Below are 57671 nucleotides of genomic sequence, written 5' to 3' on the forward strand. Positions count from 1 at the left end.
GGGGGGCTCCGGCAGGGCGGCGCGCAGTTCCTCGACCCAGGCGCGGGAGGGGGCGAGAGGAACCAGGTCGGGCTCGGGGAAGTACCGGTAGTCCTCGGCCTCCTCCTTCACCCGGCCGGCGGTCGTCGACCCGGTGTCCTCGTGGAAGTGACGGGTCTCCTGCACGATCGCGCCACCGGCGGAGAGCACGGCGGCGTGCCGCTGGACCTCGAAACGGGCGGCGCGCTCCACTGACCGCAGCGAGTTGACGTTCTTGGTCTCGCTGCGGGTCCCGAAAGTCGCGGTGCCCTTGGGCATGAGCGACAGGTTGACGTCGCAGCGCATCTGGCCCATCTCCATGCGGGCCTCGGAGACGCCGAGGGCCCGGATGAGTTCGCGCAGCTCCCGGACGTAGGCACGAGCGACCTCGGGGGCGCGCTCCCCCGCCCCGGTGATCGGCTTGGTGACGATCTCGATGAGGGGGATCCCGGCGCGGTTGTAGTCGAGCAGGGAGTGCGACGCGCCGTGGATTCGGCCGGTGGCTCCGCCGACGTGGGTCGACTTGCCGGTGTCCTCCTCCATGTGGGCGCGCTCGATCTCGACGCGGAAGGTCTCCCCGTCCTCCAGTTGTACGTCGAGGTAGCCGTCGAAGGCGATCGGCTCGTCGTACTGGGAGGTCTGGAAGTTCTTCGGCATGTCCGGATAGAAGTAGTTCTTCCGGGCGAAGCGACACCAGGTGGCGATCTCGCAGTGCAGGGCGAGACCGATCTTGACGGCGGACTCGACACCGGTCGCGTTGACGACCGGCAGCGCGCCGGGCAGGCCGAGACAGACCGGGCAGGTCTGGCTGTTCGGCTCGGCGCCGAGCGCGGTCGAGCAGCCGCAGAACATCTTGGTCCTGGTGCCGAGCTCCACATGGACCTCAAGGCCCATGACGGGGTCGTACGACGCCAGCGCGTCCTGGTAGGACACCAGGTCGGTCGTGGTGGTCACGGTGAAACTTCCCTCTCAGCCCAGCAGGACGTCGTCGTCGCCCAGTCGCTTGAGCTCGCGGTAGAGCAGGGCGAGGCCGGTGATGGCGCCGGCCGCGGTGATGGCGGCGTCGACGAGACGCAGTGTGTCGTTCTCCGCGCGGGCCTTCTTGATCTGCTTGGCGACCCCCACCGCGCTGAGCGCGGTGGCGGCCATCGACATGTACGTACCGGACTTGGACTGCTTGAAGCCCTTGGCCTTGGACAGCGCACTCACAGCGACGGAGCCTCCTCGATCAGCGGGTGACCCCACTTTTTCACGAACGCGGCCTCGACGGCGGCCCCGACCTGGTAAAGACGCTCGTCCTTCATCGCCGGGGCGATGATCTGCAGCCCGACCGGCAGTCCGTCCTCGGGCGCGAGTCCGCAGGGCAGGGACATGGCGGCGTTGCCCGCCAGGTTCGTCGGGATCGTGCAGAGGTCGGCGAGGTACATCGCCATCGGGTCGTCGGCACGCTCGCCGATCGGGAACGCCGTGGTGGGCGTGGTCGGCGAGACGATCACGTCGACCTGCTCGAACGCCCGCTCGAAGTCGCGGGTGATGAGCGTACGGACCTTCTGGGCGCTGCCGTAGTACGCGTCGTAGTAGCCGCTGGAGAGGGCGTAGGTACCCAGCATGACGCGCCGCTTGACCTCGGCTCCGAACCCCACCTCCCGGGTCAGCGAGGTCACCTCCTCGGCGGAGTGCGCTCCGTCGTCGCCACTGCGCAGGCCGTAGCGCAGCCCGTCGAAACGCGCCAGGTTGGAGGAGCACTCCGACGGCGCGATCAGGTAGTAGGCGGACAACGCCAGGTCGAAGGAGGGGCAGTCCAACTCGACGATCTCGGCGCCCAGGGACGTCAGCAGGTCGACCGCCTCGTCGAAACGACGTACGACACCGGGCTGGTAGCCCTCGCCGCGGAACTGCTTGACAACGCCCACCCGCTTCCCGGCGACCGAGCCGTTCCGCGCGGCCTCCACCACGGGCGGGACGGGAGCGTCGACGGACGTGGAGTCCATCGGATCGTGCCCCGCGATCACCTCGTGCAACAGGGCCGCGTCCAGGACCGTACGCGCGCAGGGGCCACCCTGGTCAAGGGAGGAGGAGAAGGCGACCATGCCGTAGCGGGAGACACCGCCGTAGGTCGGCTTCACCCCGACGGTGCCGGTCACGGCGGCGGGCTGCCGGATCGAGCCGCCCGTGTCGGTGCCGATCGCCAGCGGGGCCTGGAACGACGCGAGAGCGGCGCTGGAGCCGCCGCCGGACCCGCCGGGGACCCTGGTGAGGTCCCACGGGTTGCCGGTGGGGCCGTAGGCGCTGTTCTCCGTCGACGAGCCCATGGCGAACTCGTCCATGTTGGTCTTCCCGAGGATGACGACGTCGGCGGCCTTGAGCTTCCGCGTCACCGTCGCGTCGTAGGGCGGGATCCAGCCCTCAAGGATCTTCGAGCCGACGGTCGTGGGCACGCCCTCGGTGGTGAAGATGTCCTTGAGCGCGAGGGGTACACCGGCGAGAGGCCCGAGCCTCTCGCCTCGTTCCCGCTTCTCGTCGACGGCGCGGGCCTGGGCCAGCGCGCCCTCGCGGTCGACGTGCAGAAAGGCGTGCACCTTCTCGTCGACGGCGTCGACGCGAGCCAGATGGGCCTCGGTGACCTCGACGGCGGTCAGTTCTCCGGTGGCCACCGCCGCGGCGATCTCCGCCGCGGTGAGCTTGACGATGGGGTCCGTCATGGCGGGCTACTCCTCCCCCAGGATCTGCGGCACCTTGAAACGCCGCTGCTCCTGAGCCGGCGCGCCCGAGAGCGCCTGCTCGGGCGTGAGCGACGGACGGACCTCGTCCGGACGCATGACGTTGGTCAGCGGGAGCGGGTGCGAGGTCGGCGGCACGTCCTGGTCGGAGACCTCGCCGACGCGGGCGACCGCGCCGATGATGTCGTCCAGCTGGCCCGCGAAGTGATCGATTTCGTCGGGTTTCAGCTCCAGGCGCGCCAGCCGGGCGAGGTGGGCGACCTCCTCGCGCGTGATGCCAGGCATGCGGGCGTTCCTCTGGGTGAGTGAGTGTTGGCGGGTCAATCCTATGGGTCGCGGGTCGCTGATCGTGAAACGGAGGGCGCGGGGGCCCGTAGGGGCCGGGATCGGTGGGAGTCGGCGGGCGCGGACACCCCCGGGCGCCCCACGCGAATCGTGGGCGCCCGGAGGGGAAGGCCACGCCCCTCGTCGCGAGGCGTCAGCCCCGGCGGCCCGGGTCGTCCGAGGCGGCGGCCGGCGACACCGCCTGAGGCCGCTGCCAGCCGCCCGAACCACGGGCACGGAGCCACGCCGTGGTCTCCTCCGGCGGCATCGCCGCGGCGACCAGCCAGCCCTGCACCGCGTCGCAGCCCAGGTCGCGCAACCGCTCCCAGGTCTCGTCGTCCTCCACTCCCTCGGCGACGACGAGCAGGCCCAGGGAGTGCGCGAGGTCCACCGTGCACCGCACGATCGCCGCGTCCTCGGCGTCGACCGCCAGCCGGGCCACGAAGGAGCGGTCGATCTTCAGCTCGCTCACCGGAAGCCGCCGCAGATGGACGAGCGAGGAGTAGCCGGTACCGAAGTCGTCGAGGGACATCCTGACACCGTGTCCGGTCAGTCCGGCCAGTGTGTCGGCGGCCCGCTGCGGGTCCTCCAGGAGGACGTGTTCCGTGATCTCCAACTGCAGGGCACCGGCGGGCACGCCGTGTCGGGCCAGTCGGGCGGCCACCGACCCGGCGAACCCCGGGGTGTGCACGTCGCGCGGTGAGACGTTCACGGCCACCGGGACGAACAGCCCCTCGGAGCGCCAACGGGCGACCTGCCCGAGCGCGGTCTCCAGGACGTACTCCGTCAGGTGCGGCATCAGACCCGAGGACTCGGCGATCGCTATGAACACGTCCGGTGGCACCCTGCCTCGTTCGGGGTGCACCCACCGCACCAGGGCCTCCAGCCCGGCGACCTGGCCGTCGAACCGGACCTTGGGCTGGTAGTGCAACTCCACTTCCCGGGCGTCCAGGGCGCGGCGGAGGTCTCCGAGCAGCCCGAGGCGGTCGGGGGTGTTGGAGTCCCGCTTGGACTCGTAGACCTCCACGCCGGTGCGGTCCCGCTTGGCCTGGTACATCGCCACGTCCGCGCGGCGAAGCAGGCCCTCGGCGTCCAAGGCGTGGTCGGGGAAGACGGCCACGCCCGCGCTGGCCTCCAGCACCAGGGTGAGGCCGTCTAGGTCGAGCGGCGAACTCAGGGCGGTGACGAGCCGGCGGGCGATCCGGGTGGCGGCGGTGGTGGAGTCGGTGACGGACAGGAGGACGGCGAACTCGTCACCGCCCAGGCGCGCGGCCTCCGCCCCGCGCGGCAGCGCCTGGCGCAACCGGTCCGCGGTCTGGAGGAGGAGCCGATCACCCGCGAGGTGCCCGAGAGTGTCGTTCACCGAACGGAAGCGGTCGAGATCGATCAGCATCAATGCCGCACGCGCGCCGCCCCGCTCGGCGTCGTCCAAGGCCGTCCAGACTCGCTCCAACAGCCACTGACGGTTGGGCAGGCCGGTGAGGGGGTCGCGTAACTGCTCCTCGGCGCGGGCCCGCGCGATCCAGAGCGTGGAGTCCAGCGCGATCAGCGGGATCGCGAAGAGCGGCAGGAGAACCGGCCGCGCGAACGCGACCACACAGAGCAGCGGCGCGATGCCCAACAGCGCGACGGCCACCAGCCCGTGTCGGACCAGGGCGGTACGGGCGGCCGTCGGCAGACCTCCGCCTGGCGCCTGCAGATACCACAACAGGCTGCGGCTGACCGCCAGGTAGGCGACGGCGACCAGCACCACCTCGGGAGCGGTGTACACGTTCCAACTGTCGGGGTCCCAGGGTCGCTCCACCGAAGGGATGGAGCCGCACAGGCCCAGGACGGCGGCGCCCGCGCCGATGCCGAGGATGTCCACCGCGCCGTGCAGCACACCCTGACGCCAGCGGCCCCGGCGCGCGACACCGACGAGGACGACGACGGTCAGGCTGACCAGCCCCGCCGGGATCCAGCCGTACAGCAGCAGCACGGCCAGTGTCAGGGCCGCGCCCGACCCGGTGCCGCCCCACCAGCGAGAGCGGCCGAGCATCACGAGGTGGCAAACGACGATGCCGGACAGCAGGGCCAGCGACAAGCCGACGGTGCCCGCGGGGAAGAGCGCGTGCCCCGCGCCGAAGGCCCTCAGGAATCCGACACCGAGCAGGAAGCCGGCGGCCGCCACGATCGCCGCGGGCAACGCCGGCCAACTGGGGTGACGTTCGGTCTCGACCGACCAGCCCGGTGTCCGGGACGCGGTCGGATCGGGGTCACGCCCGGTGGGCGCGGCGGCGTACGGCGCTCCGACACTCGGCCGGCCGGGCGAGATCCCCGGGACGCCTTGCCGGGGGTCGGTGTCCGAGGACCACCGGTCGGCGCGCCACGCGGCCCTCAGGCGGCGCGGGCACAGCCACGAGCCTGGGGCGGCGTTCTCGGTCGGTTTCATTCCCGTCCCTCTCACAGCCGGCGGTGCCCACGCCCGGCGGCCGGACGCGCGACGAACCTCCGCGCCTCGCGCCGGCGGGCCCCGCCCCACGCTCCCGAGGGCGTGGCGCCGCCCCGACCGGAGCCGTTCCCGGCGGACGCACCCCCCAACATTAGGCGGCGACGGGCTTCGAGGGGCATCGCTCGCCGACGCTTGCCCGAATACACCCCTGCCACCCACATGCATCTGATATGCGTCGATCGGGTGAACTTCAACCGCTATTGCTCGACCGGAAGGGCCCTCTCCGCCGCGGCCTCGGGGCCGTCCTCCAGCAGGACGCGAAAGCCGGACTCGTCCAGCACGGGGACCTTGAGCTGTCTCGCCTTGTCGAACTTGGAGCCGGGGTTGTCGCCCACGACGACGAAGGAGGTCTTCTTCGACACCGATCCGGTCACCTTCGCGCCTTGGTCGTGGAGTGCCTCCTTGGCTCCGTCCCGGGTGAAGTCCCGCAGGGTGCCGGTCACGACGACGACGAGCCCCTCCAGGGCGTGTGCGCCCTCGGCCTCCCCCTCGCCGCGCTCCTCCAACACCACGCCCGCCGACTTCCACTTGCGGACGATCTCCCTGTGCCACTCCTCCGCGAACCACTCCTTGAGCGAGGCGGCGATGATCGGCCCCACCCCCTCCGTGCTCGCCAACTCCTCCTCGGAGGCCGATTCGATCGCGTCGAGGGAGCGGAATCGCCGTGCGAGATCCCGGGCGGCGACCGGGCCGACGTGGCGGATGGACAGGCCGTTCAAAAAGCGCGCCAGGGGGCGCGTCCTGGCCTCGTCGATGTTCCTCAGGAGTGCGAGGGTGTTCTTCTTCGGCTCGCCCTTCTGGTTGGCGAAGACCGTGACGACCTTCGCCTCGCCGGTGCGGGGGTCCCGCTTGGGCAGCCCGCTGTCCGGGTCGAGGACGTGGGCCTTGATCGGCAGAAGCCGATCCACCGTCAGGTCGAAGAGATCGCCCTCGTCCGCGAGAGGGGGCTCGGCGGGCTCAAGGGGGCGGGTCAGAGCCGCCGCCGCGACGCCGCCGAAGTGCTCGATGTCGAGACACTCCCGGCCGGCCAGATAGGCGACCCGCTCCCGCAACTGGGCCGGACACGCCCGCGCGTTGGGACAGCGCAGATCGATGTCGCCCTCCTTCATCGGGCGCAGCGGTGTGCCGCACTCCGGGCAGGCGGCGGGCATCTCGAACGCCCGCTCGCCACCGTCCCGCAGGTCGGCGACCGGCCCGAGGATCTCCGGGATGACGTCTCCGGCCTTGCGCAGCACCACCGTGTCGCCGATGAGCACCCCCTTGGCCTTGACGACCTCCTGATTGTGCAGGGTGGCGAACTCCACCTCGCTCCCGGCCACGGTGACCGGCTCGACCTGCGCGTACGGGGTGACCCTGCCGGTACGCCCCACACCCACCTTGATGTCGAGGAGCTTGGTGTTGACCTCTTCCGGCGGGTACTTGTGGGCGATGGCCCAGCGAGGGGCACGCGCCGTGGCGCCCAACCTCCCCTGGAGCGGGATCTCGTCCAGCTTGACGACGACCCCGTCGATCTCGTGGTCCACCGAGTGGCGGTTCTCACCGTAGTGGGCGATGAACCCCCTCACGCCGTCGAGCCCGTCGACGACCCTGGCATGCGGGGAGGTGGGCAGGCCCCACGAGCCGAGCAGGTCGTACGCCCGGGACAGCCGGGGCGGGACCGGCGCGCCCTCGACGGCGCCGATGCCGTGGACCACCATGTACAGCGGGCGGGTCGCCGTGACCCTCGGGTCCTTCTGGCGCAGTGAACCGGCCGCGGCGTTGCGCGGGTTGGCGAACGGCTTCTCCCCGGCCTCGGTCAGCCGGCGGTTGAGCCCGTCGAACTTCGCCATCGGGAAGTACACCTCGCCGCGGATCTCCACCAGGCTGGGGAGGTCGTCTCCGGTCAGCCTGTTCGGAACCCCTGCGATGGTCCGGACGTTCGGCGTGATGTCCTCGCCGGTGCGACCGTCGCCGCGGGTCGCGGCGCGGACGAGGCGGCCGTTCTCGTAGGTGAGGTTGACCGCGAGACCGTCGACCTTCAGCTCGCACAGGAAATGGTACTCCTGGTCGCCCAGCTCACGATGGAGCCGCTCCGCCCAGGCGGCCAGCTCCTCGTCGTCGAAGGCGTTGTCCAGGGAGAGCATGCGGGAGCGGTGTTCGACCGCCGTGAACTGGGTGACATAGGAGCCGGCGACGTGCTGGGTCGGCGACTGTGGCGTGCGCAGTTCCGGGTACTCCCCCTCGAGCTCCTCCAGTGAGCGCATGAGCCGGTCGAACTCCGCGTCGCTGACGACGGGGGCGTCCTTCACGTAGTACCGGAAGCGGTGCTCCTCGATGCGCTCGGCCAGCTGTGCGTGCCGCTCCCGCTCCCGGGCGGGCACACTCGCCGCCTCCGCCTGCCTGTCGCCGGCCACCGTGTCGTCCTCTCACTACTCCGGGTCGTCTGCGAGGGATCTCGCCGCCCGGACGCACCGGGCGAGCGCGCGCCGCGCGTACTCGGGGGACGCGCCCGCGAGTCCGCACGCCGGCGTGATGGTGACCGCCTCCGAGAGAAGCCCCGGAGACAGCCCCAGCCTGCGCCAAAGCGTCCTGACGCCCATGACGCTACCGGCAGGGTCCGACAACGGGCCGTCCGTCGCGGGCACGACACCGGCGTAGAGTCGGGTGCCGCCCTCGACGGCCTCGCCGATCGCCTCGTCGTCACGCTCGGTGAGCAGGGAGAAGTCGAAGGAGATTCCCGCGGCGCCGGCGCGCCGCAGCAGGCCGAAGGGGACTTCCGGGGCGCAGGAATGCACCAGGGTGGTGCCTTCGCACGCCCCGAGGACGTCTCGGAGCACCGCCTCGGCCTCCTGCCGGTCGACGGCGCGGTGGGTGCGGTAGCCGCTCGCGGTGCGCACCCTCCCCCGCAGAACGGGGGCGAGGGACGGCTCGTCGAGTTGGAGCACCACCTGCGCGCCGGGCACCCGAGAACCGACCTCGTCGAGATGGAGTCGCAGCCCCTCCGCGAGGGACGCCGCGAGGTCCCGGCGGGCGCCTGCATCGGAGAGCACCGCCTCCCCGTTCCTGAGTTCCAGCGAGGCGGCCAGCGTCCACGGCCCTACCGCCTGCACCTTGAGCGGCCCCCGGTATCCCCGGCCGAACTCCTCCAGGGCGTCGAGGTCCTCGCCGAGCCAGGAACGCGCCCGCCGGGTGTCCCTGCCCGGGTGGTCGCCGAGCCGCCAACCACTGGGTTCCAGACGGGCGTACAACTCGACGAGCAGGCCTGCGCTCCGCCCGATCATGTCGGCGCCGGGGCCCCGGGCGGGCAGTTCCGGCAGGAACGGAAAGTCCTCGAAGGCGCCGATGGCGGTCCTCGCGGCCTCCCGGGCGTCGCTCCCCGGCAGGGAGCCGACGCCGGTGGCGGGACCCGGGCGGATGTCGTCGTTCACGGAGGAAGCGTACGCAAGGGCCGCGAGCGGTTTCTCGCCGCGGTCGGGGCCGCGGGCCCTCCGACGGCGCCCGTCACGGCTCACCTGCCCGTGCGGACCGTGAGGTCGTTGATCTCGGCGTCCCTGGGGAGGTCCAGCGCGGTCAGTACGGTGGTGGCGACCGACTCGGGATCGATCCAGTTCTCCGGCCGGTATTCCTTGCCTTCGTACCGGTGCACCTCGACCTGCATGGGTGTGGCGGTCCGCCCCGGGTAGACGGAGGTCACCCTGACCCCGGCCGAGTGCTCCTCCAGACGCAGCGAGTCCGCCAGGGCCTTCAGGCCGTGCTTGGAGGCCGCGTAGGCGGCCCAGCCGGCGTTCGCCCGCAGTCCGGAACCGGAGTTGAGGAAGACCACGTGTCCTCGGGCGGCCCGGATCTGAGGCAGCAGGAGCCTGGTCAGTTCGGCGGGGGACGCCAGGTTGATGTCGAACTGACGGCGCCACGCCTTCGGCGTCAGCTCGCCGACGTGGCCGAGTTCGACGACGCCCGCGATGTGGAGCAGCGAGTCGACCCGGTCCGGCGGCGTCTGATGGGAGAGTGCCCAGGAGAGCCTGTCCGGCTCGGCCAGGTCTCCCACGAGGGTGCTCGCACCGGGGAAGGCCGCGGCCAGTTCCCTGGCGCGACCGGCGTCGCGGGCGTGCAGCACGAGGTCGTCGCCGCGGGCGTGGAGGCGGCGGGCGACGGCCGCGCCGATGCCGGAACCCGCTCCGGTGATCACATGGGTAGCCATGCGGACATGCTCGCATCGAGTGGGCGGAGGACACACCCGGGCCCGCGGATCTCCCACGCGGCGAGGCTCGGGACCTCGGGGTGGGGCCCTCCCCGCCAGGGCGGGCCCCGCGCAGGCGCGAGATGTCAGACGGCCGGCGCCGCATCCCCCGCTCGCGTGGTCGCGGCGATCGTCGCCGAGCCCACCACACGGGTCCCCGCGTACAGCACGATCGCCTGACCGGGTGCGACGCCCCGGACCGGCTGGGCGAAGGACACCTCCAGACCGTCGCCGACCGGCTCGGCGGTCACCTCCGTCTCTCCCCCGTGGGCGCGCAACTGGGCCGTGTACTCGTCCCGTCCGGTCGGAGCGAGACCGCACCAACGGGGCTTGATCGCGCGCAGCGAGACGACGTCGAGGGCCTCGGCGGGGCCGACCGTGACGGTGTTGTCCACAGGGGAGATGTCCAGCACGTATCGGGGCTTGCCGTCCGCGGCGGGCGTGCCGATCCTCAGCCCCTTGCGCTGGCCGATCGTGAAGCCGTGGGCGCCCTCGTGAGTACCGAGGCGATTGCCCGACTCGTCCAGGATGTCGCCCTCGGAGCGGCCCAGCCGGGCGGCCAGGAAGCCCTGGGTGTCGCCGTCGGCGATGAAGCAGATGTCGTGCGAGTCGGGCTTCTTGGCGACCGCCAGCCCGCGCCGCTCGGCCTCCTCGCGGATCTCGTCCTTGGTGGTGGTGGTGTCGCCGAGCGGGAACATCGCGTGCGCCAGCTGACGGTCGTCGAGGACGCCCAGGACATAGCTCTGGTCCTTGGCCGCGTCGGAGGCGCGGTGCAACTCGCGGGCGCCGTCCGCGCGGGTGACCACCCGCGCGTAGTGGCCGGTGCAGACCGCGTCGAAGCCCAGAGCCAGGGCCTTGTCCAGCAGCGCCGCGAACTTGATCTTCTCGTTGCAGCGCAGACAGGGGTTGGGGGTGCGGCCCGCCCGGTACTCGGCGACGAAGTCCTCGACGACGTCCTCGCGGAACCGGTCGGCGAGGTCCCAGACGTAGAACGGGATGCCGATCACATCCGCGGCCCGACGGGCGTCGCGTGAGTCCTCGATCGTGCAACAGCCTCGGGCGCCGGTGCGGAAGGACTGGGGGTTCGCGGAGAGCGCGAGGTGGACGCCGGTGACCTCGTGCCCCGCCTCCGCCGCGCGGGCGGCGGCGACGGCCGAGTCCACCCCGCCGGACATGGCGGCGAGGACGCGGAGGGGGCGGGGGCGCTGCGGTGAGTCAGTCATAGCCACTCCAGGGTACGGGCTCGGGAACCGGGCCCCGGGGACGGGCGTTACCCGTGGCATGAGCGCGAGCAGTCGACCCCCGCGCGGGTCGGGTCGAGAGGCGGACGGAACGGCCGGTGGCACGGGACGCGTCGGTCGGCGGGCACTGATCGTGGGAGGTGCGGCGGCTGCCGCCGGGGCGGTGGCACTGACCCACGACGGGTGGAGTCGACTGTGGTGGCGGGTGCCCGGCGTGGCGCGGCCGCGGACGCCGGGCGAGGTGGACCACGTCGGGGCGCGATGGATCGCGGCGTCGGAGGCCAACTGGCGGCGCGCGGACCGACCCGACGACTACGGGATCGACCGAGTGGTCGTCCATGTCACCCAGGGCAGCCTCGCGAGCGCCGTCAGCGCCTTCCGAAACCCGGGGCACCGCGCCGCCGCACACTACATCGTCGGCCAGGACGGACGGGTCACGCAGATGATCCGGGAACTGGACGTGGCCTACCACGCGGGCGACCGCGACTACAACGAACACAGCGTGGGAATCGAACACGAGGGGTTCGTGGACCGCCCGGAGGACCTCACCGACGCGATGTACGAGGCGTCGGCCCGGCTGACGGCGGGGATCTGCGCCCGGTACGGCATACCGACGGACCGTGACCACCTCGTCGGCCACGTGGAGGTGCCGGGCACCGACCACACCGACCCGGGGCCGCACTGGGACTGGGACCGCTATCTCGCCCTGGTGCGCCGAGCGCGGACCGCCCCCTCACCGCGCCCGTCCCCCTCGGGGAGCCCCGTCTGAGGGGGACGGAGGCGGCGGACCGACGCGCGCTCCCGGCCCGGCAGGGAATCGGAGCCAGCCGGGTGGCCGGGTCGGGGGCCACGCGTCCCGTGCGACGCGTGGCGCTCAGGACAGCCCGGCCGCCCGTGCGCGTCGGACCGCCGGGCCGATGGCCTCGGCCACCGCCCGGACGTCGGCCTCGGTGGACGTGTGGCCGAGGGAGAAGCGCAGAGTGCCGCGCGCCAGGTCGGGATCGGTGCCGGTGGCCAACAGCACGTGGCTGGGCTGGGCGACGCCCGCCGTGCAGGCCGAGCCGGTGGAGCACTCGATGCCCTGGGCGTCGAGCAACAGCAACAGCGAGTCGCCCTCACAGCCGGGAAACGCGAAGTGCGCGTTGGCCGGGAGCCGACCCGCCGGGGAGGGGTCGCCGCCGAGGACGGCGTCCGGCACCGCGGAGCGGACGGCGTCGACCAGCCCGTCCCGCAGGGCGCCGACGCGAGGGGCGAAGGAGGCGCGCTCATCGTCGGCGATCCGCGCGGCGACGGCGAGTGAGGCGATGGCCGGGACGTCCAGGGTGCCCGACCGGACGTGGCGCTCCTGTCCACCGCCGTGCAGGACGGGGACCGGCGCGTATCCCCTGCCCAGCAGCAGGGCGCCGACGCCGTACGGGCCGCCGATCTTGTGGCCGGACACCGACATCGCGGCGAGCCCCGAGGCCTGAAAGTCGACCGGCAGCTGCCCCACCGCCTGAACCGCGTCCGCGTGCAGAGGGATGTCGAACTCCGCCGCCACCCGCGCCAGTTCGCGCACCGGCTGGACGGTGCCGATCTCGTTGTTCGCCCACATGACGGTCGCGAGCGCGACGCTCCCCGGATCTCGGGCCACGGCCTGACGCAGCGCCTCGGAAGTCACCCGGCCATACCCGTCGACGGGGAGGTACTCGACCGCGGCGCCCTCGTGTTCGCCCAGCCAGTGCACGGCGTCCAGGACGGCGTGGTGCTCCACCGGGCTGGCGAGGACGCGGGTGCGGTTCGGGTCGGCGGCGCGCCTGGCCCAGTACAGGCCCTTGACCGCCAGATTGTCCGCCTCCGTGCCCCCGGAGGTGAAGACCACCTCGCTGGGCCGGGCGCCGAGGGCCTCGGCGAGGGTCTCACGCGCCTCTTCCACGATGCGGCGGGCACGGCGCCCCGCCGAGTGGAGGGAGGAGGCGTTTCCGGTGGCGCCCAGATGCGCGGTGAGCGCCTCGACCGCCTCGGGGAACATCGGGGTGGTCGCGGCGTGGTCGAGGTAAGCCATGGTCCGGCCGATTCTACGGGCCTCTCGTCGGCCCGTCGGCGCCGGCCGCCCGGCGCGGAGCCCCCGCACGGACACGGGGCGTCCGATCCGCCGGGCGCGACGGGCGGACGGCGGCGCGGAGGGGGCGCCGGGCGACGACGCTGTCGGGGGCGGGTCAGGCCAGTCGCACGCGCGCCAGTTGGCGGGACTGGGCGACGAGCCGGTCCGCGCTGTCCCAGACCTCGGCGTCCTCCTCCAGGAAGCCCCCGGCCAGGTTGCGCGTGGCCACGGACACTCGCAGGGGGCCGGGAACGGGACGGCACCGGACGTGCGCGGTGAGTTCGACGGTGGGGACCCATCCCGTCAGTCCCAGCTCGAACGCGGTCGGCGGCAGCGCGTCGACGGCGAGCAGCAGCGAGAACGGGTCGGGGTCGCGTCCGTCGGCGAGACCGAACCACGCCCGCATCTCGCCCCTGCCGGAGGGCTGCCCCAGGGCCCAGCCCAGGGTGGCCGGGTCCAGCTTGAGCCAGAGCCGGTCGGTGATCGCGGAGCTTCCGGAGACCGGCGAGGGGCCGTCCTCGGCGCCGAAGCACTGCTCGGGCGGGGGCATGACGGGGGGACGTGCCGTGGTGCGGACGTCGTCGGGCAAGGCGTCCAGGTCGCCGTAGGAGGCGAGAACCCGGATTCGCTCGACCTCACTGCCGTCCTCCGCGTACTGGTACAGAGAAGCCTGGCCGGTGGAGAGGGTGCGGCCGGTGCGGACGGTCTCGGTGCGTATGACGGCCGGGCCGGGTTGGGACGCCGTCAGGTAGTGCGCCGAGACGGTGAACGGGTCGGAGTGCGGGAGGGCGTCCGCCAGCGCGCGCCCCAGGACGGCGAGGAGATACCCGCCGTTGACGGCACTGATGATCGTCCAACCGGCCGAGAGATCCACGTCGTAGACCCCGGGGGAGCGAGGGACGGGCCTGGTGTCGCGGTCGAACTCGCTGTCGCCGATGGTGGCCCGGACGGCCGGGGCAGGGGATGCGTCGTGCATGCTCCCACGGTACCGCAGGACATTACTAAGCAGTAGCTTTTTCAGGAGAGGTACGGGGTGTGCTCCTCCTCACTCCCCCTCCACCACCGTCGACCTGCGGTTCCACGCCCGCGGCGCGCGCCAGTGGAACCGCAACGCCAACAGGCGCAGGGCGAAGGCGGTCGCCGCCGCGAGGGCGCTGGTCAGGGGGTTCAGCACGTCCAACCGGATACAAAGGGCGACCAACGTGGCCCCCACCACCGCCGGGACGGCGTAGAGATCACGGTCCCAGCGCAGCAGCGAGGGCACTTCGTTGGCGAGCACGTCACGTAGCACGCCCCCGCCGACGGCGGTCGCCAGTCCGAGGCAGGCGGAAGCGGTCAGGCCGAGTCCGAACTCGTAGGCCTTGGTCGTCCCGGTGACGCAGAAGAGCCCGAGTCCGGCGGCGTCGAAGACGTTCACGCCCGCCTGGATTCGCACCACGTGCGGATGCAGGAAGATCACCAGGACGGCGGCGAACAACGGTGTGACGAAGTACCCCAGATCGGTGAATGCCGCCGGCGGCACGGCCCCGATGACCAGGTCCCGGAAGAGTCCGCCGCCCAGCGCCGTGGACTCGGCGAGGACGGCGATGCCGAACACGTCGAAGTTCTTGCGGACCGCCAGCAGCGCGCCGGAGATCGCGAAGACGAAGATGCCGATGAGATCCAGGGTGTGCTGGACGGACGGAGTGAACAGGTTCTGGAGCACCCGGACATTCTGCCCCTCGACCCACCCGCGTCCGCCCGCCCGGCGTGCGGGGCGCGCACCCCTGGGTCCGCGCCCCGCATCACGCGCTAGCGCGTGGTGCCCGGGTCGCCCGGCTTCTCCGGCTTCGTCGCCGTGTCGGACGCCTCGGGCGCGTCCGACACGGCTCGCGCGGGCCCGGCGACCGGCTCCCTCCCGGGCCCCGGCTCCGGCACGGTCGCCCCCTCGGGCGCCGACTCGGAGTCGGAACCGCCCGAGGACGTCTCCCCCTCGTGGGCGTCGTCCTCGGGCGCCGCCTGCGCCGGCTCACGCGCCGGAGGCACCGTGGTCCCGGTGGCCGGCCCGAGCGTCCCGTCGGCGATCTCCGCTGCGAAGTGGCAGGCCACCCGGTGTCCGTCGCCCGTGTCGAGGAGTTCGGGCCGCTCGATCGCGCACCGCTCCCGCGCCCAGGGGCAACGGGTGTGGAAGCGACAACCGGTGGGCGGGTCGGCGGGCGAGGGAAGGTCACCGGCGAGAAGGATGCGCTCGCGTCGGTCCTCGACGTCCGGATCGGGAACCGGCACCGCGGACATGAGCGCCTTGGTGTAGGGGTGGCGAGGCTGCGCGTAGAGCACGTCGCTCGGGGCCTCCTCCACGAGCGCGCCCAGGTACATCACCCCGATCACGTCGGAGATGTGCCGGACCACCGCCAGGTCGTGGGCGATCACCACGTAGGTCAGGCCCAGTTCCTCCTGGAGCTCCGCCAGCAGATTGACGACCTGGGCCTGGATGGAGACGTCGAGCGCCGAGACGGGCTCGTCGCAGATGATCACGTCCGGTTCCAGGACCAGCGCGCGCGCGATGCCGATGCGCTGCCGCTGTCCGCCGGAGAACTCGTGAGGATAGCGAGAGAGCGAGTCGGCCGGGAGGCCCACCCGGGCCAGGATCTTCTTGATCTTCTCCCGGCGTTCCTCCTGCGTGGCCCCGATGCCGTGGGCCAACATCCCCTCGGTGAGTATCGACTCGATGTTCTGCCGCGGGTTGAGCGAGCCCAGCGGGTCCTGGAAGACCATCTGGAGCCGACGCCGAAAGCGACGCATCTCCTCGGGGGGCAGCTTCGCCAGGTCCGTCCCGTCGAGCAGCACCTCACCCTCGGTGATGTCGACCAGCCGCAGCACGGCCCGCCCCAGGGTGGTCTTGCCGCAGCCCGACTCCCCGACCAGTCCGTAGGTCCGGCCCGCCTCGACCTTCAACGAGACACCGTCGACGGCGTGGACGTGCCCGACCACGCGGTCGACCAGGATGCCCTTCTTGACCGGGAAATGGACCTTGACGCCATCCAGTTCGAGCAGGCTCATGCGGGGACCTCCTCGGCCCGTGCGGCGTGGGGTACGGGGTTGGCACAGCGCACCTGGTGCCCGGCCTCGCGGGGCGCAGTGAGGGGCGGCGGACCGCCCAGGCATTCCAGCTCGTAGCGGTCGCACCGGGGGGCGAAGGCGCATCCGTCGACCCAGGAGATGCGGTCGTTGATCGAACCGCGCACCGGCGTGAGCGGCTCGCCGCGCGGGGCGTCCAAGCGGGGTATGGATCCGAGCAGGCCGTGGGCGTAGGGGTGAGTGGGGTCCGCGAACAGGGCACGCCGTTCGGCGGACTCGACCACCTTGCCCGCGTAGAGCACATTGACCTGGTCGCACAGGCCGGCGACCACACCGAGGTCGTGGGTGATCATCAGTAGGGCGGTGCCCTCCTGATCCACCAGTTCCTTGAGCAGGTCCAGGATCTGGGCCTGGATGGTCACGTCGAGGGCGGTGGTGGGCTCGTCGGCGACGAGCAGGGCCGGAGCGCAGGCCACCGCCATGGCGATGAGCGCGCGCTGACGCATGCCGCCCGACATCTGGTGCGGATACTCCCGCAGCCGGCGGGTCGGGTCCGGGATGCCGACGCGGTCCAGCAGGTGCGCCGCCTCCTTGCGGGCCGCCTCCCCCTTCAGACCCCGGTGACGGAGCAGGATCTCCGTGACCTGCACCCCGATGGGGACGACCGGGTTCAGCGAGGACAACGGGTCCTGGAAGATCATGGCGATCCGGCTGCCCCGCAGGTCGCGCAGGGCGCCGCGGTCCATGGTGAGCAGATCGGAGCCGTCGAAGTCGGCTCTTCCCTGGACGCGTACCCCCTTGCGGGGCAGCAGTCCCATCAGCGCCAGCGAGGTGACGGACTTGCCGCAGCCGGACTCGCCGACCAGGCCGACGACCTGGCCCTGGTCGACGGAGAAGGAGACGCCGTCGACCGCGCGGGATTCCTCGCGGCCCTGCCCGCCGAAGGCGACGGTGAGTTCGTCCACTGAGAGAAGTGACATGTTCAGCCTCGCAGCTTCGGGTCGAGGGCTTCCCGCATGGCCTCGCCGAGCAGGGTGAAGCCGAGGGCGGTGATGATGATGCCGACCGCCGGGTAGACCGCCATCAGCGGGGCGTTGTCGAAGAACCGCTGGGCCTGGGCCAGCATGACGCCCCATTCGGGAACCGCCGGGTCGGGGTTGCCGAGACCCAGGTAGGAGAGCGCGGCGGCCTCGATGATGGCGGTGGCCAGGGAGAGGGTCGCCTGGACGATCACCGGGCTCAACGAGTTGGGCATGATCTGGGTGAGGACGATGCGTCGCCTGCGCACCCCCAGGGAACGGGCGGCCAGGACGTAGTCGCTGCCGCCCTGGGCGAGCATCGAGCCGCGCAGCAGCCGAGCGAAGATCGGCACCTGCACGACACCTACCGCGATCATCACCGTGGTCAGGGACTGGCCCAGGACGGCGGCCACGGAGACGGCCAGCAGCAGCGACGGCAGCGCCAGCATCATGTCCGTGACCCGCATGACGACGGAGTCGACACGCCGACCGGTCTCGCCGCCCAAGGTGGCGGCGGCCCCGGAGAGCCCCCCGACGACGAAGCCCACGGTGAGCCCGATCAGCGTCGAGACGACCCCGACCAGCAGGGTCTGCCGGGCCCCCACGAGCATCCGCGAGAACATGTCCCGACCCAGGTGGTCGAGACCCAACCAGTTCTCCCCCCGCGGGCCGACGAACTGGCCCTGGTTGACCAGCACGTCGCCGCGCCAGGTCTGGGCGGTCGGACTGAACGGCGCGACCCACGGGCCGACGACGGCGAGCACCACGAAGACGGCGATGACACCGGCCCCGATGATCGCCATCTTGCTGGACCTCAGTCGACGGAACGCCTCCCGCCACAGGCTGGCCCCGGCGGTGGACTCGTGGTGTGCGGTGAGCTCCGCGAGGCGTTGGATCTTGTCGGTCTTGGTGCTCACGTCAGTGCACCCGCACTCTCGGGTCGATGAGGCTGTACGCCACGTCCACCAGAAGGTTGATCAGGACGTAGGTGATCGCGATGAACATGATGAAGCCGACGAGCACCGGATAGTCGCGGCCGTCGATCGCCCTTCTGATGAAGGAGCCGATGCCGCCGAAGGAGAAGACGGACTCGGTGAGCACCGCTCCCGAGAGCAGCGAGCCGGTGAGAAGACCGACGGCGGTGACCACCGGCAGCATGGCGTTGCGCAGCACGTGCCGACTCCGGACGACCCGGGGGCGCAGACCCTTGGACTCCGCGGTGCGCACGTAGTCCTCGCCCAGGACCTCCAACACGCTGGCCCTGGTCATACGGACGATGACGGCCAGCGGGATCGACGCGAGCGTCACCGCCGGGAGCACCAGGTGCGTCACCGCGTCCCAGGCGGCGTCCAATTCGCCGGTGAGGAGGCCGTCGAGGACGGCGAAACCGGTGACGTTGGTGGCGTCGATGCCGGTGGACTGGCGACCGTAGGTGGGGAAAAGGCCCAACTCGACCGCGAAGACGCCCTTGAGAATGAGCGCCAGGAAGAATACCGGGACGCAGATCCCGACGAGCGACCCGGATACCGCCGTCACGTCCAGCCAGCCGCCCCGGTTGCGGGCGGCGAAGTAGCCCAGCGGCACGCCGACGACGATGGCGATGACCATGGCGGCCAGGGAGAGTTCCACGGTGGCCGGGAAGCGCAACGTGAACTCCTCCCAGACAGGCTGACCCGTCTGGACCGAGGTGCCCAGGTCGAGTTCGCCGATGCGCTTGAGGAAGCGCCAGTACTGGACGTACAGCGGCTGGTCGAGCCCCAGGGCGCGGTTGATCCGCGCGATCTCGGCCTCGGTGGCCTTCTCCCCCAGGATCGCCGAGGCGGGTCCGCCGGGCAGTCGGTTGAGCCAGATGAACAGCAGAACCGACAGGCCGAGCAGGGTGGGAATGAGCTGAAGCAGTCTTCGTACGACGAGACGCAGCACCCCGCATGCCCCTTTCTTACGTGTTTCTCCGCGTACGCGGGTGGTGGTACGCGTGTGCTGTCGTGAACGGGTCCGTCCGGCCGCCGAGTTCGGCGGCCGGACGGACCCGGGGGCCGTGTCCCGGCGCGCGTGGCGCGGAGGCACGGCGGTGCGGTGACCTACTTGAAGGAGACCTCCGCGAAGTACTCCTGTGTCAGCGGGGAGACCTTCGGGGGGTTGACGTTCTTGCCGAAGGCGATGGCGGGCGGCGAGGACGAGATGGGCAGACCGGGCAGGTAGTCCATGATCATCTCGTTGGCCTTCTCGTAGGCCTCGATCCGCTTGACCGGGTCGCCCTCCTGGGAACCGGCGCGCACCGCCTCGAAGAGCTTCTCGTTCTTGAAGCCCCACTGCTTGTCGTACTCGGCGAACCAGGTGCCGATGAAGTTGTAGCCGTCGTTGAAGTCACCGGTCCAGCCGAGCATGTGCAGGGCACAGCCACCCGCCTCGGTGGCGTCCAGGTAGTCCGGGGCCCACTTCATGGGCTTGGGGGTGACCTTGAATCCGGCCTTCTCCAGGTCGGCCTTCATCAGCTCGAAGAGGTCCTGCGGGGCGGGCATGTACGGGCGGGTCACCTCGGTCGGGTAGCAGAACTCGACCTCCAGGCCGCTCTCGCCCGCCTCGCTCAGCAGTTCCTTCGCCTTGGCGGTGTCGTACGCGTAGGTCTTGACCTTGTCCGAGTGGCCGTCGATGGTCTCCGGCATGAACTGGGTGGCGACCTTGCCGCCCTCGGGCAGCTGCGTCTTGACGAGGTTCTCGCGGTCGATGGCGTGCGCGATGGCCTCGCGCACCTCCTTCTTCTCCAGCGCCTCGTTCTTCTCCTGGGTCATCCCGAGGTAGAAGAGGTTGAAGACGCCGCGGGTGGGGACCTGGAAGCCCGCGTTCTCCAGCGTCTTGACGTCGGCCGGGGCGACGAGGTCGTAGCCGTCGATGTCACCGGCCTGCAGCGCCTGGCGACGCGCTTCCTCGGTGTCGATGGTCCGGATGACCAGGTTCTTCACCTTGGCCTTGTCGCCCCAGTAGTCGTCGAATCGCTCCAGGGTGACTTCCTTGTTGCCCTTGTTCCACTTGGCGATCCGGTACGGCCCGGTGCCCGCGACCGTGCCCGCCTCCTGGCTGTACGCGGGGTAGGTGATCGCGTCGCCCTTGGCCGAGGCCTCCTGCTCCTGGTACGCCTCGATGGCCTTCGGCGAGTGAATCGCGAGGGCGTTCAGGGAGAAGCCGCCGGGCAGGTTGGCGGAGGGCTCCTTGACCTCGATGACGGCGGTGTTCGCGTCCTTGGCGGTGCAGGACTTGTAGTTCGCCTCGGGGGTCTCGGGGTCCTCGTTCTTCGCGAAGCCGCCCATGATGGTCTGCCAGTAGTAGGAGACCGCGCTGGACTGGTAGGTGCCCGTCCAGTTGAACCAGTGGTCGTAGTTGGCGCACACGGCGGCGGCGTCGAAGACCTCGCCGTCGTGGAACTTGACGTCCTCGCGGAGGTCGAAGGTCCAGACCGTGCCCTCGTCGTTGCTCTCCCAGCTCTCGGCCAGACCGCCGACCAACTCGGTTCCGCCCGCCTCGTGTTCGATCAGCGCCTCGAACGCCTGGAGGGTCACCCGGAAGGTCTCGCCGTCGCTCGCCAGCGACGGATCCAGCGAACTGGGATCACCGGGGGCGCCGAAGACGAAAGTGTCCTCCGCCGTGTCGCCGCCTTCGGTGTCTCGCTCACTGGCACAGCCGGTAGCGATCAGTCCGACCGCCAACGCGGCCGTGATCGCCCTGGCGGCGCGGGCTCTGGATATTCGCATAGGGAGGCCACTCCGGGTTCCACTGGGAATGCATGGCTGACCGCCAGAACACTACAGACGGGACCCGCACCCGAGAACAGTCCGGATAGCGGTGATACCTAGCTGAGATCTGAACACTCGATAAACCGGAACCATCCGGAACATCGCGGAAGCAATCACCGAACTCCACCGAGTGGCAAAGGAATTCCCCACTTGCGACCAGGATGGGTGAGATGCGGTCAGATCGCCCGCGCCGGGGTGGACTTCGGGGTGGGCGGGACTGCCACCTCCCACCCGGCACCGCGGCGGACCTGACGGCGTGACACCGGGAGAGGCGGCGAGCGGGAAAGCCCCGTCGCGGACCCCCGACACGGCCCGCGGGCGCGAGGGCGCGAGGGCGCGAGGGCGCGAGGGCGCGAGGGCGTCGGCTCAGCCGGGCTGGGGAGCGGCGGCTCCGGGCAGCCTCCCGGGCGCCGCCGGGTAGCCCTGCCCCGCTCCGGCTGCCGGCGCGCCATGGGCCTCACGGTCGTAGAACGGACGGGCGTTGGCGCGCAGCCACATCGCCACCGGGTCGTACGCGTCGGACATCGGTACGGTCGAGAGCGGCAGTCCCTCCGGGAGGGTCCCGACCGACTGACGCATCATCGTGCGTACCGTGTCCAGGGCCGGCGGGGAGGTGTCGTACACCTCCAGACCGATCGCCAGATACGGTCCGCCCAGCGCCGGCTGGACCCACGCGCGACGCAGCGTCCTGACCGCCGGCGTCCGGTGGGCCTGATGGGTCAGCAGGGCATAGAACTGCGGTACCGAGACCGTCGGGTGAGACAGCCTCAACGGACCGGCCGGCCGGCGCTCCAGCCCGGAGGCGACACGGCGCAGATCCGGCCACGGAACGCCCACACCGCCGCCCGGTGCGTGGGGGTTGAGCCAGACGCCGGTCCGGGTGGGAAAGAGAGAGCGGGCCGCCTCCAAGCCGTCGGCGACCTCGTACGAGCGGTCCCAGCCACTGGCGGAAAGCTCACGGGCGGACGTCACGCAGGGGACGTAGTCGCTTCCGGCCACCTCCATCCCGGCGTAGCGCGCGTCGGGTGAACCCTCCTGCCCTTCCCACAGGAGCATCCAGACCCGGCCCGAACCGGGGACGGCGAGCGCGCGCAACAGCGCCTCGTACGCCTCGTAGCGCCCGGGCGTCACCTGGCGCAGCATCTGCTCGACCGATCCGGCCGCGGTGCCGCTGGCGCTCACCTGTATCGCCCCCTTGAGAAGTCGCCCTGAATATGAAACCAGCTTAGGGGCCCTCCCGGACAGCGGGCGTCCCCCGGACGTGGGCCCGCACACGCGCCGCCGCCGTCCGGGCGCCCGTCCCGCCGAGCGCCCCCGGCGAAGGGCGCGGCCCCCACCGGGACTCCTGTCAGGAGTCCCGTCGATAGAACGGGCCGGTCCGCTCTCGCATCCAGTCGCAGACCGGATCGTCTGCCGCGTCCAACAGCACCAGATGGACCGGCCAGGGCGGCGGGGCCGCGGCGAGAGCCCTGCCCAACGCCTCCCGGGGGAGGGCATGGGCATCCCCGACCACGTCCGACACCTCCACACCCACGAACAACACCGGTTCGCCCGCCTCGACCGAGGCCAGGCAACGGCGAGCCGTGCGGACTCCGCCGACGGCGTCGAACTCCGCGCAGGCGGCGCCGAGGAAGGCCACCGGATCGTCACGCCAGTCGGGCTCGGACAGCGTGACCCGCCCGCCCCGAGCCTCCCCGTCGAGCGGATCGCGCCCCACCCTGCACAGCTCGGCGACGGCCGGCGGCGGAAGCGGCAGCCCCACCGCGCCCTCCGGGTTCACCACGACGCCGACCTGGGGTGGCAACCCTCGGGCGAACTCCACAGCGGGTGCGACGGCGAACGACGTGTGCGCGCCGGCCACTCGGCGCAACTGCCCCTCGGAGCTGAACACCGGGACGTAGGCCTGGCCTTCGATCTCCATCGCGGGCAGGTCGAGCGGGGCGCCGCCCGCGCCGCGACCTGCCGGCAGCGGCACCCAGACACGACTCCGTCCCAGCACCTCCACGATCCGCGCGCCCGCCGTCCGCACTCCGAGCGAGGCGGCGAGGGTCTCCTCCAACTCGTTCGCCGGCCAGCCGTCGTAGGGCCCGGGTGGAGTCTGTGACGGGGTGTCCGCGGAATACTCCGGGGAACCCGCTGGGTAGTCCATCTGCGTACCGCCTGCTCGAACCGCTTGCTGTGGCGGAAAGGCTAGCCCCTCGGGGAGTCCGGCACCGCCTCCGTGACCGTTCTCGAGGGGCGCCCGACACCGGACCCGCCGCCGCGGCCCCGAATCGGCGCACCGACACGGCCGCATCGGGGACCGCAGGGGCCGGACGTCGGTCAGCCGGCGGCACGGCGCGCCCGCCGTCGCGGACGGCCGCGGGGCTCCGCCTTCGGCGTGTCCGCGAAGGCGATGCGGCGCACCGCGTCGGCCGACTCGCGGTCCAGCAGCACCGCCGAGGCCGCGCCGACGGGGAGGCTGCCGCTGCCGGCCGAACGCAGCAACCGGGTGGTGGCCGAGCGGTGGCGCGCGAAGGCGTAGCGGGAAACGCCCCGGCCGCGCTCGCGTTGACCCGCCAAGGCCGTCTCGGCGTCGACGTCGATGAGCAACAGGTGCAGGCGGGAGCCGCGCCGGCGGGCCTCACGGGCCAACCACGCACGCACCCAGGCCTGGGTTCCGCAGTCGTGGACCACCACCCCGGTGCCGGAGCGCAACGCGCGGCGCAGCCCCGCGAAGTGGGCGATCCGCACCAGGGGTCGGTAGAGGGCGTACGGGAGGAAGCGCGGCATCCGGCGGTCCCACCGGTCGCGCGTGTCCTGCGAGTCGACGCGGGTGCCACGCGCGGCGCGCCTCATCAGGGTGGACTTGCCGCTGCCGGGGAGGCCGGTGACGACGACCAGGTCGGCGGGGCCGAAGAGCAGGGCACGCGGACCGCGTCCGACGTCGTCGCGGAGGTCGCGGACGACGGGAGCCGGCAGCGTGGCGGACTCCTCCCCCGCGGCGACGGCGGGCTGCCCCGGCAGCGCGAGGCCGGAGGTGGTGGCGTAGGCCGTGGTCCTGTTCACCGTGATCGTCCTCCCCTGGGGCGGTTCACCCGTTCCCGTCCCGTCGAGTGTAAAGAGCCGGCAATCCCCGGGTCTCGCGATTTCGTGCGCGTACTGCCACAGCCCGGTCACCGCGGACCTCCGGGAGAGGCCGGACGTTCGGGCCGGACAGGCACCGGACCGGCGCGCGAACGAGGGGACGACGCCGAATCGCCCCGGGCGATTCGGTGCCGGTCCGAGCGGTGACGTGGGCGGCCGGCGCGAAGGTGACGCGTGCGAACGTGTGGTCGACCCGACCGAGGCGCACCGTGATCCCCCGTCCCTCGGGCCGGGGACGATGTCACGGAAGACGGGTCTGCCCGGACCGGGCGACCCGTGCGATGATGTGGCCGCCAACTGCATACCGGCCGTTCGAATCCGCGCGGGAGAGTTCCCGGTCCTCGGACCGGGGCGCCGAAGGAGCAAGTACCTCCCTTGAATCTCTCAGGCCCCGTTACCGCGCGGGCGAGGCACATCTGAAAAGCGGGCCGCCCCCGTCCGGCGACCCCACCCACGGTGCAAGCCCTGCCCGTCGCGCTCCGACGGTCACGGCGAACCTCTCAGGTTCCGATGACAGATGGGGAGGAACGACCTCGCCGTCACCGCCTTGGGAGACCACCGACCGATGAGCAGTAACGAACCCCGCCGTACCGCGCTCGACGCCGTGCACCGCTCGCTCGGTGCGACCATGACCGACTTCGCCGGCTGGGAGATGCCGTTGCGCTACGGCTCCGAGCGGGACGAGCACGTCGCCGTCCGCACCCGGGCCGGGCTCTTCGACCTCTCGCACATGGGCGAGATCGCCGTCACCGGCGCCTCCGCCGCGGCCCTCTTGGACCACGCGCTGGTGGGCGACCTCGGCGGACTCAAGCCCGGCCGGGCACGCTACACCATGATCTGCCGGGAGGACGGGGGCATCCTGGACGATCTCATCGTGTACCGCCTGGCCGAGACGGAGTACCTGGTCGTCGCCAACGCCGCCAACGCGGAGGTCGTGCTGGACGCGCTGACCCGGCGGGCGGCGGGCTTCGACGCGCGGGTCCGCGACGACCGGGACGCCTACGCCCTGCTGGCGGTACAGGGGCCTCGGGCGGCGGAGATCCTGGGGGGCCTCACCGACGCCGACCTGGAGGGACTGCGGTACTACGCCGGTCTGCCGGGCACCGTGGCGGGTGTGTCGGCTCTGATCGCCCGCACCGGCTACACGGGCGAGGACGGTTTCGAACTGTTCGTCGATCCGGCCGACGCGGTGGCCCTCTGGCAGGCGCTGACCGCGGCGGGCGAGGGGGCCGGTCTGGTCCCGTGCGGTCTGTCCTGTCGGGACACGCTGCGTCTTGAGGCCGGGATGCCGCTGTACGGGCACGAGCTGAGCACGTCTCTGACCCCCTTCGACGCCGGACTGGGTCGGGTGGTGAAGTTCCAGAAGGAGGGGGACTTCGTCGGGCGGACCGCCTTGGAGGCCGCTGCCGCCCGCGCCGAGGGGAACCCGCCCCGCGTCCTGGTCGGCCTGGTGGCCGAGGGCCGTCGGGTGCCGCGCGCCGGCTACCCGGTGGTCGCCGAGGGGATCGTGATCGGCGAAGTCACCTCCGGCGCCCCGTCGCCGACCCTGGGAAGGCCGGTGGCGATGGCCTACGTCGACGCTTCGCACGCGGCGCCGGGCACGACCGGGGTGGCGGTGGACATCCGCGGCGCCCACGAACCCTACGAGGTGGTGGCCCTGCCCTTCTACAAGCGTAGAAAGTAGTCGCGCCGCAGGCCGGAGCCCGCCCGACCCCGTCGCCCGCGCGGCGCGCCGGACCCGGGGCCGCGGCCCGACCGTCACTCCGACGAACCCCCCCTTCGACACCTTTGTCACGCGTACAGGAGAATTCAGGCATGAGCAACCCCCAGCAGCTGCGGTACAGCAAGGAGCACGAGTGGCTGTCGGACGCCGTGGACGGCGTGTCGACGGTCGGCATCACGGCGCACGCGGCCGACGCGCTCGGCGACGTGGTCTTCGTGCAGCTCCCCGAGGTCGGGGACGCCGTCTCCGCCGGCGAGACCTGTGGTGAGCTGGAGTCGACCAAGTCCGTCTCCGACCTGTACTCCCCGGTGTCCGGCGAGATCACGGAGGTCAACCAGGACGTGGTGGACGATCCCTCGCTGGTGAACTCGGCACCATTCGAAAACGGCTGGTTGTTCCGGGTGCGGGTGACCGAGGAGCCGGCCGACCTGCTGTCCGCCGACGAGTACACCGCCCTCTCCGCAGGCTGAGGAGCCCGCCATGTCCGTTCTGAACACTCCCCTGCACGAGCTCGACCCCGAGGTCGCCGCCGCGGTGGACGCCGAGCTGGGCCGCCAGCGGTCCACCCTGGAGATGATCGCCTCGGAGAACTTCGCTCCGACGGCCGTGATGGAGGCACAGGGCTCGGTCCTCACCAACAAGTACGCCGAGGGCTATCCGGGCCGGCGCTACTACGGCGGTTGCGAGCACGTCGACGTCGTGGAGCGGATCGCCATCGATCGGGTGAAGGCCCTGTTCGGTGCCGAGCACGCCAACGTACAGCCGCACTCCGGCGCCCAGGCCAACGCGGCGGCGATGTCCGCCCTGCTGGAACCGGGCGACACGATCATGGGCCTCGATCTCGCCCACGGCGGTCACCTGACCCACGGGATGAGGATCAACTTCTCCGGGAGGCTGTACGACGTGGTCGCCTACCACGTCGGCGAGGACGGCCTGGTGGACATGGCCGAGGTGGAGCGGCTGGCCCGGGAGAAGCGACCCAGGCTGATCGTGGCCGGCTGGTCCGCCTACCCCCGCCGGCTCGACTTCGCGGAGTTCCGGCGGATCGCCGACGAGGTCGGCGCCCACCTGATGGTCGACATGGCGCACTTCGCCGGCTTGGTGGCGGCGGGTCTGCACCCCAACCCCGTCCCGCACGCGCACGTCGTGACCACGACGACCCACAAGACGCTCGGTGGACCGCGCGGTGGCGTGATCCTCAGCACAGCCGACCTCGCCAAGAAGATCAACTCTGCCGTCTTTCCAGGTCAGCAAGGCGGTCCGCTGGAGCACGTCGTCGCCGCGAAGGCGGTGGCCTTCAAGGTGGCGGCCGGTCGTGACTTCGCGGAGCGCCAGCGGCGTACCGTGGAGGGAGCCCGTGCCCTGGCCGACCGGCTGGTGCGGGACGACGCGAAGGCCGCGGGCGTGTCGGTGCTCACCGGGGGTACCGACGTGCACTTGGTCCTCGTGGACCTGCGGAAGTCGGAACTGGACGGCCGGCAGGCCGAGGATCGACTTCACGAGATCGGTATCACGGTCAACCGGAACGCCGTCCCGCACGACCCTCGACCTCCGATGGTCACCTCCGGTCTGCGCGTGGGGACGGCCGCGCTGGCCACCCGCGGCTTCACCGCGGGGGACTTCGCCGAGGTCGCCGACGTGATCGCCGAGGCGTTGAAGCCGTCGTACGACGCGCAGAGCCTGTCGGCCAGGGTCAAGGCCCTGGCCGACACGTACCCGCTCTATCCGACCGTCGGATAGCTCGACCCACACCGCGCGTCCAGCGCACCGCAGGGGGTGTCGTCCCGGCTCCGGGAGGACACCCCCGGCCGCCGCACCCCACCGTCCTGAGGAGTCAACCGTGGCCATCTCGGTCTTCGACCTGTTCTCGATCGGCATCGGCCCGTCGAGTTCGCACACGGTCGGCCCGATGCGGGCGGCCCGCATCTTCGCCCATCGGCTGCGCAACGAGGGGCTGCTCGGGTCGGTGGCCGGGGTACGGGCCGAGTTGTACGGCTCACTCGGCGCGACGGGGCACGGGCACGGCACGCCGAAGGCGGTCCTGCTGGGCCTGGAGGGAGACTCGCCCCGCACGGTCGACGTGGAGACCGCCGACGAACGCGTGGCGAAGATCGCGTCCTCCGGCGTGCTCCGACTCCTCGGCGAGCAGGAGATACGTTTCTCCGTCGACGAGGACCTGGTGTTGCACCGCCGCAAGGCACTTCCGTACCACGCCAACGGGATGACGCTCTGGGCGCACGACTTCGAGGGTGGCGAGCTGCTCTCCCGGACGTACTACTCGGTGGGTGGCGGGTTCGTCGTCGACGAGGACGCCGTGGGCGCCGACCGCATCAAGCTCGACGACACGGTGCTGAAGCACCCCTTCCGCACCGGTGACGAGCTGCTGCGCCTGACCCGCGAGACGGGTCTGTCGATCTCCGCCCTGATGTTGGAGAACGAGCGCGCCTGGCGTTCGGAGGAGGAGATCCGAGCGGGACTGTTGGACATCTGGCGGACCATGAGCGCCTGCGTGTCCAGGGGGATGTCCCGGGAGGGCATCCTGCCGGGCGGCCTGAAGGTGCGTCGCCGCGCGGCCACCACCGCGCGCAAGCTGCGGTCGGAGGGAGACCCGCAGGCACTGGCCATGGAGTGGATCACGCTCTACGCGATGGCGGTGAACGAGGAGAACGCCGCCGGCGGCCGGGTCGTGACGGCTCCGACCAACGGCGCGGCCGGCATCATCCCGGCGGTGCTGCACTACTACACGAACTTCGTCCCCGGAGCCGACGAGGAGGGAGTGGTCCGCTTCCTGCTCGCGGCCGGCGCGATCGGCATGCTGTTCAAGGAGAACGCCTCCATCTCCGGCGCCGAGGTCGGCTGCCAGGGCGAGGTGGGCTCGGCCTGCTCGATGGCGGCGGGTGCACTCGCAGAGGTGCTGGGCGGCAGCCCCGAGCAGGTGGAGAACGCCGCGGAGATCGGCATGGAGCACAACCTCGGGCTGACCTGTGACCCGGTCGGGGGCCTGGTCCAGATCCCGTGCATCGAGCGCAACGGCATGGCGGCGGTCAAGGCGGTCACGGCGGCTCGGATGGCGCTCCGCGGGGACGGCAGCCACAAGGTCTCCCTCGACAAGGTCATCAAGACGATGAAGGAGACCGGCGCCGACATGTCCGTCAAGTACAAGGAGACCGCGCGGGGCGGGCTCGCGGTGAACATCATCGAGTGCTGACCGCCTTCGCGCACGGCGGTGACCACCTCGCGTCCTCCGCACGCCAGGGCGGTCCGGCGCGCCGCGGGCTCGGGGCGGCGGCGCGGGCCGCTCAGCGGTCCGAGACCCGGACCTCGAACCACGTCGTCTTGCCGCGCGGCAACAGGTCCACCCCCCACCGGTCGGAGAGCTTGTCCACCAGGAAGAGTCCACGACCGCTGACGTCCATCTCCTGAACGGGCATCAGGCAGGGCAGCCCTCGGGACGGGTCGCGGACCTCGACGCGGATCCATCCCGGCCGGCGACGCATCCGGAGCCCGAAGACCCGGGCGCCGGTGTGGCGTACGGCGTTGCCGACCAGCTCCGAGACCAGCAGGACGACGTCCTCCGCCACCCGGGGCGAGAGCCCCCACTGACGGAGGATCACCACCTGGGCCAGGCGTCGGGCGGTGGCCGCCGATTCCGGCCGGGAGGGCAACGGCACCTCGACCACGGCCGGATCGCCGTACAGGTCCAGCGCCCTCGCCGCGTGTTCGTCCTCCACCGCCGGCGACCAGCGCGCCGCGGTGGCACGCCCGGATCCCCGCGGCTGCTCCGTACCCTCCAGCCCCGCCATCCCCCCATCATGGCCTTCGCCTGGAACTCCTGCGGCCGTTCCGGGGGAATACCCCTGCCGGAACGCGATGTTCCGGAGCTGGGGGCGAGTCTGTGTCAAGGGCGGGTCGGGGTCCATTTCGACCCGAACGACCTGTGTGTTCGCGTTTCTCGGGCCATCTCCGAGGCCGCGACGCGCGGCGGTCGGCGGGCCGCCGCCGACCGCCGGCCGGTCCGCCCCTTCGGGCGAACCGGAAGCGCCCGGCGACGTGACGGCCTCAACTGAACCGTGCCTTGCCCGGTCCCTCCTCCACGAAGCTCCGCATGCCGCGCTCTCGGTCCTCGGTGGCGAACAGGCCGGCGAACCAGTTGCGTTCGATGGCCAGGCCGGTCTCGATGTCCGTCTCCAGCCCCGCGTCGACCGACTCCTTGGCGGCGCGCAGGGCCATCGCGGGCCCCCGGGCCAGACTCTCCGCCCACGCGTACGCCTGCTCGTAGACCTCGTCGCCGGGCACCACCCGGTCCACGAGGCCGAGAGAGAGCGCCTCCTCGGCGCCGACCTGTCGACCCGTGAAGATCAGGTCCTTGGCCCGGGAGGGGCCGACGAGGCGGGAGAGCCGTTGAGTTCCCCCGGCACCGGGAATCAGGCCCAGCAGGATCTCGGGCTGGCCCAGCCTGGCCCTCTCCCCGGCGATCCGGTAGTCGGCGCACAGCGCCAACTCGCATCCCCCGCCCAGGGCGTAGCCCGTGACCGCGGCCACCACGGGCTTGGGGATCCGGGCCACCGCGGTGAAGGACTCCTGCAGGGCACGGGCGCGCAGGACCATGGCGGAGTGGTCCATCGCCCGCATCTCCTTGATGTCCGCCCCCGCCGCGAACACCTTCTCGCCGCCGTAGAGGACGACCGCGCGCACGTCCGCGCGCGCCCCGACCTCCTCGGCGAGCACTTTGAGCCGGTCCTGGGTGGCGATGTCCAGCGCGTTCATCGGCGGGCGGTCCAGGCGAAGGACACCGACACCGTCCGCGACTTCCAGTTCTACGGTCATGCCCAGCAGGTTAACGCCCACTAACCGGGCCGGTGCCCGAGCGGGGCGGACGGCCGCCCCACGCCGACGGTTTCCCGCCGTCGCCGGCGGTGCGCGGTCACCACCGTTCGGGTATCGCCCGCCCCGCCCCGGCCGGCCCGGGCGGCACACCCGCCTCGGAGGTCGACACACCGAGCGGTTCCGTGCCGTCGACGACGTGAGCACGAGGCCCTCGGTGGGAAGAACCGAGGGGAGGAAAGGCGGCGGCACACCAGGAGGGGCGGCGACGGCCGGGACGCCGTCGGTCGGCCACTCGTGGCCCGTCCGCGCCAGGTCGTTCCCCGAGCCGCGGGAGGCTGAAGGTGTCCAGCGCAGCCGAGCGGGAGGCGGTGGCCGGCGGCCCCGTGGACGACCCTCCGTTCCCCACCGACGTCCACCGGGTGCCCCGTGCCGCGGCGCGATGCTCCCGGCCCGTGTGGCCTGGGGCGCCCGTGCCGCTGGGGGCGCGCTTCCGCGCCGGGCCGGACGGCAGGTCGGGCACCAACTTCGCCCTGTGGGCGGGCGGCGCCGAGGGTGTCGAGCTGTGTCTCTTCGACGACGAGGGCGAGGGAGGCGGGGAACGCCGTGTGCGCCTGACGGAGCTGACCCACGAGATCTGGCACGGATTCGTGCCCGGGGTGATGCCCGGGCGGCGCTACGGCTACCGGGTGCACGGGCGATGGGACCCGTGGACCGGAGCCCGCTGGAACCCGGCGAAGCTGCTGCTCGACCCCTACGCCCGAGCCGTGGACGGGGAGTTCCTGCTGCCGGGCGAGGTGTACGGGCACGTGCGGGACTGGCCGGACCAGCGGGTCGCCGACACGGTACGGGACGAGCGGGACTCCGCGCCGTACGTGCCCAAGGGCGTCGTCGTGCACGACGACGACGACTGGGCGGACGACAGACGGCCCAAGACCCCGTGGGCGGATTCGGTCATCTACGAGTTGCACGTGCGCGGCTTCACCCGTCTCCACCCGGGAGTCCCCCGCGAGCTGCGCGGCACCTTCGCCGGGCTCGCCCACCCCGCTGCCGTCGAACACCTGGTGCGGCTGGGCGTGACGGCCGTGGAGCTGCTCCCGGTGCACCAGTTCGCGCACGAGGACCACCTGCTTCGCCGGGGTCTGCGCAACCACTGGGGCTACAACTCCGTCGGCTACTTCGCCCCACACGCCGGCTACGCCGCGACCGGCACCCGGGGCGAGCAGGTGGGCGAGTTCAAGCGGATGGTGCGGGCGCTTCACGCGGCGGGCATCGAGGTGATCCTCGACGTCGTCTACAACCACACCGCCGAGGCCGGGGAGCTGGGGCCGACACTGTCGTTGAAGGGCATCGACAACCGCGGCTACTACCGCCTCCAGTCGGACCCGCGCCGATACGCCGACTACACCGGCTGCGGCAACACCCTCCACGTCGTCCAGCCACAGGTCCTGCGTCTGATCACCGACTCGCTGCGCTACTGGGTGACCGAGATGGGCGTGGACGGCTTCCGCTTCGACCTGGCGGCGGCTCTGGCACGGTCCATGCACGACGTGGACATGCTGTCGCCGTTCCTGGCGGTGATCGCGCAGGACCCGGTGCTGCGCCGGGTCAAGCTGATCGCGGAACCGTGGGACATCGGCTCCGGCGGCTATCGGGTGGGCGCCTTCCCCCCGCTGTGGACGGAGTGGAACGACCGCTACCGCGACGCCGTGAGGGACTTCTGGCGCCACGCCCTCCCGGACGTCCGGGAGATGGGCTACCGCCTCTCCGGCTCCAGCGACCTCTACGCCTGGGGTGGACGCAGGCCGTACGCGTCCGTCAACTTCGTCACCGCCCACGACGGCTTCACCCTGCGCGACCTGGTGAGCTACGCGCACAAGCACAACGAGGCCAACGGCGAGGGCAACCGGGACGGCACCGACGACAACAGGTCCTGGAACTGCGGAACGGAGGGCGAGACCGACGACGAGCGGATACGCGCGCTGCGCCGGCGCCAACTACGCAACCTGCTGACGACGTTGCTGCTGTCGGCCGGGGTGCCGATGCTGGTCGCCGGCGACGAACTGGGACGCAGCCAACGCGGCAACAACAACGCCTACTGCCAGGACAACGAGATCGGCTGGGTGGACTGGAGCCTGCTCGACGATCCGGGGTGGCGGGCCCTGTGCGACCTGACGGCCCGCCTGATCCGGCTCCGGCACGCGCATCCGGTGCTCCGTCGCCGCGCCTTCTTCTCCGGCCGCGCTCACGCCGAGGACGGGCTCCGCGACCTCGCTTGGTTCACCCCCCGGGGCACGGAGATGACGGAGCGGGACTGGTACGCACCCGCCGCCACTCTCGGCATGTACCTGTCCGGACGGGACATCCCGGGTCGCAACCGGCGGGGCGAGCGCGTCGTCGACGACAGCTTCCTGGCGGTCCTGCACGCGGGCGACCGCCCGGTCGGCTTCGCTCTCCCCGGACCACCCTGGGCGCGACACTACGAGGTGCTGGTGGACACCGACCGCGAAGACCAGAGCGCCGCACCGAGGGAGAAGCACCAAGCCGGGGCCGTCGTCACCGTCCCGCCCCGGACCGCGCTGCTGCTGAAGGCCCTCTGAGGGGACCCGACGCGCCGCAGGCGGGAATCGGGTCGCCCGCTCCTCGATCCGCCGACCGCGGGGCGGCGCGGACCCGGGGCGAGCGAAACTCGGTGGGAAGTGTCGGCGGTCTTCCGTAGGGTCCAAGCCGATGACCACGCCACCCGAATCCCCGCCGCCCGCCTCGGCCCCGACCGACCGGGACGGCACCGTGCGGACACTGCTGCGGTTGTGGCCCTACGTGCGTCCGGTCCGTGCTCGGCTGACGGCAGCGGCGCTGATCGCCGTGGTGGCGTCCTGCACAGGGCTGGTCATCCCCCTCGTCCTGAAGTGGTTGGTCGACGGACCGGTCACCGACGGCGACCCGGGCGGGGTCTGGTGGGGCGCGTTCCTCGTCCTGATCCTCGGCATCGCCGAGGCGCTGCTCTTCGGGGTGCGACGATGGCTGGTGGCCCGCCCGCTGTCGCGGGTGGAGGCGAACCTTCGCGCGGATCTCTACGGGCGTCTCCAGCGCCTGCCGGTCGCGTTCCACGACCGCTGGCCCTCCGGTCAGTTGCTGTCACGCGGGACGACCGATCTGATGCTCCTCCGCATGTTCCTGGCCTTTCCACTGACGTTCCTCCTCGTGAACGGGGTCACCATCGCCGTCGGCATGGCGATCATGCTGGCGCAGGACTGGGCGTTGGGACTCCTCGTCCTCGGGCCCACGGTGCCGCTGATCGCGCTGTGCGTGGTCTTCGAGAGGCGGTACGCGACGGTGGCGCGACGCGCCCAGGACCAGGTCGGCGACCTGACGACGGTGGTCGAGGAGAGCGTCCTCGGGATCAGGATCATCAAGGGCTTCGGCCGGCACCGCAGCCAGGCGCGCGCCTTCCGGGAGCTCTCCCGGACCCTGCGCGGGACCGAACTGCGCAAGGCACGACTCCTGGCCGGGCTCCTCGCCGTCGTCGTGGCGCTGCCGGAGACGGCGATCGGCGCCGCGCTCGTGCTCGGCGTCGTCCGGGTGGCGGACGGAGAGTTGTCCGCCGGGACGCTGGTGGCGTTCCTGTCGACGGCGCTCGCGCTGCTGTGGCCGGTCGAATCCCTCGGTTTCCTGGTGGCGATGAGCCAGGAGGCCGCCGCGGCGACGGCACGGTACTTCGAGGTGATGGACGTCGCACCGGAGTCCGATACGGCCGGGCCACGCTCGTCCGCCAGGACCACGCACCTCGCCCGTCCGACCTCCGCACCGGACGGTGGGGGCGCCGAGTCGCTCCGGCCCGCCCCCCGGGGCGGCCTGCGGTTCGAGGACGTCACCTTCCGCTACCCCGACGCCCCGCCGGGCTCCCCTCCCGTTCTCGACCGCGTGACCCTGCACATCCGTCCCGGCGAGTCCCTGGCCCTGGTGGGGGCCACGGGCAGTGGCAAGACGACGCTCACGGCGCTGATCCCCCGGCTGCACGAGGTGACGTCCGGCCGGATCACCCTGGACGGCGTGGACGTGTCCGCCCTGCCCCGCTCGGAGTTGCGCGCCCGGGTGGCCGTGGCATTCGAGGAGGCCACCCTGTTCTCCACGAGCGTCGGGGACAACATCCTGATGGGGACCGCAGGCGGGCCGACCGACCGGGCGGCGCTGGATCGCGCCCTGTCCGTCGCACAGGCCGACTTCGCCCATAGGCTGCCCGAGGGCACCGCCACCCAGGTCGGCGAACAGGGCCTCAGCCTCTCCGGCGGGCAGCGACAACGACTCGCGCTGGCCCGTGCCGTCGTCGGCGAGCCGGACTTCCTCGTCCTGGACGACCCGTTGTCCGCCTTGGACGTGCACACGGAGGCGGCCGTCGAGGCCGCGCTCCGGCGGGTGCTGGCGGGCACCACGGCCCTGATCGTGGCCCACCGCCCTTCCACGGTCCTGCTGGCCGACCGTGTCGCGCTCCTGGCCGGCGGCCGGATCACCGCGGTCGGCACCCATCAAGAGCTGCTCCGAGACAACGGCGAGTACGCCCGACTCATGTCGGGACGTCAGGAGGAAGGACCTTGACCGTGTCCACGGCCGCTCCCGTCGAGCCCCCGAGGCCGGATCCCCCCGCGAAGCCGCCAGGCGACCCGTTCGACCAGGACCTCCTGCCCTCGCCGCCCGGAGCGACGGCGGCCCTGCTGCGTTCTCTGTTGGCACCTCTGCGGGTCCGCGTCGCCGCCGCCGCGGTGCTCCTCCTCCTGCAACAGGCGGCCGTGCAGGCCGGCCCGCTGCTCGTCGCCTACGCCATCGATCGGGCCGTGCCGGCCCTGCGCGAAGGCCACCAGGGGCCGTTGACCGCGGTGGCCGTCGGATACCTGCTCTGCGCGCTGGCGGGCGGCGCGCTGCAGTACGCGTTCGTCACGATCTCCGCCCGGGTCAACCAGGACGCGCTCCTGGATCTGCGGGGTCGCATCTTCCGGCACGCCCAGGCGCTCAGCGTGGACTTCCACGAGCGCTACACCTCCGGTCGGCTGATCTCCCGTTCGACCACGGACGTGGAGTCGCTGCGCGAACTCCTCGACGACGGGCTCCAGGAACTCGTCACGGTGGTGCTGTCGGTCCTCTACATCGCGGCCCTGCTGCTCTGGTTGGATCTCGGGCTCGGGGCGATCGCGGTGGCCTCCTTCGTCCCCCTGTACGCACACGTGCGCGGCTACCAGCGGCGCGCGCGACGGGTGTACCGCGAGCGTTCCACGGCGATGGCCGCGGTGATCGTCAAGTTCGTGGAGACCATGAACGGCATCCGGCCCGTTCGCGTCTTCCGTCGGGAGACCGCCAACGACGCGGAGTTCGACGGGCTCAACCGACGGCACGAGCGGACCAACGGCGACGCCCTTCTGGAGATGGCCCGCTACGTGGTCGGGTCCCGGCTTCTCGCCAACACGACGGTGGCCGCGGTCGTGCTGTGGGGCGCGTATCGGGTGGCGGACGACACTCTCGCCCTCGGCGTGCTGGCCGCCTCGGTGCTCTACCTGCGCCGGCTCTACGACCCGATCGACCGACTCGGCATGTTCCTGAACTCGGCGCAATCGGCCGGAGCCTCCCTGGAGAAGATCGCCGGCCTGCTCGCCCAGGCTCCGTCGCTGCCGGAACCACAGGCTCCGGTGTCCCTGCCCGCCCGAGCGTCGGAGCGCCCCGGGCGCTCCGCGAAGTTCGAGTCGGTGAGCTTCGGCTACCGGACGGGCGGAGAGATCCTGCCACCCTTCGACCTGGCCATCCCGGCCGGGCAGACCGTCGCCGTGGTCGGCTCGACGGGAGCCGGGAAATCGACCCTGGCCAAGCTTCTGGCCAGGTTCCACGACCCGTCACGGGGGCGGGTGTCGCTGGACGGCGTGGACCTGCGCGAGTTGTCCGTGTCGGAGCTGCGGCGCGGAGTGGTGATGGTGACGCAGGAGGCGTTCCTGTTCTCCGGGACGGTCGCCGACAACATCGCGATCGGCAGGCCGGACGCGACCCGCGAAGAGATCGAGCGCGCCGCCAAGGACATCGGCGCCCACGACTTCATCCAGGCGCTCCCGGACGGGTACGACACGGACGTGCGCAAGCGGGGAGGGCGGATCTCGGCAGGCCAACGGCAGTTGGTGGCGTTCGCCCGAGCACTGCTGGCCGATCCCGCCGTGCTGATCCTGGACGAGGCCACCAGTTCCCTGGACATCCCCGGGGAGAGAGCGGTCCAGCGGGCCATGACGACGGTACTGGCGGGCCGCACCGCGATGGTCGTCGCGCACCGCCTGTCCACGGTCGAGATCGCCGACCGCGTCCTGGTGATGGAGGGGGGACGGATCGTGGAGGACGGTCGCCCCGAGGAACTGATCGCGGGGACGGGCAGGTTCGCCGACCTGCACAGGGCGTGGCGGGACAGCCTCGTCTGAGCGGGTCGACTCCGTCGACACGAAACATCCGGATCCGGCCACATCGACACAGGAGTCCGATGACGACACCGTCGCGCGCGTCTCCGCTGCCGAGGCGGTCCTCCTTCGCAGGGGAACGCCTCACCGACGCATGACAGGGCCCGTCGTGGACAGCGGGGCGACGGGACGGACACCGCGACCGGTCCCTTGAACCGACGCGGCCGGCGCTCACGGCACCCGGATTCCGGCGTCTCCTCAGGGCCCCTGCCAACGATCAAGGTAGTCTGCATCGACCATGGAGGACGACGCGTGATCGACACACAGGCGGATCCTGGCATCCCCGATCGGCGGAGCGGGCCGCGCTACCTGGGGTGGTTGGTACGCGAGCAACTCGGGCGCTCGCTGGTGGGGGCGCTGATCTCCAGTGTGTGGACGGCGCTGCTGGCGGTGGCGCCCTACCTGATGTCCCGCGCGATCGACGACGGTCTCGTCACCGGTGACCTCGGGGCGCTCTCCCTCTGGGTGGGGGCGTTGCTGGCCGCCGGCCTGGCCGGCGCCGGGCTGGGTGTGATGCGGCACCGCATCATGACCCGGGTCCGCATGGACGCCAACTTCCGCACGGTGAAGGTGGTCGTCGGGCACGCCGTCCGCCTCGGCGCCGCACTGCGGCGGCGGGTGAGCGCCGGGGAGGTCGTCACCATCGGCGTGGGCGACGTGGCCACGATCGGCGCCTCGCTGACGGTGGTGGGCCCGGGCACCGGTGCCGTCGTCGCGTATCTGGTCGTGGCGGCCCTGCTCATTCCCCTCTCGGGACAGCTGGCCGCGCTGGTGCTGCTCGGACTTCCCCTGATCGGCCTGGTCGTTGGCCCCCTGCTGGGCAGACTGCTCGGTTCGGAGACGGAGTACCGAGAGCGGCAGAGCAAGCTGACCGCCCGGATCGGGGACATCGCGGCCGGATTGCGGGTACTCAACGGCCTGGGAGGCAAGGGCATCGTGGCCGACGCCTTCCGCCGGGACTCGGGCCGCCTCCGGGAGCAGGGCTACCGGGTCGGTTCGACGACCAGCTGGGTGCAGGCGCTCGGTGTCGGGGCACCGGCGCTGTTCGTGGCGGTCGTCAGCTGGCTGGCCGCCCGTCAGGCGGCCGGCGGGGCCATCACCGTGGGGGAACTTGTCGCCGTGTACGGGTACGTGGCCGTCCTGGTGGGTCCGGTGTCCTTCCTGATCGAGACCGGGTACATGCTCAGTCGGGGGCTGGTCGCGGCACGTCGGGTCGTCGCCTTCCTCGGAATCGAACCCGAACCCGACCGAGGACGGCTGGACGCCCCGACCGGGCCGGCCGAGCTGCACGACCCCACCTCCGGCGTGCGGATACCTCCGGGCCGGTTCACGGCGCTCGCCGGATCACGTTCCGCGGACGCCGTCGCCGTGGTGGACCGGCTGGGACGCTACGCCCCTTCGGAGGCGACCTGGGGCGGGGTCCGCCTGGACGAGGTTCCGCTCGCGCGTGTCCGGGAGCGTGTGCTGGTCGCCGACGCCGACGCCGACATCTTCGCCGGCACCTTCCACGAGGTCCTCGACAGCGCCTTCGCCGGCATCGGCCGCCAGGACGCGCCCCCCTGGGACGCGGGCGTTCGCCCGGTCGCGGGGAAGCACGAGGGCGCGGAGAACCCGGTGGACGTGCCGGCCGGGGCCCAGGACGCCGTCAAACCCGGGACGCCACCGGCTTCCCATCGGACACGGGCCGTCCACGCAGCGGCGGCCGACGACATCGTGCGCGGTCTCCCGGACGGGCCGGACTCCGCCGTGGACGCGGGGGGAGGAAACCTCTCGGGCGGTCAACGACAGCGGCTGCGCCTGGCGCGAGCCCTGGCGGCGGACCCGGAGGTCCTGCTGGCGGTCGAGCCCACGTCGGCACTCGACGCCCACACCGAGGCCACGGTGGCCAGGCGGCTGCGGGAGATCCGCACGGGGCGGACGACCGTGGTCACCACCACCTCTCCGCTGGTACTCGATCGAGCGGATTCGGTGCACTACCTGGTCGACGGCAGGGTCGCGGCCACTGGCACCCACCGGGAGCTGCTGACGACCGAGCCCGGATATCGCGCGCTGATCGAACGGGAAGGGACCGACAGGACCGAGGAGGGCGTGTCTTGACGACGGATCGACTGCCGGTGGCGGGGCCGAGCCAGGTGCGGCGAGCCGCCGCCGGGCTGGTGCGGGCGGAGCGGGGCCCTTTCGCCGGGCTGCTGACGTGGAGCGCGCTCGCCGCGGCGGCGGGTCTGGCGGGGCCCTGGCTGCTGGGCCGAATCGTGGACGAGGTGCGCGCCGGGGGTGGCGTCGACACCGTCGACCGTTTGGCGTCGGCGATCCTGGTGTGCACGGTGGCACAGACGCTGCTCGTCCGTCGCGCGCGGTGGGTGGCGCACCGCTTCGGCGAGCGGACGCTGGCCCGGGTGCGGGAGCGCTTCGTCGACCGGGCCCTCGCGCTGCCCGCCTCGGTGGTGGAGCGCTGCGGTACGGGGGATCTGACGGCACGGGGCACGGGGGACGTCGCCGCCGTCGCCGTCACGCTGCGCGACGCGGGGCCGGACCTGCTGGTCAACGGGGTGCAGTTGCTGTTCCTCGTGGGTGCCGTGCTGCTTGTGGACCCGATGCTCGGCCTCGTCGGCCTGCTGGTGTTGGCGCCGGTGTGGGTGGCGTTGCGTTGGTACCTGCGCCGGGCACGGGACGGCTACCTCGCCGAGGGCGCGGCGGGATCGGACGTGGCGGAGGCATTGGCGTCGACGGTGGCGGGCGCGCGGACGGTGGAGGCGTTCGGTCTGCGGGAGCGGCGGGTCGCGGTGAGTCGCGGGGCGTTGGAGACCGCCCGCCGCGCCCGCCTCCACACCCTGTATCTGCGTACGGTGTTCTTTCTGGCCATCGGGGTCTGCGAGGTGATGCCGGTCGGGGGCGTGCTGGTGGTCGGCGGGTTGCTCCAAGGGCGCGGCGGGCCGTCCCTGGGCGCGGTGGTGGCGGCGGCGCTGTACTTCCAGCAGTTGAGGACCCCGCTGGGGGAGATCCTGGTTCGGGTCGAGGAGATCCAGTCCGGTTCGGCCGCGTTCGCCAGGGTGGAGGGACTGGCGGGGACGCCACGCGCGGAGACGGACCGCCCCGACGCCGTCCCCACGCACGACCGGTTCGACGTGACCGGCGCGCGCTACGCCTACGAGCGGGGCGGCGAGGTGCTCCGGGGGGTCGATCTCACGGTGCGGCCTGGCGAGCGCCTGGCGGTGGTGGGGCCGTCCGGTGCCGGCAAGACCACGCTGAGCAGACTGCTCGCGGGGGTGGACGCCCCCACCGCGGGCTCGGTGACGGTGGGCGGTGTGCCCGTGGCGGATCTGTCGCCGGAGCGGCTGCGGCGCCAGGTCGTGCTCGTCACCCAGGAGCACCACGTATTCCTCGGGACGGTTCGGGACAATCTGCTGATCGCCGATCCTTCGGCGACCGACGAGCGGCTCTGGGCGGCCTTGGCCGCGGTGGGCGCCGACTCCTGGGTGCGGTCGCTGCCCGGCGGTCTCGACGCCGAGCCGAGCCGGGGGGCCGAGGGACCGGACGGCTCCATGGCCCAGCAACTGGCCTTGGCCCGGGTGGTGCTGGCGGATCCGCACACGGTCGTCCTCGACGAGGCGACCGCGCTGCTGGACCCGGCGACGGCCCGGAACACCGAGCGGGCCCTCGCGGCCGTGCTGAAGGGACGCACGGTGATAGCGGTCGCCCACCGGCTGCACACGGCGCACGAGGCGGACCGGGTGGCGGTCATGACGGAGGGGCGGCTGGCGGAGCTGGGTTCGCACGAGGAGCTGGTCGCGGCCGACGGGGCGTACGCCGCGCTGTGGCGTTCCTGGCACGGGGAGCCTCCTGTCACCGCAGGCCACCACAGGTCCGTATAGCGGACGTGAACTCCTGGACAACGGACTCTTTCCGGCCAACATGATGACGCGCCCCTGACAATCGCAGCCCTTCTTTGCCACGCTTCCCTTGGCCGCTTCACCGCCACCCCACCGTGACACGCCGTGCCGCGGCCCCGCTCCCGTTCGTGTTCTGCGTAACGCCCCGTACCGCCCGCGGCCATCCGCCGCAGGCCTCCCCGGTCGCGCACCCCGCGACCACGCAGAAGGAGTCAGCGTTGAGCAGCAGTTCTCCCCACAGACGCACCCCCCACACTCCGGGACGTCGTTCTCGCCGCCCCCGCACCGCGGCCGTCGCCCTGGCCGGCGTCGCCGCCCTGATCGCGGCGGCCGTGCAGACCGGCACGGCGACCGCGGCCCCCTCGGCCGCCCCCGTCCCCGGCGCGGCGCCCGCCGACCTCACCCCGGCGGAGCGCACCGAACTCGTCCGCGAGGCGGACGCCGCCACCGCGGACACCGCCGAGGACCTCGGCCTGGCGGCCGAGGAGCGGCTCGTCGTCCGTGACGTGACCAAGGACCGAGACGGCACGCTGCACACCCGCTACGAGCGCACCGTCAGCGGGCTGCCTGTACTCGGCGGCGATCTCGTCGTCGCCACCTCCGCCGATGGTCGGACGGAGAGCGTCGTCAAGGCCAGTCCCAACCCGGTGCGCCCGGCCACCACCACCCCGAAGATCACCGCGGCCAAGGCCGAGCGACAGGCCGTGTCCGCCGCCGAGGACGCGGGTGCGGAGCAGGCCGCGCCCGAGGGCTCGCCGCGCAAGGTCGTCTGGGCGGCCGAGGGCGAGGCGATCCTGGCCTACGAGACGGTCGTCGGCGGGTTCCAGGAGGACGGCACGCCGAACGAGCTGCACGTCGTCACCGACGCCGCGAGCGGCGAGAAGCTGTACGAGTACCAGGCGGTGCACAACGGCACCGGCCACACCGTCTACAGCGGCACCGTCGACCTGACGTCCACCCGATCCGGCTCGACGTACACGCTGACCGACGGCGATCGGGGCGACCACCGGACGTACAACCTCAACCGGGGCACCTCGGGGACCGGCACGCTGTTCTCCGGCAGCGACGACGTCTGGGGCGACGGCACCACCTCCAACCTGGAGTCCGCGGGCGCCGACGCCCACTACGGCGCCGCGTTGACCTGGGACTACTACAAGGACGTACACGGCCGCGACGGCATCCGCGGCGACGGGGTGGGCGCCTACTCCCGCGTCCACTACGGCAACGCCTACGTCAACGCGTTCTGGTCCGACAGCTGCTTCTGCATGACCTACGGAGACGGGCGCGGCAACGCCAACCCCCTCACCTCGATCGACGTGGCCGCGCACGAGATGACGCACGGTCTGACCTCCAACACCGCCAACCTCCGCTACAGCGGCGAGTCCGGCGGACTGAACGAGGCGACCAGCGACATCTTCGGCGCCACCGTCGAGTTCTACGCGGACAACGCCGAGGACGTGGGCGACTACTTCGTCGGCGAGGAGATCGACATCCGCGGCAACGGCACCCCGCTGCGCTACATGGACAAGCCCAGCAAGGACGGTGCCTCCAAGGACTACTGGTACTCCGGCATCGGCTCGATCGACGTGCACTACTCCTCCGGGCCCGCCAACCACTTCTTCTACCTGCTGAGCGAGGGAAGTGGCACCAAGACCATCAACGGTGTCACCTACGACTCGCCCACCTCGGACGGGCTGCCGGTGACCGGCATCGGACGGGACAAGGCGGAGCAGATCTGGTTCAAGGCGCTGACCACACAGTTCACCTCCACCACCAACTACGCGGGCGCCCGCACCGGCACCCTCGCGGTGGCCGGTGACCTGTACGGCACCGACAGCGCGGAGTACAAGGCCGTGCAGGACGCGTGGGCCGGCGTCAACGTCGGCGACCGCTCGGACGGCGGCGGCACCGGCGGCGACTCCTACGAGAGCACCACCGACGTGGCGATCCCGGACAACGGCGCCGCGGTCACCTCCGCGCTCACCGTCTCCGACCGCGCGGGCAACGCCCCGAGCGACCTGCGGGTGACGGTGGACATCGTGCACACATGGCGCGGTGACCTCCAGATCGACCTGCTGGCCCCGGACGGGACCGCGTACCGGTTGAAGGACACCGACTCCTCCGACTCGGCGGACGACGTCAACGAGACCTACACGGTCGACGCCTCCTCCGAGACCGCCAACGGCACATGGCGGCTCCAGGTACAGGACCGAGCCGACTGGGACACCGGCCACATCAGCGGATTCAAGCTGACGTTCCCGTAGGACACGTCGAGGAACCCGCGCGCCGGGCGGCCCTGGGGACACCGGATCCCCGTGGGCCGCCCTACGCTTGGGCCATGTCTTCGAGGGACTTCACCTACGACGCCGTCGGCGCGACCCGGGAGCCGGGCGCCTGCCCGCCGGGATTCCGCCCACTGCACGTCCGGACCCGGATCGGGGAAGGCGAGGCGGTCTTCCGCCGGGCGGCCGAGGCGGTGGCGACCTGGGAGATGCACCGCGCCCTGGGGCTCACCTTCGACACGGAAGCCGCGCGCGCCGCCCCCGGTGTCGAGGTCACCATCGCGGTCGCCGGACTGCTCCGAGCACCCTGCCGGGTGGTGTGGACCGTCGAGGAACACCGCCTGGCGGGCTGGGCCTACGGCACACTGAGCGGCCATCCGGAGAGCGGCGAGGAAGCCTTCGTGGTCGACCGCACGGGCGACGGCACCGTCTGGCTCACCGTCTCCGGGTTCAGTCGCCCCACGACCTGGTACGCCAAGGCGGGCGGGGCGGCGACCCGCGGTCTTCAGCACGCCTACGCCCGCCGATGCGGCACCGTCCTGCGCCGCATCGCCTCCGACAGCGCGGACGACTGACCCGCCGTTCGCCTCACGGGGCTCGGACCGGGGACGCGCCCACCCAGGCTCCGCGGGCGCGCGTCGCACGCGCCTCGCCGTCCGGGCGGCGGCCCGGCGCACGCGAGGGAGGAAACAGGCCAGGGGACCGACGCGGCACGCCGCGCCCCCTCCAAGCGAGCACTCCACCGGTGTCGACGGCGGCCCGAGGCGCCCCGGTGCGCGGTTCCCCCGTCGCCGACCGCCGGGGCGAAGCGCCGGCACGTCGCCCCGAGACCCTGCCCACCTGGTCGAATGCCGTTCGACACGTTCCGTCCCCGGGGTGCGGTCGAGGGCGCACGGAGACGGGACGGCCGCCCCGGTCCTCCCCCTCGCGGTCTTCGTGCCCCGGGCGCGAAGCCGACGGGCGAGTCACGCCGAGGGACGGGCCGGCGCCCGCGGAACACGGGGCGCCGGACTGGTCGGCCCCCTCGCCCCTCCCCCAGCCCCGCCCCGCCGGGCGAGAAATCCCAGGTGACGAGGGTGAGCCCTCGGCCGCCGAGCCTTCTGCCCCACAGGCTGGGACGCACCGCGCTCCCCCGTCCGACCGACGCGCGCGGCGGGAGCCCGTGCCCGGGAAACCGAGGCGCACACGGCCGGAGTTGCCTGTGGACATTCGCGCGAGGGTCGACGAGGTTCCGGGTTGCCCCCACAAACGGACCGCCGGTCCCGCGGCCCATCGGCCCGGCGGAACCGCCCACACGGTCGACCATCCGACCCCGGACGCGGACAGGAGCGCCCATGCCCGCCTCGTACCAGCCGTCGACGACCCCCGACGAGTTCCCGACGCCTCCAGGCCCCACGCTGCCCGGCACGACGGTCGGGCGTGTGGTGGTGGTGGATGTGGCTCCGGTGGTGTTGGGGGGGCGGCGGCCGGCGAAGGCGGTGGTGGGGGAGGACTTCGAGGTGTCGGCGACGGTGTTTCGGGAGGGTCCGGACGTGGTCGGGGCGGGGGTGGTGTTGACCGATCCGGAGGGTCGGCCGGGTCGGTGGGTTGCGATGCGGGAGGTGGGGGCGGGCTCGGACCGGTTCTCGGCCGGGGTGTCGGCCGGGGTGGTGGGGGACTGGTCGTTTCGGGTGGAGGGGTGGAGTGATCCGGTGGCGTCGTGGTGGCGGTCGGCCGGGGCGCGGTTGGGGGCGTGTCCGGGGGAGGCGTGGTTGGTGTGGGAGGAGGGGGCGCGGTTGTTGGAGCGGGCGGCGGTGGGGGTGCCGGAGGGGGAGGGGCGGGGGCGGGTGCGGGCGGTGGCGGAGGCGTTGCGTGCGAGGGCGGGGGGCGGTGCCGGGGATGGGGGTGGGGTGGGTGGGTGTCTGGAGGCGGTGGAGGAGTTGTTGGTGGGGGTGTTGGGGTCGTATCCGTTGCGGGAGTTGGTGTCGTGTTCGGAGTCGTTGCCGTTGCGGGTGGAGCGGGAGCGGGCGTTGTACGGGGCGTGGTACGAGTTCTTCCCTCGTTCGGAGGGGACGCGGGGTGTGCGCACGGGACGTTGCGTTCGGCGCGTCGGCGTCTGCCGTGGATCGCGCGGATGGGTTTCGACGTGGTGTATCTGCCGCCGATTCATCCGATCGGGCTCACGTGTCGCAAGGGGCGGGGGAACGCGTTGACGGCGGGCGAGGGGGACGTGGGGGTGCCCTGGGCGGTGGGGGGCCTCGAGGGCGGGCACGACGCGGTGCACCCGTCGTTGGGAACTCTGGAGGACTTCGAGGGTTTCGTGGCGTGTGCCGAGAAGTTGGGGTTGGAGGTGGCGTTGGACTTCGCGTTGCAGTGTTCGCCGGACCATCCCTGGGTTCGTCAGCGCCCGGGGTGGTTTCGCAGGCGGGTGGACGGGTCGGTGGCGTTCGCGGAGAATCCGCCGAAGCGGTACGAGGACATTTTTCCGTTGGATTTCGATGCGGATCCGGAAGGGATCGTGGCGGAGTCCTTGCGAGTTCTGCGGTTTTGGATGGCCCGGGGGGTGCGGATCTTTCGGGTGGACAATCCGCATACCAAACCGGTGGTGTTCTGGGAGCGGGTACTGGAGGGGATCCGTCGGACGGATCCCGATGTGGTGTTTCTTGCGGAGGCGTTCACGCGGCCGGCGATGATGCGGATTCTGGCGCAGATCGGTTTTCAGCAGTCGTACACATATTTCACCTGGCGTGACAGCAAGGCGGAGTTGACCGAGTACGCGACGGAGTTGGCTCGCGACAGTGCACACTATCTGCGGCCGAACTTTTTCGCCAACACTCCCGACATTCTTTCGTCGTACTTGCAGCGCGGTGGTCGGCATGCCTTCGAGGTGCGGGCGGTGTTGGCGGCGACATTGTCGCCGAGTTGGGGAATCTACAGTGGTTTCGAACTGTGTGAGAACATTCCCGCCGGGCCGGATTCCGAGGAGTATCTGGACTCGGAGAAGTATCGACTCGTCGCTCGTGATTGGGAGGCCGCCCGTGAGGGGCGGGACATCGTCGACTTGATCGCCCGGTTGAACGCGCTGCGTCGGGCGCATCCGGCTCTGCGTCACCTGCGCAACCTGCGTTTCCATCACACCGACAACGACCGGATCATCGCCTACAGCAAGCGCCGCGGCGACGACACCGTTCTCGTGGTGGTCAACCTCGACCCCCACCACGCCCAGGAGGCCACCCTCGCGCTGGACCTGCCCGCTCTCGGCCTGCCCCACCCCCACCCCCAGCCCGGGCATCGGGAGGCCGGGGCGCCGCACGAGGCGACGTCGGCGAGGGGCTTCACCGTCCACGACCGGCTGACCGAGCAGACCTTCCACTGGCACGGCGACGACTACGTCCGCCTCGACCCGGAGCACACCCCCGCCCACATCCTCCACATCCCCCCACCCACCGACCACGACCACGGCCACGACCACGGCCTCACCGGCCGCCACGACGCCCGGGACGTCACCCCCACCCGCGGCGACACCGCGGGCAGCCAGAGCGGAGCGGAGCGCCCATGACCGTCAACGACCCCGTGCCCGACACCTTCGAGGACACCCCCGCACACGACCGGGACCCGGACTGGTTCAAACGCGCCGTGTTCTACGAAGTCCTGGTCCGTTCCTTCCAGGACAGCGACGGCGACGGTATCGGCGACCTGAAGGGGCTCACCTCCCGCCTGGACTACCTCCAATGGCTGGGGATCGACTGCCTGTGGTTGCCTCCCTTCTTCACCTCCCCCCTGCGCGACGGAGGCTACGACGTCGCCGACCACACCGCCGTCCTGCCCGAGTTCGGTGACCTCGCCGATTTCGTGGACTTCGTCGACGCCGCCCATCAACGCGGCATCCGCGTCATCATCGATTTCGTCATGAACCACACCAGCGACCAACACCCCTGGTTCCAGGAATCACGACGCGATCCGACCGGCCCCTACGGCGACTACTACGTCTGGGCCGACGACGATCACCGCTACCCCGAAGCCCGCGTCATCTTCGTCGACACCGAGGCATCGAACTGGACCTACGACCCCCAACGCGGCCAATACTACTGGCACCGATTCTTCTCCCACCAACCCGACCTCAACTACGACAACCCCGCCGTCAGGGAAGAAATCACCGCCGCACTCAAATTCTGGCTCGACCTCGGCATCGACGGATTCCGCCTCGACGCCGTCCCCTACCTCTACCAACAAGACGGCACCAACTGCGAGAACCTGCCCGCCACCCACCACTTCCTCAAACACATCAGAAAAGAAATCGACACCCACTACCCCGACACCGTCCTCCTCGCCGAGGCCAACCAATGGCCCGAAGACGTCGTCGACTACTTCGGCGACTACCCCAGCGGCGGCGACGAATGCCACATGGCCTTCCACTTCCCCGTCATGCCCCGCATCTTCATGGCCGTCCGTCAGGAATCCCGCCACCCAGTCTCCGAGATCCTCGCCAAGACCCCCACCATCCCCACCCGCTGCCAATGGGGCATCTTCCTCCGCAACCACGACGAACTCACCCTCGAAATGGTCACCGACGAAGAACGCGACTACATGTGGGCCGAATACGCCAAAGACCCCCGCATGCGCGCCAACATCGGAATCCGCCGCCGCCTCGCCCCCCTCCTGGACAACGACCGCAACCAAATCGAACTCTTCACCGCCCTCCTCCTCGCCCTCCCCGGCTCCCCCATCCTCTACTACGGCGACGAGATCGGCATGGGCGACAACATCTGGCTCGGCGACCGCGACGCCGTCCGCACCCCCATGCAATGGACCCCCGACCGCAACGCCGGATTCTCCTCCAGCGACCCCGGCCGACTCTTCCTCCCCACCATCATGGACCCCGTCCACGGCTACCAGGTCACCAACGTCGAAGCCGCCATGTCCTCCCCCGCCTCCCTCCTCCACTGGACCCGCCGGATGATCCAGATCCGCAAACAACACCCCGCCTTCGGCCTCGGCACCTACACCGAACTCCCCTCCACCAACCCCGCCGTCCTCGCCTTCCTCCGCGAACACGACGACGACCTCGTCCTCAGCGTCAACAACTTCTCCCGCTTCGCCCAACCCACCCAACTCGACCTCACCCCCTACACCACCCGCCACCCCATCGAACTCTCCGGCGGCGTCCGCTTCCCCCCCATCGGCGAACTCCCCTACCTCCTCACCCTCGCAGGCCACGGCTTCTACTGGTTCCGGCTCCGCCGTGCCCCCGGCGCCGCGACCGGGTGACCGCCAGGAGAACGCCCCGCCCTCCCTCACGGTCCGCGCGCACCGCCACCGCCCGCACGGCTTCAGGGCAAGGACGTGACACCATGCCGACACCCGCCGCCCCGGCCGACCCCGACGGCCTCATGCTCTCGCTCGCGCCCTCGCTGCGCGCCTGGCTGCCCCGCCAGCGCTGGTTCGCCGGGAAGGACGCACCCCTGGCCGGGCTCGCGCTGGTCGCCGCCACCGAGTTGCCCACTCGGAACGACCGGCACGCCCTCCACCACCTGTTGCTCCGCACCCCTGCCCACGGCTGTCGGGGCAGCGAGGACACCGAGCGCCCCGCGCCGTGCTACCAACTCCTCGTCGCCGTCGACTCCACGCCCCACGGGGAATCCGAGGCGGGCACGATAGGTCGGGTGGAGCGAGGTCCGCTGGCCGGGCGGTTCGTCCACGACGCGCTGTGCCACCCCCACCCCGCCGCGACGTTGTTCAGGGCCCTGCGAACGGGCGCCCGGGTCGGACCGCTGCGGTTCGAGCGGGATCCGCTCCGACCGATCGGCACCGGGCTGCGGCCTCGCCCGCTCTTCGCCGAGCAGTCCAACTCGTCCGTCGTGTACGGCGAATCGCTGATCCTCAAGATGTTCCGGCGGGTGTCCCCCGGCACGCATCCGGACCTCGAACTTCCCCGGGCGCTCGCCCGGACCGGATGCCCTCGGGTGCCCGCGCCCGCCGCGTGGATGACCGCCCACGTCGAGGCGGCCCCCTGGACTCTCGGTGTCCTGCAGCCCTACCTCCGCGACGCCACCGACGGCTGGGACCTCGCTGTGCGCGGGCCCACCGAGGGCGACGACTTCACCGAGGAGGCCCGGGCGCTGGGACGGGCCACCGCCGAGGTGCACCGTTCACTGGCCCGCGCCCTGCCCACGGTCGTCCTGGGACCGGACTCTTTGCGGAGGCTGGCCTCCGGCATGTCGGAGCGCCTGCACGAGGCGGTCCGGACCGTGCCCGCCCTGGAGCCGTACGCGTCCGGACTGCGAGCGGCGTTCACCTCGCTCGACGACCTCGCCCTGTCGGGCGGGTCGCGGACAGCCCAACGCGTCCACGGCGACCTGCATCTCGGGCAGTGCCTGCGGGCCCCCTCGGGCCATTGGTCCCTGATCGACTTCGAGGGCGAACCGGACCGACCGCTGGTCGAGCGGCGCCTCCCCCAGCCCGCCGTGCGGGACGTCGCCGGGATGCTCCGGTCGTTCGACTACGCCCACCACGCCACCGAGGGACGCGCGGCGTCCTGGTCCACGGCCTGCCGCGCGTCCTACTGCGCGGGATACGCCCAGGTGGCCGGGGTCGACCCGCGCGCCGACCCGATACTGCTTCGCGCCTGCGAGGCGGACAAGGCCGTGTACGAGGTGCTGTACGAGGCCCGGCACCGACCCGACTGGCTGCCGGTCCCGATCGCGGCGGCGCGGCGGCTGGCCTCGTGCCGACACCCCGGCTGACCCGCGGGCGGACGGGGGGCCATGCCGCACCCGCACCAAGACGCGGGACCGGCCCGCCGGAGGCGGACGCCGGTCCCGCGCGCGGGGATGCCGGTCCGGGGTTCAGGCCCGGGCCGACTCCTGTGCCCCGTCCCTCACCGGCACCGACGTGCCGGAGTCGTCCCCGGCCCCGCCCGCCACCTTCTGGTGGGCGTCGCCGAGAGGGTCGCCGGTGGCGGCCTCCCGCTCGGTGGACAGCGTCCGCTCGTCGAACGGCAGGCGGCCGGAGAGCACCGCGCCGACCCGATCCCTGTCGATCTCCCGTGTCCAGGTGCCGATCAGGACCGTGGCCACCGCGTTGCCCGCGAAGTTGGTCAACGCCCTGGCCTCGCTCATGAAGCGATCGATGCCGACGACCAGACCCACCCCGTCCACCAGTGCGGGCTTGTGCGACTGCAGACCCCCCGCGAGCGTGGCCAGACCCGCTCCGGTCACGCCCGCGGCACCCTTGGAGGCGACCAGCAGGAAGAGCAACAGCGGGATCTGCTCGGCCGGCGTCATCGGCGCGCCCATGGCGGTCGCGATGAACAGCGAGGTCATGGTCATGTAGATCATGGTGCCGTCGAGGTTGAAGGAGTATCCCGTCGGCACGGTGATGCCGACCACCGACCGCCCGACACCCAGGTGTTCCATCTTGGCGATGAGACGGGGAAGCGCGGACTCCGAGGACGAGGTGGAGAGGATCAGCAGGAACTCCCGGCCCAGGTAGCCGAAGAGGGAGAAGACGCTGATCCCGGCGACGATCCGGAGCAGGGTGCCGAGGACGACGAAGACGAACAGCACGCAGGTCACGTAGAAGCCCAGCATGAGAACGGCGAGGCTCTTGAGCGCGGCCGGCCCGGCGGATCCGGTGACGGCGGCGATCGCGCCGAACGCACCCACCGGGGCCACCCACATGATCATGCCGAGGACTCGGAACACCAGCCGCTGGAGATGCTCCACCCCTCGCAGGACCGGCCGCCCGGTGGGCCCCATGGCCTGGAGGGCGAACCCGCAGAGCAGCGCGACCAGAAGGGTCTGCAGGACCTCCCCCTCGGTGAACGCGGACACGATCGTGGTCGGCACGATGCCGAGCAGGAAGCCGGTGACACCCGACGCCTCGACGTCGGCCTGTGCCCGCCCGGCCTCGCGTACCGCCTCGGTGAGGGCCGGTTGGGTGCCGGGGTCAAGGGCGTTGCCGACGACCAGACCGATACCGAGGGCCACCAGCGACATGACGAGGAAGTAGCCAAGGGCGATCCCACCGACCGCTCCCACCCTGGCCGCCCGTCGTACGGAGCCGATGCCCAGCACGATGGTGCAGAAGATGATCGGCGAGATCATCATCTTGATCAGGGCGACGAAGGCGCCGCCGACCGGCTTCAGTTCCACCGCGAGACCCGGTGCCACGAGCCCCACCACGATGCCGAGGATCACCGCGACGATCACGGCGACGTAGAGGTGGTGGGTACGGTCCCGACCGGTTCGGGGTGCGGCGGAAGCCGGCTCGGCTGCGCTGGTCACGGCCTGTGCCTCCTGGGTCCGCGAGTGGAGCCGCGCGACCCGGTGAGGCCGCGCGAGATCGGGTACGGCGACTGTCCCTGATCCGTGTCGGGTCGTCACCTTTGCGTTCATTGAGTTCGCGAGGCTCTCGCGCGGGGCGGGCCGCGAGGGAGACTGGCCTCATGCGTCTGCGCGTTCCGCTGCCCCGCAGCCTGGCCGGTCAGCTGTTCGCCGTACAGGCGGTGCTGATCGCCGTGCTCGTCGCCGGCCACGCGCTGTTCGACCACCTCGACGATCTTCGGCAGGCCGAGGAGGCGGCGGGGCGTCAGGCCCGCGCCGTGGCCCTGGCACTGGCCCACTCCCCGTCCGTCCGGGCCGCGATCGACTCGGACGACCCCTCGGAGGCGTTGCAGCCCTACGCCCTGGCCGTCTCGGAGGACACCGACGTGGACTTCGTGACCATCATGTCCCCGGAGGGGATCCGCTGGACCCACCCGGATCCCGCGCAGATCGGTCGACGCTTCCGCGGCCACATCGGACCGGCCAGGAACGGCCGCACGTTCACCGAGACCTACGCCGGCACGCTCGGCCCCTCGGTCCGCGTGGTGACCCCGGTCGAGCACGGGGACCGGATCGTGGGTCTCGTCAGTGCCGGCATCAGGGTCGAGGCGATCAGCGCACGCGTGCGGGAGCGCCTGGCGACGCTCGTGGTGGCGGCCGGGGCCACACTGCTGCTGGGCGCGGCCGGCACGTACCTCGTCAACGCCCGGTTGCGGCGACACACCCGAGGGATGGACGCCGGGGCGCTCGCTCGGATGCACGACTACCATCAAGCGGCGCTGCACGCCGTACGGGAGGGGCTGTTGATGCTCGACGGGCGGCACCGGGTGGCTCTGATCAACGACGGCGGCCGGGAACTGCTCGGCGTCCCGGCGGACCGGGACGTGATCGGCACACCCGTCGCGGAGTTGGGTCTGACCGAGGGCATGGAGGAGGCGCTGTCCGCGTCGGAACCGAGGGTGGACGAGGTGCGACTGACGGCGCTGCGGGTTCTGGTGGTCAACACCTCGCCGATCGCGGGAGACCCGGTGCGCGGCACCGTGGTGACCCTGCGCGACGTGACGGAACTACGCTCCCTGATGGGCGAACTGGACTCCGAGCGGGGGCTCAGCGAGGCCCTGCGCGCGCAGGCACACGAAGCCGCCAACCGTCTGCACACGGTCGTCTCCCTGATCGAGCTGGGCCGGGCCGAGGAAGCGGCGGATTTCGCCACGGCGGAGCTGGAGCTGGCGCAGCACCTGACCGACCGGGTGGTCTCGTCGGTTTCGGAGCCGGTGTTGGCGGCGCTCCTGCTCGGCAAGACGGCCCAGGCCAACGAACGGGGCGTGGACCTGGCGCTGTCGACGGACAGCCGCCTGGACGACGGTGTCCTTCCACCGGGGCTTCCGGCACGCGACCTCGTCACGATCCTCGGCAACCTCGTCGACAACGCGGTGGACGCCGCGAGCCACCACGCGTCGGCCGGCGTGCGGCCGACGGGCCGGGCGGCGGTGACGGTCACCGTCCACGCGACCGGCACTCGGCTGGTGCTCCGGGTGGTCGACACCGGCCCCGGTGTCGACCCGGCCGACGCCGACCTGGTCTTCGAACCGGGCTTCACCACCAAGCCGGCGGGGCTCGGCGGGCGCGGTCTGGGGCTCCCCCTGGCGCGCCAGGCGGTGCTTCGCCACGGCGGCTCCCTGACGGTGGCCCGGTCCCCCGAGGGCGGGGCGGCGTTCGAGGCACGGCTTCCGTTGTCCGGGCGCGGAGCCGGCCCGACTCCACCGTCCCCCGAGGGCACGAGGGTGCCGCGCGTACCTCGCCCCGGCGACCGGTGGGGCCGGTCGGGCGGAACCGGCGGCGACGTGATACGGGAGGCCCCCCGGCGTCCGGGGGGCGGTGGGTGCCGGTGACGGGGCGTCCGATCCGGGTCCTGGTGGTGGAGGACGACCCGGTGGCGGCCGACGCCCACCTCGCATACGTCGCGCGGGTGCCCGGGTTCGTCCCCTCGGGGGCCGCCCGCACCGGCGCGGAGGCCCGACGCCTGCTGGCGCGGACCACCGTCGACCTGCTCCTGCTCGACCTGCACCTGCCCGACGGGCACGGTCTGGGGCTGGCACGCGCCCTGCGAGCCGACGGCCACACGGCCGATGTCATCGCGGTGACGTCGGCGCGCGACCTGGCCGTGGTGCGGGAGAGTGTCTCGCTCGGTGTCGTGCAGTACGTGCTGAAGCCCTTCACGTTCGCCGTGCTGCGAGACCGGCTGGAGCGGTACGCGGAGTTCCGTGAGGCCGCCGGGGAGGCCAGCGGGCAGGCGGAGGTCGACCGGGCGCTCGCGGCCCTGCGCGCGCCCGGGCCGGCGGCGCTGCCGAAGGGCCTGAGCCCACCGACACTGGAACGGGTGGCGGGTGTGCTGCGCGACGCGCCGGAGGGTGTCTCGGCCGCGGGGGTCGCCGGGGTCGCGGGCCTGTCCCGGATCACCGCCCGCCGCTATCTGGAACACCTGGTGGAAGCGGGCAGGGCGGCCCGTGCTCCTCGGTACGGGCACGTCGGTCGGCCGGAACTGCTCTACCGTTGGCTCGCGCCGCGCCCCGTACGCGACGGCTAGGGGCGCGGCGGAGCCGGGGGCCGGCGGGCGTCGGCGGGTGGTTCAGAAGACCGACTCGGCCTCCTCCATGCGGTCCTGGGGCACGGTCTTCAGCTCGGTCGTCGCCTCCGCCAACGGCACGGTGACGATCTCCGTGCCCCGCAGAGCGGTCATCATCCCGAACTCTCCCCGGTGCGCCGCCTCCACCGCGTGCCAGCCGAAGCGGGTGGCCAGCACCCGGTCGTAGGCCGTGGGGACCCCGCCCCGCTGCACATGGCCGAGAATGACCGGCTTGGCCTCCTTGCCCAGGCGCCGCTCCAGCTCGTAGGCGAGGGCGGTGCCGATGCCCTGGAACCGCTCGTGGCCGTACTGGTCGATCTCGCCCTTGCCGTAGTCCATGGAGCCCTCGGCCGGGTGGGCCCCCTCGGCGACGCAGACGACGGCGAAACGCTTGCCGCGCGCGAAGCGCGCCTCGACCATCTTGGCCAGGCCCGCGGCGTCGAACCGACGCTCGGGCAGGCAGATTCCGTGCGCGCCGGCGGCCATCCCGGACTCCAGGGCGATCCAACCGGCGTGCCGGCCCATGACCTCCACGACCATCACCCGCTGGTGGGACTCCGCGGTAGTCTTCAGCCGGTCCATGGCCTCGGTGGCGACGCCCACGGCGGTGTCGAAGCCGAAGGTGCGGTCGGTCGAGGAGATGTCGTTGTCGATGGTCTTCGGCACGCCGACCACGGGCAGCCCGGCGTCTCCCAGCATGCGGGCGGCGGTGAGCGTGCCCTCTCCGCCGATCGGGATCAGGGCGTCGATGCCGAAGTCTCGGATCATGTCGGAGGCGTTCTCGGCGGCCTCGCGCAGGCGGTCGCGTTCCAGGCGGGAGGATCCGAGGATGGTGCCGCCGAGAGCGAGGATGCCGCTCACCGCGTTCAGGTCGAGGGTGCGGTAGCGGCCTTCGAGCAGGCCGGCGTAGCCGTCCTCGAAGCCGATGACCTCGTCGCCGTAGTGGTCGACCGCGCGGTGCACGACCGACCGGATCACGGCGTTCAGGCCGGGGCAGTCGCCTCCCGCGGTGAGGACTCCGATACGCATCGTGCTGCTTCTCCTGGTCGCTGTCGAGGCCGGTGGGCCAGCGCCGATTCTTCCATGCCCCACCCGGGGTCGCCGACGGGGCGGCCACGGACTCGGCCTCACCCGGGGGTACCGTCGAGGGGCTCCCTCACCTCGGAGGGTGATGGCGATGGCGGCGGGGTCCGCGACGACCCGAGGGGCGCGGACGAGGAACGGAGAGCACGGGTGACGCGCAGCGTGTACCTGACCGGGGTCGATCGCGGCGACGGTCGTCAGATCGTCGAACTGGGGGTGATGGAACTCCTCACCCGGCAGGTCGACCGGGTCGGCGTCTTCCGGCCTCTGGTCCACGACCGTCCTGATCGCATGTTCGAACTGCTGCGGGCCCGCTACCGGCTCGCGCAGGACCCGGCCACGGTGTATGGGATGGACTACCCGGAGGCGTCCGCGCTCCAGGCCGAGCGAGGCACCGACGCCCTGGTGTCGGCCCTCGTCGACCGCTTCCTCGCGGTGAGCCGCGCCTACGACGTCGTCCTGGTGCTCGGCACCGACTACGCGGCGACCCAGCTGCCGGACGAGTTGGCGCTCAACGCACGGCTGGCGAACGAGTTCGGGGCGTCCGTCCTGGCCGTGGTCGGCGGGCGTGGGCGGGAGGCCGACGTGGTGCGGGCGGACATCCGCAACGCCCACCGCGCCTACGAGGGCCTGGGCTGCGACGTCCTGGCCCTGGTCGCGAACCGGGTGACGCCGTCGTCCCGGGACGAGATCGCCGAGCGACTGGCCGACCTCCCGGTGCCCTGCTGGGTGCTGCCCGACGAACTCGCGCTGTCGGCGCCGACGGTCTCCCAGGTCGCGCGGGCGCTGGGCGCCCGGGTGGTGCTGGGCGACGACTCCGGGCTGGCCAGGGACGCCCTGGACTTCGTCTTCGGTGGCGCCACTCTGCCGAACTTCCTGGCCGCCCTGACCCCCGGAACGATGGTCGTGACCCCCGGTGACCGGGCCGACCTCGTCATCGCGGCCTTGGCCGCGCACAGCGCGGGCACCCCGCCGATAGCGGGCGTGCTGCTCACGCTCGACGAGGTCCCGGGCGAGGCGGTGCTCGCCCTCGCCAGGCGGCTCGCGCCGGGCACACCCGTGCTGTCGGTGCCGGGCAACAGCTTCCACACCGCGGAGCGACTGTCCTGCCTGGAGGGCCGGCTGAGCGCGACCACTCCTCGCAAGGCCGAGACGGCGCTCGGCGTGTTCGAACGCCACGTGGACACGGTCGACCTCAGCCGCCGGGTCTCCACGCCCTCTGGGGATCGGGTCACTCCGATGATGTTCGAGCACATGTTGCTGGAGCGGGCCCGCGCCGACCGGCGTCGGGTGGTGTTGCCGGAGGGAACCGAGGAACGCGTGCTGCGCGCCGCCGAGGTGCTGACGCGCCGGGGGGTCTGCGACCTGACGCTGCTGGGACCCGTCGACACCATCCGCAAGAAGGCGGCGGATCTGGGCGTCGACCTCGGCGACAGTCTGATCGTGGACCCGGCCGGATCGGACCTGCGGGAGGGTTTCGCCGAGCGGTACGCCGCGCTGCGCGCGCACAAGGGCGTCGGACTGGAGTTGGCCCACGACGTGGTGTCCGACGTGAACTACTTCGGGACGCTGATGGTGGAGCGGGGACTGGCCGACGGTATGGTCTCCGGTTCCGCCCACTCCACCGCCGCGACCATCCGCCCCGCCTTCGAGATCATCAAGTCCGAGGGAGCCGTCCGGGCCGTGGTGTCGCAGGAGGGCCGGCAGGCGGGGGGGACGGCTTCCGTCGTCTCCTCGGTCTTCTTCATGTGCCTCGCCGACCGGGTCCTGGTCTACGGGGACTGCGCGGTCAATCCCGACCCGGACGCCGGGCAACTCGCCGACATCGCCGTCCAGTCGGCGGCGACGGCCGCCCGGTTCGGGGTGGAGCCGCGGATCGCGATGCTGTCGTACTCGACGGGCACCTCCGGCACCGGCGCCGACGTGGACAAGGTGCGCGCGGCCACCGAGCTCGTCCGCGCGCGCCGGCCAGACCTGCGGGTCGAGGGACCCATCCAGTACGACGCCGCCGTGGAGCCCTCGGTGGCGGCGACCAAGCTCCCCGGGTCCGACGTGGCGGGCCAGGCCACCGTGTTGATCTTCCCGGACCTCAATACCGGGAACAACACCTACAAGGCGGTGCAGCGCTCGGCGGGGGCGGTCGCCGTCGGGCCCGTCCTCCAGGGCCTGCGCAAACCGGTGAACGACCTCTCCCGGGGCGCGCTCGTCCAGGACATCGTCAACACGGTCGCCATCACGGCGATCCAGGCCCAGGCCGCGGGCCGGAAGGCGGACCGATCGTGACCCACGTCCTCGTCCTCAACTGCGGTTCCTCCTCGCTGAAGTACCGGCTCCTCGACATGGGCGGGGAAACGCGACTGGCTTCCGGACTC

General features: G+C 71.8%; 42 protein-coding genes, 1 pseudogene and 1 riboswitch (2 of these 44 cut by a window edge). Of the genes and pseudogenes, 19 read left to right on the top strand and 24 right to left on the bottom strand.

Annotated features, from left to right (window positions below; translation table 11 throughout):
• From gatB to mnmA, 9 genes are all read right to left on the bottom strand, one after another.
• On the bottom strand, nt 1-972 hold the 5' portion of the coding sequence (gene gatB / locus JEK78_RS05115; RefSeq protein ID WP_200262911.1) for an Asp-tRNA(Asn)/Glu-tRNA(Gln) amidotransferase subunit GatB. Its footprint begins 543 nt before the window's first position; the window shows 972 of its 1515 coding nt (coding positions 1-972); its start codon is at nt 970-972; the stop codon falls past the left edge of the window.
• A 15-nt stretch (nt 973-987) separates the two neighbouring features.
• Nucleotides 988-1227 carry a hypothetical protein gene (locus tag JEK78_RS05120; RefSeq protein WP_200262912.1) on the bottom strand — a complete coding sequence of 80 codons (240 nt, stop codon included), beginning with the start codon at nt 1225-1227 and terminating at the stop codon, nt 988-990.
• Nucleotides 1224-2720 carry an Asp-tRNA(Asn)/Glu-tRNA(Gln) amidotransferase subunit GatA gene (gene gatA / locus JEK78_RS05125; RefSeq protein WP_200262913.1) on the bottom strand — a complete coding sequence of 499 codons (1497 nt, stop codon included), beginning with the start codon at nt 2718-2720 and terminating at the stop codon, nt 1224-1226. The genes JEK78_RS05120 and gatA overlap by 4 nt, the downstream gene beginning before the upstream one ends.
• A gap of 6 nt (nt 2721-2726) precedes the next feature.
• Complete coding sequence (gene gatC / locus JEK78_RS05130; protein ID WP_200262914.1) at nt 2727-3023, bottom strand: Asp-tRNA(Asn)/Glu-tRNA(Gln) amidotransferase subunit GatC; 297 nt, start codon at nt 3021-3023, stop codon at nt 2727-2729.
• 193 nt (nt 3024-3216) lie between these two features.
• Complete coding sequence (locus tag JEK78_RS05135) at nt 3217-5493, bottom strand: bifunctional diguanylate cyclase/phosphodiesterase (protein ID WP_200262915.1); 2277 nt, start codon at nt 5491-5493, stop codon at nt 3217-3219.
• Nucleotides 5494-5750: 257 nt separating this feature from the next.
• Nucleotides 5751-7946 carry an NAD-dependent DNA ligase LigA gene (gene ligA, locus JEK78_RS05140; protein WP_200262916.1) on the bottom strand — a complete coding sequence of 732 codons (2196 nt, stop codon included), beginning with the start codon at nt 7944-7946 and terminating at the stop codon, nt 5751-5753.
• 15 nt (nt 7947-7961) lie between these two features.
• On the bottom strand, nt 7962-8960 hold the full coding sequence (locus JEK78_RS05145) for a methionine synthase (protein WP_200262917.1): 999 nt from the start codon (nt 8958-8960) through the stop codon (nt 7962-7964).
• Between the two features lie 80 nt (nt 8961-9040).
• A complete protein-coding gene (locus tag JEK78_RS05150) occupies nt 9041-9730 on the bottom strand; it encodes an SDR family oxidoreductase (RefSeq protein WP_200262918.1) in 690 nt (229 codons plus the stop codon).
• A gap of 125 nt (nt 9731-9855) precedes the next feature.
• On the bottom strand, nt 9856-10992 hold the full coding sequence (mnmA, locus tag JEK78_RS05155) for a tRNA 2-thiouridine(34) synthase MnmA (RefSeq protein WP_200262919.1): 1137 nt from the start codon (nt 10990-10992) through the stop codon (nt 9856-9858).
• Nucleotides 10993-11050: 58 nt separating this feature from the next.
• On the opposite strand from mnmA, the gene JEK78_RS05160 reads away from it, so the two are divergent.
• Nucleotides 11051-11779 (top strand): peptidoglycan recognition family protein, encoded by a 729-nt coding sequence (locus JEK78_RS05160; protein WP_200262920.1) that lies wholly within the window; start codon nt 11051-11053, stop codon nt 11777-11779.
• Between the two features lie 105 nt (nt 11780-11884).
• On the opposite strand, the gene JEK78_RS05165 is transcribed toward JEK78_RS05160, so the two are convergent.
• From JEK78_RS05165 to JEK78_RS05215, 11 genes are all read right to left on the bottom strand, one after another.
• The gene (locus JEK78_RS05165) at nt 11885-13054 is read right to left on the bottom strand and encodes a cysteine desulfurase family protein (protein WP_200262921.1); all 1170 of its coding nucleotides are present in this window, start codon (nt 13052-13054) and stop codon (nt 11885-11887) included.
• Nucleotides 13055-13208: 154 nt separating this feature from the next.
• On the bottom strand, nt 13209-14069 hold the full coding sequence (locus JEK78_RS05170; protein WP_200262922.1) for a thioesterase family protein: 861 nt from the start codon (nt 14067-14069) through the stop codon (nt 13209-13211).
• Between the two features lie 69 nt (nt 14070-14138).
• Complete coding sequence (locus tag JEK78_RS05175) at nt 14139-14798, bottom strand: trimeric intracellular cation channel family protein (protein WP_200262923.1); 660 nt, start codon at nt 14796-14798, stop codon at nt 14139-14141.
• Between the two features lie 86 nt (nt 14799-14884).
• A complete protein-coding gene (locus JEK78_RS05180; protein ID WP_200262924.1) occupies nt 14885-16132 on the bottom strand; it encodes an oligopeptide/dipeptide ABC transporter ATP-binding protein in 1248 nt (415 codons plus the stop codon).
• Entirely contained in the window at nt 16129-17130 is a 1002-nt protein-coding gene (locus JEK78_RS05185; protein ID WP_200262925.1) for an ABC transporter ATP-binding protein, read from the bottom strand. Before JEK78_RS05185 ends, JEK78_RS05180 begins: the two co-directional genes overlap by 4 nt.
• A 2-nt stretch (nt 17131-17132) precedes the next feature.
• A complete protein-coding gene (locus tag JEK78_RS05190; RefSeq protein ID WP_200262926.1) occupies nt 17133-18086 on the bottom strand; it encodes an ABC transporter permease in 954 nt (317 codons plus the stop codon).
• A gap of 1 nt (nt 18087) precedes the next feature.
• Nucleotides 18088-19092 (bottom strand): ABC transporter permease, encoded by a 1005-nt coding sequence (locus JEK78_RS05195; protein WP_200262927.1) that lies wholly within the window; start codon nt 19090-19092, stop codon nt 18088-18090.
• A 158-nt stretch (nt 19093-19250) separates the two neighbouring features.
• Nucleotides 19251-20918, bottom strand: coding sequence for an ABC transporter substrate-binding protein (locus JEK78_RS05200; RefSeq protein WP_200262928.1), 1668 nt, complete (start codon nt 20916-20918; stop codon nt 19251-19253).
• A 408-nt stretch (nt 20919-21326) separates the two neighbouring features.
• Entirely contained in the window at nt 21327-22142 is an 816-nt protein-coding gene (locus JEK78_RS05205) for an enhanced serine sensitivity protein SseB C-terminal domain-containing protein (protein ID WP_200262929.1), read from the bottom strand.
• A gap of 166 nt (nt 22143-22308) precedes the next feature.
• The gene (locus tag JEK78_RS05210; RefSeq protein WP_200262930.1) at nt 22309-23109 is read right to left on the bottom strand and encodes an enhanced serine sensitivity protein SseB; all 801 of its coding nucleotides are present in this window, start codon (nt 23107-23109) and stop codon (nt 22309-22311) included.
• A gap of 173 nt (nt 23110-23282) precedes the next feature.
• Entirely contained in the window at nt 23283-24008 is a 726-nt protein-coding gene (locus JEK78_RS05215; RefSeq protein WP_200262931.1) for an AAA family ATPase, read from the bottom strand.
• 391 nt (nt 24009-24399) lie between these two features.
• A riboswitch (glycine riboswitch) is annotated at nt 24400-24496 on the top strand.
• Between the two features lie 155 nt (nt 24497-24651).
• Here JEK78_RS05215 and gcvT point away from each other — a divergent pair.
• From gcvT to JEK78_RS05235, 4 genes are all read left to right on the top strand, one after another.
• Nucleotides 24652-25770, top strand: coding sequence for a glycine cleavage system aminomethyltransferase GcvT (gene gcvT, locus JEK78_RS05220; protein WP_200262932.1), 1119 nt, complete (start codon nt 24652-24654; stop codon nt 25768-25770).
• Nucleotides 25771-25901: 131 nt separating this feature from the next.
• Entirely contained in the window at nt 25902-26279 is a 378-nt protein-coding gene (gene gcvH / locus JEK78_RS05225; protein WP_200262933.1) for a glycine cleavage system protein GcvH, read from the top strand.
• A 10-nt stretch (nt 26280-26289) separates the two neighbouring features.
• Nucleotides 26290-27549 carry a serine hydroxymethyltransferase gene (glyA, locus tag JEK78_RS05230; protein WP_200262934.1) on the top strand — a complete coding sequence of 420 codons (1260 nt, stop codon included), beginning with the start codon at nt 26290-26292 and terminating at the stop codon, nt 27547-27549.
• Between the two features lie 100 nt (nt 27550-27649).
• Nucleotides 27650-29017, top strand: a complete 1368-nt coding sequence (locus JEK78_RS05235; protein WP_200262935.1) for an L-serine ammonia-lyase — start codon at nt 27650-27652, stop codon at nt 29015-29017.
• A gap of 91 nt (nt 29018-29108) precedes the next feature.
• Here JEK78_RS05235 and JEK78_RS05240 read toward each other — a convergent pair whose 3' ends face one another.
• Nucleotides 29109-29612 (bottom strand): ATP-binding protein, encoded by a 504-nt coding sequence (locus JEK78_RS05240; protein WP_200262936.1) that lies wholly within the window; start codon nt 29610-29612, stop codon nt 29109-29111.
• A gap of 256 nt (nt 29613-29868) precedes the next feature.
• Entirely contained in the window at nt 29869-30636 is a 768-nt protein-coding gene (locus JEK78_RS05245) for an enoyl-CoA hydratase-related protein (RefSeq protein WP_200262937.1), read from the bottom strand.
• Nucleotides 30637-31055: 419 nt separating this feature from the next.
• Here JEK78_RS05245 and glgX point away from each other — a divergent pair, with 419 nt between their 5' ends.
• The 10 genes and pseudogenes from glgX to JEK78_RS05295 all read left to right on the top strand — a co-directional run bounded on the left by glgX (nt 31056) and on the right by JEK78_RS05295 (nt 50009).
• Nucleotides 31056-33233 (top strand): glycogen debranching protein GlgX, encoded by a 2178-nt coding sequence (gene glgX, locus JEK78_RS05250; RefSeq protein ID WP_242483363.1) that lies wholly within the window; start codon nt 31056-31058, stop codon nt 33231-33233.
• A gap of 130 nt (nt 33234-33363) precedes the next feature.
• Nucleotides 33364-35229, top strand: coding sequence for an ABC transporter ATP-binding protein (locus JEK78_RS05255; RefSeq protein WP_200262939.1), 1866 nt, complete (start codon nt 33364-33366; stop codon nt 35227-35229).
• 2 nt (nt 35230-35231) lie between these two features.
• Entirely contained in the window at nt 35232-37079 is a 1848-nt protein-coding gene (locus JEK78_RS05260) for an ABC transporter ATP-binding protein (protein ID WP_242483364.1), read from the top strand.
• A 288-nt stretch (nt 37080-37367) separates the two neighbouring features.
• Entirely contained in the window at nt 37368-39212 is a 1845-nt protein-coding gene (locus JEK78_RS05265; protein WP_200262941.1) for an ABC transporter ATP-binding protein, read from the top strand.
• Nucleotides 39209-40987, top strand: coding sequence for an ABC transporter ATP-binding protein (locus JEK78_RS05270; protein WP_200262942.1), 1779 nt, complete (start codon nt 39209-39211; stop codon nt 40985-40987). Before JEK78_RS05265 ends, JEK78_RS05270 begins: the two co-directional genes overlap by 4 nt.
• A gap of 236 nt (nt 40988-41223) precedes the next feature.
• Nucleotides 41224-43269, top strand: coding sequence for a M4 family metallopeptidase (locus JEK78_RS05275; RefSeq protein WP_200262943.1), 2046 nt, complete (start codon nt 41224-41226; stop codon nt 43267-43269).
• A gap of 74 nt (nt 43270-43343) precedes the next feature.
• The gene (locus JEK78_RS05280) at nt 43344-43862 is read left to right on the top strand and encodes a DUF1990 domain-containing protein (protein WP_200262944.1); all 519 of its coding nucleotides are present in this window, start codon (nt 43344-43346) and stop codon (nt 43860-43862) included.
• Nucleotides 43863-44621: 759 nt separating this feature from the next.
• Nucleotides 44622-46708 (top strand): annotated as a pseudogene (locus tag JEK78_RS05285) (alpha-1,4-glucan--maltose-1-phosphate maltosyltransferase); the annotation flags it as partial.
• A gap of 113 nt (nt 46709-46821) precedes the next feature.
• Complete coding sequence (gene treS / locus JEK78_RS05290) at nt 46822-48534, top strand: maltose alpha-D-glucosyltransferase (protein ID WP_200262945.1); 1713 nt, start codon at nt 46822-46824, stop codon at nt 48532-48534.
• Between the two features lie 83 nt (nt 48535-48617).
• Nucleotides 48618-50009, top strand: a complete 1392-nt coding sequence (locus JEK78_RS05295; RefSeq protein WP_200262946.1) for a phosphotransferase — start codon at nt 48618-48620, stop codon at nt 50007-50009.
• A gap of 102 nt (nt 50010-50111) precedes the next feature.
• Here the strand turns inward: JEK78_RS05295 and JEK78_RS05300 are convergent, their stop codons facing one another.
• Nucleotides 50112-51551, bottom strand: a complete 1440-nt coding sequence (locus JEK78_RS05300) for a cation:dicarboxylase symporter family transporter (protein WP_200262947.1) — start codon at nt 51549-51551, stop codon at nt 50112-50114.
• 161 nt (nt 51552-51712) lie between these two features.
• Between JEK78_RS05300 and JEK78_RS05305 the strand changes: the two genes are divergently transcribed.
• Both JEK78_RS05305 and JEK78_RS05310 read left to right on the top strand, forming a co-directional pair.
• A complete protein-coding gene (locus JEK78_RS05305) occupies nt 51713-53482 on the top strand; it encodes a sensor histidine kinase (RefSeq protein WP_200262948.1) in 1770 nt (589 codons plus the stop codon).
• Nucleotides 53479-54177, top strand: coding sequence for a response regulator (locus JEK78_RS05310; RefSeq protein ID WP_200262949.1), 699 nt, complete (start codon nt 53479-53481; stop codon nt 54175-54177). The genes JEK78_RS05305 and JEK78_RS05310 overlap by 4 nt, the downstream gene beginning before the upstream one ends.
• A gap of 42 nt (nt 54178-54219) precedes the next feature.
• On the opposite strand, the gene JEK78_RS05315 is transcribed toward JEK78_RS05310, so the two are convergent.
• A complete protein-coding gene (locus JEK78_RS05315; protein WP_200262950.1) occupies nt 54220-55245 on the bottom strand; it encodes an ATP-dependent 6-phosphofructokinase in 1026 nt (341 codons plus the stop codon).
• A gap of 204 nt (nt 55246-55449) precedes the next feature.
• Between JEK78_RS05315 and pta the strand changes: the two genes are divergently transcribed.
• Entirely contained in the window at nt 55450-57582 is a 2133-nt protein-coding gene (gene pta, locus JEK78_RS05320; protein WP_200262951.1) for a phosphate acetyltransferase, read from the top strand.
• 56 nt (nt 57583-57638) lie between these two features.
• Nucleotides 57639-57671, top strand: partial view of an acetate kinase gene (locus JEK78_RS05325; protein WP_242483365.1) — the beginning only. 1125 nt of this gene lie beyond the right edge of the window; the window shows 33 of its 1158 coding nt (coding positions 1-33); it begins with the start codon at nt 57639-57641; its stop codon lies beyond the right edge, outside the window.

Source organism: Streptomyces sp. HSG2, from assembly GCF_016598575.1.
Taxonomy (GTDB): domain Bacteria; phylum Actinomycetota; class Actinomycetes; order Streptomycetales; family Streptomycetaceae; genus Streptomyces.

Coding starts and splice junctions, on each gene's coding strand:
- gatA (WP_200262913.1), bottom strand. CDS start 2,720: ATGACGGACCCCATCGTCAAGCTCACCGCGGCGGAGATCGCCGCGGCG.
- gatC (WP_200262914.1), bottom strand. CDS start 3,023: ATGCCTGGCATCACGCGCGAGGAGGTCGCCCACCTCGCCCGGCTGGCG.
- JEK78_RS05135 (WP_200262915.1), bottom strand. CDS start 5,493: ATGAAACCGACCGAGAACGCCGCCCCAGGCTCGTGGCTGTGCCCGCGC.
- JEK78_RS05150 (WP_200262918.1), bottom strand. CDS start 9,730: ATGGCTACCCATGTGATCACCGGAGCGGGTTCCGGCATCGGCGCGGCC.
- mnmA (WP_200262919.1), bottom strand. CDS start 10,992: ATGACTGACTCACCGCAGCGCCCCCGCCCCCTCCGCGTCCTCGCCGCC.
- JEK78_RS05160 (WP_200262920.1), top strand. CDS start 11,051: ATGAGCGCGAGCAGTCGACCCCCGCGCGGGTCGGGTCGAGAGGCGGAC.
- JEK78_RS05165 (WP_200262921.1), bottom strand. CDS start 13,054: ATGGCTTACCTCGACCACGCCGCGACCACCCCGATGTTCCCCGAGGCG.
- JEK78_RS05170 (WP_200262922.1), bottom strand. CDS start 14,069: ATGCACGACGCATCCCCTGCCCCGGCCGTCCGGGCCACCATCGGCGAC.
- JEK78_RS05180 (WP_200262924.1), bottom strand. CDS start 16,132: ATGAGCCTGCTCGAACTGGATGGCGTCAAGGTCCATTTCCCGGTCAAG.
- JEK78_RS05185 (WP_200262925.1), bottom strand. CDS start 17,130: ATGTCACTTCTCTCAGTGGACGAACTCACCGTCGCCTTCGGCGGGCAG.
- JEK78_RS05200 (WP_200262928.1), bottom strand. CDS start 20,918: ATGCGAATATCCAGAGCCCGCGCCGCCAGGGCGATCACGGCCGCGTTG.
- JEK78_RS05210 (WP_200262930.1), bottom strand. CDS start 23,109: ATGGACTACCCAGCGGGTTCCCCGGAGTATTCCGCGGACACCCCGTCA.
- gcvT (WP_200262932.1), top strand. CDS start 24,652: ATGAGCAGTAACGAACCCCGCCGTACCGCGCTCGACGCCGTGCACCGC.
- gcvH (WP_200262933.1), top strand. CDS start 25,902: ATGAGCAACCCCCAGCAGCTGCGGTACAGCAAGGAGCACGAGTGGCTG.
- glyA (WP_200262934.1), top strand. CDS start 26,290: ATGTCCGTTCTGAACACTCCCCTGCACGAGCTCGACCCCGAGGTCGCC.
- JEK78_RS05240 (WP_200262936.1), bottom strand. CDS start 29,612: ATGGCGGGGCTGGAGGGTACGGAGCAGCCGCGGGGATCCGGGCGTGCC.
- JEK78_RS05245 (WP_200262937.1), bottom strand. CDS start 30,636: ATGACCGTAGAACTGGAAGTCGCGGACGGTGTCGGTGTCCTTCGCCTG.
- JEK78_RS05255 (WP_200262939.1), top strand. CDS start 33,364: ATGACCACGCCACCCGAATCCCCGCCGCCCGCCTCGGCCCCGACCGAC.
- JEK78_RS05280 (WP_200262944.1), top strand. CDS start 43,344: ATGTCTTCGAGGGACTTCACCTACGACGCCGTCGGCGCGACCCGGGAG.
- treS (WP_200262945.1), top strand. CDS start 46,822: ATGACCGTCAACGACCCCGTGCCCGACACCTTCGAGGACACCCCCGCA.
- JEK78_RS05295 (WP_200262946.1), top strand. CDS start 48,618: ATGCCGACACCCGCCGCCCCGGCCGACCCCGACGGCCTCATGCTCTCG.
- JEK78_RS05305 (WP_200262948.1), top strand. CDS start 51,713: ATGCGTCTGCGCGTTCCGCTGCCCCGCAGCCTGGCCGGTCAGCTGTTC.
- JEK78_RS05315 (WP_200262950.1), bottom strand. CDS start 55,245: ATGCGTATCGGAGTCCTCACCGCGGGAGGCGACTGCCCCGGCCTGAAC.